Genomic DNA, 54,910 nt, shown 5'->3' with positions numbered 1-54,910 from the left:
TGGTGGGCAGAGCCGACCACTGGGCTTGCAGTGCCAGCAGCGGGCGCACGGCGCGCATTTCCGGGCCGGTAAAACGTTCGTGGGCGGCAGCGTCGAGCTGTTCGACCAGCGCATCGGCCAGCTCGCTCGACAAGGGCATGCGCCCGCCGTTCCAGCGTGCTATTGCAGCCTTGCGCGCGGTGCTGCGGCGTACGTAGGCGGTCATGTTTTCCACCCGCACCAGTTCCAGTACCCGCCCGGCGAATACCAGCGTATCGCCGGGCCGCAGGCGGGCGATGAAGGCCTCTTCGACACTGCCCAGCGTCTTGCCGCCGCCGCCCTTGCTCCAGTACTTGAGCTGCAGGCTGGCGTCGCTGACGATGGTGCCGATGCCCATGCGATGGCGCCGCGCCAGGCGCTCGCTGGCCACTCGATAAATGCCGTCGGCATGGCGCTCGACCCGCTGATAGTCGGGGTAGGCCGTCAGTGAACTGCCGCCGTGGCAGACAAAGTCCAGGGCCCACTGCCACTGGCTGTCGCGCAAGCCGGCGAACGCCCAGGTGCTGCGCACTTCGGCCAGCAACTCGTCGGCGCGAAAGCCACTGCCCAGGGCCATGCTGACCAAGTGCTGCACCAGTACGTCCATGCACAGCCGGGGGGAGAAACGCGCCTCGATGTGCCCGGCTTCCAGTGCCTGGCGAGCCGCTGCTGCCTCGACCAGCTCCAAGCTGTGGGTGGGCACAAGGGTTATTCGTGAGCGCCGCCCGGGGGCATGGCCCGAGCGGCCGGCCCTTTGCATCAGGCGTGCGATGCCCTTGGCCGAGCCGATTTGCAGCACCCGCTCCACGGGCAGAAAGTCTACCCCCAGGTCCAGGCTGGAGGTGCAGATCACCGCTTTCAGGCTACCCTGCTTGAGGCTGCGTTCGACCCAGTCGCGGGTTTCCCGGGCCAGCGAGGCATGGTGCAAGGCGATAAGGCCGGCCCAGTCGGGGCGGCTTTCAAGCAGGGCCTGGTACCAGAGCTCGGCCTGGGCCCGGGTATTGGTGAATACCAGGCAGCTGGCGCTGGCGTCGACCTCGCGGCTGACCTGGTCGAGCATTTTCAGGCCCATGTGCCCGGCCCAGGGAAACCGTTCAATGGCCCCGGGCAGCAGGGTATCGACCTGCAGTGCTTTGTCTTGCCGGCCTTGCACCAACAGGCCGCCCTCGGGCAGCAGCACATCCCGTGCATGTTGCAGGTTGCCCAAGGTGGCAGACAAACCCCAGGTCGGCAGGCCTGAGTGCCAGCGGCGCAGGCGCGCCAAGGCCAGCTGCAGCTGTACGCCGCGTTTGTTACCCAGCAACTCGTGCCATTCGTCGACCACGATCAAGCGCAGCGTGGCGAAATCGGCTTCGGCCTGGGCACGCGTCAGTAACAGGGTCAGGCTTTCCGGGGTGGTGACCAGCACGCTGGGCAGGCGCCGCGCCTGCCGGGCGCGCTCGGCACTGCTGGTGTCGCCGCTGCGTACGCCGACACTCCACGGCAAACCCAGCTCATCGAGGGGCGCTTGCAGGGCGCGCGCAGTGTCGGCGGCCAGGGCACGCATGGGCGTGATCCATATCACCTGCAGGGGGGCTGCCTGGCGCCCCTGTGCCTGGGCCTTGAATGCGCGCAGTGCCGCCAGCCACACCGCGTAGGTTTTGCCGGCACCGGTGCTGGCGTGCAGCAGGCCAGACTCGCCGCGCTCTACCGCCGCCCAGACCCGGCGCTGGAACGCGAACGGTTTCCAGCCACGTTTGCTGAACCAGGCGTTGGCGAGGTCGGTGGTCGGCATGGGGCGTAGGGTCCTTCGAAGGTTGTCTTGCTACAGACCACCCGCCGTCGGCAATGGTTTTACCGGATCAATTGCCCAGCAGGTAACCGCTTCGGCACACCTGCTCGCCGGCCACATGGGCGATGACCATGCCCGCGGTGGCCATGCGCCGTACGCTGCGGGCGTACAACAGGCCGGCCTGGCTATTGCGCACGGCAGTGACCCGGTCGCTGAGGGGGTCGATGACTTCGGCGATCAGTTGGCCTGCCGCCAGTTGTTGGCCTGGTTTGGCGTGGTACACCAGCAACCCGCCAAGGGGTGTCGCCACGGGTTCTACAGCGGCCAGCGGTGTGGCCGGGCGCGGCAGGGCGGGGAGTGCCGGCTTGGCACCCTCGATAATGCCGGCGTGGGTGAGGAAGTCCAGAATCGCCCCGCAATCCTTGCTGGCCAGTGCGTGACTGACGTCGGCCTGGCCGCGCAACTCGACCGTGACCGAGCAGCAGCCCAGCGGGATAGGGAAGCGTTTGCCGAAGCGCTGCTGCAACTGCCACCAGACCAGGCTGAAGCACTCGTCGAACGACTGCCCGCCCGAATCGGTGGCCAGCAGGCTGGCCTGTGCACCCAGGTAGCGGGCCAGCGGTTCGATCTGCGGCCAGGCGTCAGGTGTGGTGTACAGGTGCTCCACCGCTTCGAAATCGCAGTGCAGGTCCAGTATCAGGTCGGCATCGCAGGCCAGACGTTGCAGGATCAGGCGCTGGGCCTGCAGCGGCGTGCGCGCCGGGTGCGCATCCAGCCCACGGCGCAGGTACTCGCGGATCAGCGCAACGTTATTGGCAGGGTCCTGGCTCAGGTGCTCTTCGATCTGGTCGCCGATGGTGTCCGACAGGTCGACGAAGTTACGGTTGAAATTCTCGCCACTCTGTAGCTCGTAGCGCCCCAGTGGCGCGTCCAGCAGCACCTGCTCCAGGCCAACCGGGTTGGCCACCGGCACCAGGATGATTTCGCGCTGCAGGCGGCCTTGTTGTTCCAGTTCTGCCAGGCGCCGCTTGAGGTGCCAGGCGACCAGCATGCCGGGTAGCTCGTCGGCGTGCAGCGATGCCTGGATATAGACTTTGCCACCACCGCGGGGGCCGAAGTGGAAGCTGTGCAGTTGGCGGGTGATGCCCGGAACGGGTGAGAGCAAGTCGTGTGTTGAATGGTGCATGGTGGTCCTGGCTGCGTGGCGAAAACGGTCTGCGACACGGGTCGGCACACAGATAGAAGCACAGTTTTCGGCGTTGTGCCTGCACTGGGTTTGTCGAAACCCGGTGAGGGTGGCTGCGTGGGTTAACCCGCCCACACCGGGCCACCCAGCCAGCAACCTAGGCCAGCAAGGCCTGCAGCGTCGCCAGGTCGTCGGCCTCTTCCACCGGTTTGTCCAAGCGCCAGCGCAGCATGCGCGGGAAGCGCACGGCGATACCGCTCTTGTGCCGGCGGGACAGCGCGATGCCCTCGAAGCCTAGCTCGAACACCAGCGTGGGGGTCACGCTGCGCACCGGGCCGAAGGTTTCCACGGTGGTTTTGCGGATGATGCTGTCGACCTTGCGCATTTCCGCATCGCTGAGCCCTGAGTACGCCTTGGCAAACGGCACCAGTGCTCGCCCAGGCGTGCCGGCTGGCGCGTCCCACACGGCGAAGGTGTAGTCGCTGTACAGGCTGGCCCGGCGGCCGTGGCCCCGTTGGGCGTAAATGAGCACGGCGTCGACGCTGAAGGGGTCGATCTTCCACTTCCACCAGGTGCCCATGTCCTTGGTACGGCCCACGCCGTACAAGGCCTCACGCTGCTTGAGCATCAGGCCCTCGACGCCAAGGCTGCGGGATTGCTCACGCTGGCGGGCAAGGTCGGCCCAGTCCGGGCCTTCGAGCAGCGGCGACAGCAGTACCGGGGCAAGCGGGTGTTCTTCCACCAGGCGTTGCAACTGGGTGCGGCGTTCATGCTGCGGTCGGCTGCGCCAATCTTCGCCTTGCCACTCCAGCAAGTCGTAGGCTTGCAGCACGACAGGCGCGTCGGCCAGCAGCTTCTTGCCCAAGGTTTTGCGGCCAAGGCGCTGCTGCAGCAGCGCGAATGGCTGCACGGCCAGTTCCGTCGGTGACTCGCCCGGCTTCCAGACCAGGATCTCGCCATCCAGCACCACCCCATCAGGCAGTGTTTGCGCCAGGCCATGCAGCTCGGGAAAGCGCTCGGTGACCAGCTCTTCGCCCCGCGACCACACCCAAAGCTGGCCCTCGCGCTTGACCACCTGGGCACGGATGCCGTCCCACTTCCATTCGATCTGCCAGTCACTCGGCGGGCCGAGCAAGGCATCGAACTGCTCGCTGGGTTCCTGCAGTGGGTGGGCCAGGAAGAAGGGGTAGGGCTGGCCGCCGCGCTGACTGTGTTCATCGGCGGACTCCTCGGCGATCAGCTTGTGGTAGCTGGCGGCGCTGGGGCGGTGACTGATATCGGTATACCCAACCAGCCGCTGGGCTACGCGTTTGGCGTCCAGCCCGGCCAGTTGCGCCAGCGCACGGGTGACCAGCAGCTTGGACACACCCACGCGGAAGCTGCCGGTGATCAGCTTCAGGCATAGCATCAGGCTGGGGCGTTCCAGTTGCGCCCACAGCGCTGGCAGGCGTTCGCGGACCTGCTCCGGCGGCAGGCCCCGCAAAGGCAGCAGATGATTTTCAACCCAGGCTGCCAAGCCTTCATCGTTGCCTTCTGCATGCTGCGGCAGCAGCAATGAAATGGTTTCGGCCAGGTCACCGACTGCCTGGTAGCTTTCTTCGAATAGCCAGTCCGGCAGGCCGGCCATGGCCGTTGCCAGTTCGCGCAGCAGGCGCGTCGGCACCAACTGCCGAGGGCGCCCACCGGCCAGGAAATACACCGCCCAGGCAGCGTCTTCGGCGGGCGCGGTGGCGAAGTAATCACGCAGCGCTTCGAGCTTGGCATTGCTGGAAGTGGTCGCGTCCAGGCGCAGGTACAACGCAGCGAACGCTTTCATGGCGCAGGCTCGGGCGTGGCTGCATCGTCTTCGTCGCCATACTCGGTCACGAAGGCACGGGCATCCAGGCCTCGTTCGTTGAGGTAGCGCACCAACACATTGACCGAACCGTGGGTCACCATCACCCGTTCGGCGCCGGTCTGGCTGATGGCCCAGAGCAGGCCTGGCCAGTCGGCATGGTCGGAAAGCACAAAGCCCCGGTCCACACCGCGGCGCCTGCGTGTGCCGCGCAGCAGCATCCAGCCGCTGGCGAACGCGTCGCTGTAGTCACCGAAGCGGCGCATCCAGCTGCTGCCGCCGGCTGACGGCGGTGCCAGAACCAACGCCCGCCGCAGCATGGGGTCGTTGCGCGCGATGTCGCCGGCATAGCGGGTCTCGGGCAGATGCACACCGGCTTCACGGTACACCCGGTTGAGCGGTTCGACGGCGCCATGCACCAGGATCGGGCCGATGCTCGCGTCCAGGCCGTGCAGAATCCGCTGGGCCTTGCCGAAGGCGTAGCAGAACAGCACGCTGGCTTTGCCCAGCTCGCAATTGGCCCGCCACCAGGCGTTGATGCCGGCGAAGATCTCGCTTTGGCTTGGCCAGCGATAGATCGGCAAGCCGAAGGTCGACTCGGTGATGAAGGTGTGGCAGGGCACCGGCTCGAAAGGGGTACAGGTGCCATCAGGCTCGACCTTGTAGTCGCCGGAGGCTACCCAGACCTCGCCCTGGTACTCCAGGCGCACCTGCGCCGAACCCAGCACATGCCCGGCCGGGTGCAGGCTCAGGGTCACGCCGTGGTGCTGCAGGCGCTCACCGTAGGGCAGGGTCTGCAAATCGATGTGCTGGCCCAGGCGGCTGCGCAGGATGCCGGCGCCCGGGCTGGCGGTCAGGTAGTGGCCGTTACCGGTGCGGGCGTGGTCGCCGTGGCCATGGGTGATCACGGCGCGGTCCACGGGCCGCCACGGGTCGATGTAGAAATCACCGGGTGGGCAGTACAGGCCTTCGGGGCGGGCGATGACGAGGTCCATGGCGTAGGCGCTGGTTACCGAGAGTACTTGTTAGGAGCTCGGAACCAGCTTGGGAGTTCGAACCATTTCTTCGAGGGAAAGGGTCACAGGCTTCCATGCCCGAGTACGCTACTTGCCCGGCACCAGCGTCAAGCGCTGGTTGCCATACGCTCGCGCGAAGTTCTGCTGCTGCAGCGGCAAGCTCATGAAGCGCCCTTTGAACCAGGCATCCAGCCCATCGCTGTAATGGGCGCTGGCCGGGTTGCCGGACTGGCCACTGCTGGTCAGTACCTGCAGCGGTTCGGCCTGGCCGAAGTCGACGATCATGCGCGCGGAGGCGGGCAGGTGGGTGGTGAAGTCACTGCCCCAGGCGTACGGGGTGAGCGCGAGGGTAGTGAAGTCGCCACCTGCGGCTTGCGGCGCACGGCTGAGCGCATCGCCCAAGCCATGGTAGGCCGGCGCCGGCCACTGATACTGGTGCAGCTTGCCCCATTGCCAGGTGCGGCGGTCGGCGCCCAGCTGCGCAGTGCCGGCATCTACGGCTGCCGCCAGGCTGCGGGCCAGAATGGCCGGCTTGTCTTCTTTCTGCGGGGTGTTGCGGTCGTCCCAGAACGGGCTGTCGTCGCGCCCCAGCAGGTGATCGGCCTGTGCCGAGAACGACAACCGCGCGTTGCTTACGAAGGCCTGCCAGGCAGGGCTGGACGCAGGGCCGAGGTCATCGAGGAAGGTCTGCCTGGCGACTTCCTGCAGGAACAGTTCATACAGCGCGGCGTCTGCCGATACCGGGCTCAGGCGACCGTCGAATGCCTTGAGCCGCGCCAATGCCTCGCGGGCCTTGTCGCGTTGTGCGCCTGGCAGGGCGTCGATTGCCTGCTTCAGCGGCTGGGCCATGCCGGGGGCGTCGAACATCTGCTTGAGCTGATTGGCCAGTAGTGTGACCTGGTCGTTCTGCAGGGCCATCAGGCTGCGGCTGTCATGGCGGCCATTGCCAGCCAGCTGGGCCAGGCGCTCGGCACGCTCAGGGTAGTACCAGGTGCTGGACAGCTGCATGCCATAGCCGCGTGGCTGGCTGCGCTGGTTGGCATGGCCGATCCAGCCAGCAGTGGGGTCCTGGTCGTACGGGTGCAGCATCGGGTCGGCGTAGCCGTCCCAGTCATAGCGCCCGTCCCAACCAGGGGAGGGCAGCAGGCCCTGGCCTTCGCGGCGGTTGGGGTAGCGCCCGCTGACCTGCCAACCGATGTGCTCGGGCTCGGCGAACACGAAGTTGAGGGCGGCCGCAGTGACCTCGCGGGTGCTGTCGAAGGCGCGCTCGAGGTTGCCGGCGCGGGTCAGGTCGAAGAGCGCATCCAGGCTCCGGTCGCCCTTGAACTGCGGCAGGTTCAGGGCCAGGCCCAGGCTGGCGTTGTCGGGCTGGACCAGCAGGGTGCCGTGGCGGGTGTCATACATCACTTCGCGCTGTGGCCGCTGGCCGCGCACGAAGAAGGTTTCGCTGCGCGCGCGGGCCGGCACCCACTTGCCATCTGCCAGGTAGCTCAGCTGGCTGCCCTGGCGGCGCAGTTGTTCGAGGAACAGGTCCTGGTTGTCGGCCATGACTGCGCTGCTGCTCCAGGCCAGTTTGCCGTTGTAGCCGGCCAGCACGATCGGCAGGCCCGGCAGCGACAGGCCGGCAACCTGGTATTTGCTGGTGTGGATCTGCACCGGGCTGAGGGCCCATGCAGCGCGGCTGTCACTGGCCAGCAGGCTTTTGCCGCTGCGGCTGCGTTGCGGGCCCAGGGCCAGGTTGGCCGAGCCTGGGCTACCGAGCAGATCGAGGTCGGCCAGCTTCTGGCTGGCGGCCGCCAGCGCCGGCAGCCCTGGCAACTGGCTGGCCAGGTTGAGGCCCTTGAGCTTGTCGACTTCGCTTGTGGCCAAGGGCTCGTCCGGTGCACCGGGCAGCAGCCAGGCCAGTTTGTCGCTGCCGACTTTTTGCGCCAGGGTCAGGGCGCTGAGTTCCTCCTGCAGGTTCACCGACTGGCTGAACGCATACAGGCAGAAAAGCAGCGCCGAATCTTCAGGCTTCCAGTATTCGGGGCGATAGCCACTGTTGGCCAAATCCGCTGGCAGCTTGTCGCGGTAGCGGAACAGGTAGGCGTTGACCCCGCGTGCGTACACCTCGAAGAAGCGCTTGAGCCGTGGTGATGCGTCGGCGTATTGCTGGGCGGCGCTTTGCTTGAGGTTGGCGGCGCGCATCAGGCGGTCGATGTCGAGCGCTTCGCTGCCCGCCAGTTCCGCCAGGCGGCCTTGGGCCAGCAGGCGCATGGCTACCATTTGTTCGATGCGGTCGCCGGCATGCACATAGCCCAGGCTGAAAAGGGCGTCATGGAAATTGCTGCTTTCGATCAGCGGTGCGCCCACGGCGTTGCGCCGCACTGAAACGTTCTGCGCCAGGCCCTTGAGCGGCTGCACGCCGCTGGCGGGCGGCACGCTGCCCTGGTAGCCGCCTGTCTGGCAGCCGGCCAGCCCAAGCATGCCGAGCAGCGTGGCAGCGGTGGTGAACCGCGGGCGGAAATGAGGAAAGGCGGCGGCGGCCATGGCAAGGGCTCCTGCAGGGCGAGGCGAGTTCGCAAAGGCGCTAAGGTAGTGAGCGCGCAGGCGCCATGCAAGGTCCCAGGTCGGTTTATTTGCCGGTGGTGGGTCAAACTTCGAAGTGCCCCGCCAGGGCGTCGGAAAAATGCGTGCAATTGATGCGGGCGTAACGCCGGTAATCACGGCTGACAGCGAACGCCGAGCCGGGCATCAGCAGGATCTTGTGTTGCTCCAGCTTGCGCATCAACGGCTGCAGGTCAGGCAGTTGCGGGTGGTAGACCCAGAGGAACATGCCGCCCTGCGGCGCGATCTCGAATTGCCAGCCGCGCTCGAGCAGCAAGCGCTGCGTCTGTACTTGCTGGCGGATCAGCCGCTGCTGCACATCTTTCATGTGCCGGGCGTAGGTGCCGTCCGACAGGATGGTGTTGACGAAGCGCTCGCAAAACGCCGGCACGGCCACGCAGGTCAGCAGTTTCAGGCGGGTCAGCGGCTCGATCAGGTCCTGCGAGCAGGCGATGAAACCTACCCGTAACGACGCCGACAGGCATTTGGAAAAGCTGCCGACGTAGATGACCCGGTCCAGGTTGTCCAGTTCGGCAAACGTCTGGCGCACGGCCGGGCTGAAGTCGCCATATACGTCATCCTCGACCACGTAGAACTCGTGCTCCACGGCCAGGCGCAGCACGCTGAAGGCGTTGTGCGGGCTGATGTTGCTGCCAGTGGGGTTGTGGAACGTGCTGTTGCAGAAAAACGCCCTGACCTTGTGCCTGGCCAGGTAGCTGCGCATTTCTTCTACGTCTGGCCCGTCCTGGGTTCGGCGGATGCCGACCACCTGGCCGCCGGCCAGTTGGATCAGCTTGATCAGGTTGCCGTTGCCCGGCTCGTCGACGAACACATGGTCACCCGGCTTGATCAGCAACCGGGCGACCAGGTCCAGGCCCTGGGTGGCGCCAAGCGTGGTCAGCAACTGGTTGGGGCGCACTTCAACCCGGGTCAAGCGTTTCATGTGCACGCACAGCTGTTTGCGCATGGGCAGGTAGCCCTGAATATCGCCGTACTCGGCCAGCGAACTTTGCTCCAGCCGCGCCGTGCGCCGGATCGCCTTGGCCAGCAGCTCGGTGTCGCGCCACGCCGGGGGCAGCCAGCCGCTGCCGAGTTTGGTGTAGTGCTGACCGCCCTGCAGCAGCCGGAACAGCGGGTCGCCGGCCATGCACTCGGGTTCGTGGATCACGCTCGCCTGCCGGCTGCGGTTGGCGACAAAGTAGCCGCGCCCGGGCGAGGCGGTCAGCACCCCTTCGCTGACCAGCTGGGCATAGGTCGAGACCACGTCGTGGTAACTGAAGTCGACCGCCGCCGTGAGCTTGCGAATGGAGGGCATGCGCTGCCCAGGCAACCATTCCCCTGCATCCAGGCGTTGCTTGAGCAATTGATGAAGGCTGCAGGTGCTCATGGCAGGTTCCCAACCGTTAGAAAAAAAAGCCTAACAGTTAACGGAAATGCTTGTCGACTGTTCGTTTGCACGTGGCCATTACCTGCCACTATTCCCTCGTCGGAACTTTCGGCTGCCAGCCCTGGCAGCCCGTTTAACGTCTGTAAAGACCAGACAACTGGATATAGAGCCGTGCACCCTATGGACATGCAATCAGCCGTCATTGCCAGGCTTCCTGTGCCTGAAGAACTGGAGTCATTCAACGTTGTAAAAAACCTTGTGACCTCGGCGTTACTGGAGTGCTGTTCAATTGAAGAATTTGAAACGCTGAAACAAACCGATGTTATTGAACGGGTGGCGGAACAGGCCCATGACGACTTGTTGGCATTCGCCAGTAAAGACCCTGCCGCCGGCCGCGACCTGGTATTCATTGCCAGAACCTATACGTCCTACTCGGCGGTTTTGCATTATCGGCTTGCACACTGGGTGTACCGCCATGGCGCTTCGGTATATGGCGCCGGCGGGCAGTGCCTGGCCGCCATGATCTCGCGCCGCGGCAAGATGCTGTCGGGTGCAGAGATCCACTTCCGCAGCCGTATTGGCGCGCGCTTCATCATCGACCACGGCATGGGCACCGTCATTGGTGAAACCGCGACCATCGGTGACGACTGCTACGTGCTCGGCGGCGTCACCCTAGGGGCCCGCGGCATCAGCGGCAACCCTTCCAGCCCCCGCCACCCGACACTGGGCGACCGGGTACAGATCGGCGCGTTTGCCAGTGTGCTGGGGGCTATCCACATCGGTGACGGGGCCTTCATCGGGCCGGGCTGCATCGTTACCAAAGACGTACCTGCCGCTGCCCGGGTGCAGGTCAAAACATCATTGCAGGTGGTACTCGAGTCATGAATGCTCTGAATTACGAAGTTCTGCGCAATACCGAAAAACTGTATTACAAGGATCAATATCTGTCCGCTGCAAGTACGCAAGTAACGCGCGTGCACAGCGACGGTATCGAGTTGCAAAGTACCGTGGCTTATCCGGAAGGCGGTGGCCAGGAAGCTGATCATGGAATCATTGAACTTCCGATCGGTAAGGTGCGCTTTGTCTGGGTCAAGAAACTCTATGGCAGCCCTATTCGCCTGGAAGGTTTCAAAGGCGGGAAACTGGGCGGCATCATTATTCACACCGTGCACCCGGACGACTTGCACTTGCTCGATGAAGTGACTGTCGATATGCCTGCCCGTGTGAGCATCGATATTCAACGGCGCGAGCGGCTAACACTCTCTCACAGTGCCAGCCACTTCCTGTATGCCGCTGCCATCGGCCTGCGTGAGGAACTGAAACAGTGGACCATCGGCTGCCACATCAAGGAGGACACGGCTCGGTTCGACTTTCTGGTCGAGGACGCCTTCACCGCTGAGGAGGTGATCGAGATAGAACGGCGCGCCAACGCACTGATCGGTCGCGACGCGCCCATCGAGCATTACGCCGTCCAGGGGCTGGAAGACGCTCGCTTGTGGACCTATAACGGCATCGAGATTCCGTGTGGTGGCACCCACCTCGATTCGCCAAGGCGCATAGGGCGCCTGAGCGTGAAGCGCAAACGGCTGGGCAAAGGCAAGGAGCGCCTGATCTGCGTATTCCCGGATGCCGAAATCGACCTTGGCGCCTACCACGAGCATGCCTTATGAACACTACCTTGCCGCGGCGCACCTACCTGTATTTCACCGCCCAGTCGATCAACCTGACCACCGCCGTGATGTCGGTGACCATGGCGGCCATCGTTGGCGCCGCACTGGCCCCTGACGCCGCATGGTCGACGGTACCGTATGGATTCCAGTTCCTGTGCCTGATGCTGGCAACCTACCCGGTTTCCAGGTTGATGAGCCGTATCGGCCGCAAGAAGGCCTTCATGCTGGGGGCCATTCCGCTGGTGGTGTCTGGGGTCAGCGGCTTTCTGGCGGTGGAGCACCAGCATTTTGCCACGCTGGTACTCAGCCACTCGGCGTTGGGTGTTTACATCGCCTTCGCCAACTTCAACCGCTTTGCCGCCACCGACAACCTTTCCCAGGCTCTCAAGCCAAAAGCCCTGTCGCTGGTCGTAGCGGGGGGCGTGATTGCCGCCGTGGTGGGCCCGACGCTCACCGAGTGGCTGCGCGACGTGGGTGGCTACCCACTGTTCTCGCTGTGTTATGCCGCGTTCATCGGCCTGGCGCTGTGGTCGTTGCTGATTGCAGTGTGCCTGCCCAACGACACCGCCCAGGCCGGTGCAACCGGCAGCGCTGCCACGTCGGCCAGCAGCCGCAGCGAGCCTTTGAGCCCCAGCGTGTTGGTGGCAATGGCAGTCGCGGCGCTGGGCTACGGCATCATGAACCTGCTGATGATCCAGGCCTCGATGCACATGAAGCATATGCACGAAGACTTTACCGACGTGCGCCTGGCCATCCAGTGGCACGTGATCGCCATGTTCGCCCCATCATTCTTCACCGGGGCGATCATCCAGCGCCTGGGCATCCGCACTACCATCTGCGCGGGCCTGGCCCTGTTGATCGGCTGCTCGGCGCTGAATATCTGGTCGCACAGCTACAGCATGATGACCGTGGCGCTGATCGCCTTGGGGCTGGGTTGGAACTTGACCTACGTCGGCGGCGGAGCCTTGTTGGCGCAGTCGCTGCAAAACAGCCCGGCAGCGATGCAGATGCAGGGCAAGAACGATCTGGGCATCGCCATCTGCGCCACCATCGGTGCGTTCAGCCCCGCGCTGCTGTTGAGCACCGTGGGCTGGGACGGCACCAACGCCATCTGCATGGCCCTGTGCATCGGCTTGCTGATCGCCACCGTTAGCCTGTTGCAGAACAAGGCTTGCCTGCAGACTTCCATGGAAGGCAGCCGAAAATGAGCGAACTCATCAACGTCAGCGAGCGCATCTACACCAAGCTGGAAATGAACAACCCCGGTGGCAGCCACAAGTACCGCGCCGCCCGGCGCATCGTTGAGCATGCCGTGCGCAATGGCGACATCATCCCCGGGGAGACCACGGTGATCGAAAAAACCGGCGGCAGTTTTGGCTTCGGCTTGCTGGCGGCATGCCACGCGTACCAAGTGGCCGTCGAGCTGGCGGTTGGGCTGAGTTTCAGCCAGACCAAGCGGGACTTGTTGGAATGCTTCGGCGCCCGGCTGATTGGCAAGGAAATGCTGATGGCCGGTGCCACGCCCAAGGACGTGGTGATGCACCACTTGGAAAACCAGGCCGCGCTGGGCAAGTCATACTTCTATACCGACCAGTTCAACAACCCGGTGGGTATCGAAGCGCACCGCTATCAGACAGCCAGTGAGCTGGCGCTGCAACTGAATAACGCGGGCGCCGGCAAGGACATCCTGTTCGTTGGCTGCGCAGGCACGGGCGCCAGTTTCACGGGCATTACCCTGGGGCTGAAGGATCACGGCTTCGAGGTGTCGACAGTGCTGGTCGACCCCAACGGCTGTGACTCCAAAGCCGGCGTATTCACCGAGCACCGCTTCGAAGGCATGGCGGTAGGCGTCAGCCCGCCATTTCTGGACTGGTCGCTGGTGGACGAACGGGCGCAGGTGCAGCATGCCGAAATGTTGGCAGCGCAACGTTGGTTCTACATGCAAAGCGGGGTCTTCGTCGGTAACACCGCCGCCGCCTGCCTGGCGGTTGCGCAGCGCATGGCCCAGCAGCCGCGCTATGCGGGGACCACCTTGGTGACCATCGCCTATGACGCCGGCCTGTGGTACCAGGACTTGCTGGGGGCGAACCGGCGCAAGGCCGCATAGCGCCAGGCACTGCGCGCAGGACTGGACCGGTTGCCAGGGGGGTATGGTGCGCGAAGCAGACGAGGTGGGCCATACCCCCACAGACGCGCTAGATCAGGCGCCGTGGCACTTCTTGAATTTTTTATCGCTGCCGCACGGGCATGGGTCGTTACGGCCAACGTCCTTCAGGGCGTTGCGTACCGGCTCCTGATGGCTGTGGTTGCAGTGTGGGCCGTGGACATGGCCGTGGTCGTGGTGATGGTCATGGTCGTGGTTGCAGTCAGGGCCATGAACGTGGGGTTGTTGGGACATTGCAGGGTTACTCCGGGATGTGATCGCCTGGGATTATCTCACCACTGCGCGATAAGTGCAGGTCCCGGTGAATCAGCAGGCCAGTGGCCAGGTCGCCCTGCAGGATGTAATGCAGCGGCTGCCCACTTTTCAGCAGCTTGGCCAATGGCTTGAGTTGCCGCCAGAGGTTGGTGCGGGCGGTGATCTTGAAGGTCCGCCGGTCGTGGCCACTTACGCTGCGCCAAAGGCTGGTTTCATCCTGCACCAGCAGCAGGTCATTGAGCCGCACGGCATAGGCCAGGCTGCGGATGAACAGACGGCTGTCGTTGGGGTTGATGACCTCCAGGTGCAACACGAACTCCTGCTGCAGCAACCTGGCCTTGACCGTTTCTACCTCGACCAGGTGCACTTCAGGCGGGCGCCAGTCGTCTGAGCTCCAGCTGGCGCAGCCCGTCAGCAATGCCAGCAGCGAACCGAGCAGCAGCAGACGGGCGCGTTCGATCATGCACAGTTCCCCATGTAACTGGCGCAGCATTTCTTGAACTTCTGCCCGCTGGCGCATGGGCAGGGGTCGTTGCGCCCGGCCTTCAACGCGACCGTAGGGTCTATGAAGTACCAGCGCCCGGCGTGCTGGACGAACGCCGAGCGCTCGCGGTGCTGGTGGTCGCCATCCGGGTCGTGCCAGCGCGCGGTGAACGTGACAAAGGCATGCTCGGGCTGGCCGCCCAGCACCTGCGCGCTTTCCACTTCCAGCCCCAGCCAGGTGCTCTGGGCGCTCCAGGCGGCCATGCCGGCGCGGTCCAGCTGGGCCTGTTGAGCCGGCAGGGTGGTAGCGACCAGGTAGTCGAGCAGGCCCAGCAAGTAGGCACTGTAGCGTGAGCGCATCAGCGTCTGGGCATCGGGTGCGGGGGTACCGGCATGGTAATGCCCACAGCAGGCATCGAGCAGGTTGCCACTGCCACAAGGGCAGACCGAGACACTCATCATCACCACCAGTACTTGCCAAAGTTTTCCGGGTTGGCCCAGAACCTGGCGTTGAGCCAGTCCGGGACCTGCTTGTAATCATGCAGATCATAGGTGAACAGGCTCAACACCTGCTCATCGCGGCAGAATTTCTCGCTGGCCGACAATGCCAGGGCGAAAAAATCGGTGTCCTGCCAGCTGCACGCCGCCAGGTCGGCCAGCACGGCAACCCGGCTGGCATTGAGGTTGCGAATGCCGCCCAGCAACTCCAGGCCGGTTCGCTTGGGCAGGTGTTCCAGGCAGTCCACCAGCAACGCCAGGTCGAAACGCTGGGCTGCCAGTTCGGCAGGCAGTGGCCCTGGCGCAGCGGTAGCGATGGTCACCTGCGGGTGCGCTTGGGCAAAGGCGTCCAGCGCCGGGAAGCGGGTGCCCACCAACAGCAGGCGTTGCGGGGTGAAGCGTTCGAGCAGGGCCGCCAGGGCCTGCTGCGGGGTACGTTGGGAAAAACCTGCGGTCATTGCCAATCCTCGTTCAAGTCGTCCAAGACTAGCCGGCTGCAGCGTGCGGGCATAGAGGCATGTGACCGCGCCGTGGCTAATTGCTGGCAGCATTGGAATGCGCGGTCTTTACTCCCAGAGATCGGCCTTATGCCGATTCCCCCTAGGAGAAGCAAAGAAATGAGCATAGTACGCACAGCGTTACCCCTGGTACTGCTCACCAGTGTGTTGACTGGTTGTGCAGGTTTGCAAAAAACCGACTGGCCTAAATGTGCCGCCGTCGGGGGTGTCGGTGGCGCCGCGCTGGGCGCTATCGAAAGTTCCAGCTGGGCTGGCTGGGGCGCGTTGCTGGGCGGCGGCCTGGCGGCGGGTTATTGCTGGGCTCATGGCGATGGCGACGAAGATGGCGATGGCGTGCCGGACAGCCGCGACAAGTGCCCGGGCACCCCACGGGGTGTGCAGGTCGATGCCAACGGTTGCCCGCCGGCTGCGCCGGCGGTGGTCGAGGAAGTGGTGGTGGTGGAGAAGGAAGAAGTCATCGTCATTCGTGATGTGCACTTCGAATTCGACTCTGCACGCCTGACTGCCACTGACAAGGAGCGCCTCAACACGATTGCCACGCGGCTGAAACAGGAAGCGCCCTCTGCCCGCCTGAGTGTCAGCGGCCATACCGACAGCGTTGGCTCCGACAGCTACAACCAGAAACTGTCCGAGCGCCGTGCCCACTCGGTGACCGATTACCTGGTCCAGAGCGGTGTACCGCGCAGCAGCTTCGTTTCGGTGGTGGGTGCCGGTGAAACCCAGCCGGTGGCCGACAATGCCACGGCCGAAGGGCGTGCCATGAACCGCCGTACCGAGATCAAGATCCAGCGCTAGCACGGCGTGCGCCCGTGCCTTGAGCAGTGGCACGGGCGCTTTCTCAGCGCCCCCGACCATGAAACCGAGGACAGGCGCGCGCAACCGACGGGTGGAACTGCACCTCGGCTGACGGGTGCTGGCGCCTGCCTTGGCATTGCAGTTAATGTGGAGCGCACGGCCGGCGCGAACGGGCCGGCACGCCATAACAACAATCAATGGGGGCGGGGTATGAAGTTCATCCTGGGCCTGGGCAAGGTCCTGACAGTCGCATTCTGGGGCGTGGTGTTGTTCAACCAGTTGCTGCCCCAGCCGTTGCCTTTCAACTTGCTGATCAATGCCGTCGGCATCGTTCTGCTCAGCCTGCATCTGCTGGAAGTTCTTTTTTTCAACGGCAGCTTGCGCGGGCGCAGCCACCGTTGGTTCGATCGCCTGCAAATTCTGTTGACGGGAATCTTCCACGTCATGTCCATTCCCCGTGCGCAGGAGGCGCTGCGAAATGCGTAATCTGATACTGCTTGCCCTGGTGGCTGCCCCCTTTGCCCATGCCGAAAGCCTGGACGTTGCCGCCAATTCCATGCTGCGCCTGCCGAGCAAGTCGGCCAGCGTACACCTTGAGCATGTGCGTGTTGCCGATGCCGCCACCCTGATGCTGCCCGAGTCGCTGGCGCAATTGAAGGTCGACCGGTTGGAGCTGGGGCGTGATGCGCGGATTGTCGTGACCCCTGGCGAGCAGCCGTTGCTGATCGACGTGCGTAGCGCGCGCCTGGGTGAGGGCAGCGAGTTCAGTGCCACCGGTGCTGCGGGCAGCTACCAGCGGGCAGCCCGCCCCGGCCGTAGCCTGAACCTGGTACTGGCGCAGGTGGAGGCCCAGCAGCTGGTCATCGACGCCCGGGGCGGCGCCGGTGCACCGGGATACGCTGGGCTCGATGGCGGCAATGGCCAGGCCGGCGGCTGCACCTGGGGCCAGGCCAGCCGCGGGGCCAATGGCGATGACGGCGGCAACGGCCAGGATGGTGCAGCAGGTGGGCGCATACGCCTGAGCTTGCCGCAAGGCTTTGCCCAGGAGCACATCGCCGTGCGCCTCGATGGAGGGGCGCCGGGCAAGCCCGGTGCGCCTGGCAAGGCCGGTAAAGGCGGGGCGAGCAAGGGCTGCCTGGTGTACCGCACCGATGCCGGGGCCAATGGCCGACCGGGGCAGCCGGGCCAGCCCGGCTTGGCGGGGGCGGCGGGCGAGCTGATCCTGCAGCGCCTCTGAACCGTGTGCAGAGGCCTGGGTGCGGCGTTGTCGCAATGGGCCCCACCCACCGGCAGCGCAGGCAGCCCGCCAGGCGAAGGGCTGCCTGCGATCAGATCACCAGCCGCGAACTGGCCACCGCGACCACGGCCAGCCCCAGCAAAAGGTTGATGCCCACCATTCGCCGAATGCGGGCCAGCACCGCCGCACCCGTGGGCCAGTCCTGCGCCTGTACCGCCGCTTTCAACTCTGGCAGCAGCAACGCCTGGATGCGCATGAACAAGGCGAACATGGCGATCCCGCCGCCGATCATCACGTGAATGTACTTCGGCGCAGTCTCGAACCCGCTGAAGCGCAGGTGCAACATGCCGATACCACTTATCGCCAAGATCGCCACCGCCAGCCAGACCCAGACGAAGAAGCGTCGGAAAACTTCCACCCACAAGCGCAGGCGGGCTGGCCCCTCAAGGGCTTTAACCGTGGCGGGGCGCAGCACCAGCCAGGCGAAGAACATGCCGCCAACCCATACCAGGGCGGCCAGAACATGCAGTGTGTAGGGCAGGGTAAAGGCGAGCATCCGGATCTCCATGCGGCACAATAGGCAATAGCGGGGTATGATAGCCGCCCCATGCGAAACACTGAAAATATATCCAGCCCTACGGGCGCCTGCAGACCATGATCAGCAACGAACTCAAAGCCACCATCCAGGGCGCCTATACGCGTTTTCTCGAAGCCAAGAGCCTCAAGCCGCGCTATGGCCAGCGCCTGATGATCGCCGAAGTGGCCAAGGTGCTTGGCGACATTCCCTGCGACGATGAAGGCCGCCGTGCCGGCGAGCCTGCCGTGGTGGCGGTGGAGGCGGGCACCGGTACGGGTAAAACGGTCGCCTACGCGTTGGCGGCGATTCCGGCCGCCAAGGCCGCCGGGAAACGCCTGGTGATCGCCACCGCGACCGTGGCCCTGCAGGAGCAGATCGTCATCAAGGACCTGCCCGACCTGATGCGCAGCAGCGGGCTCAACTTCAGCTTCGCCCTGGCCAAGGGCCGTGGCCGCTATCTGTGCCTGTCGAAACTCGACATCCTGCTGCAGGAAGGCCATGCCCAGTCGGCCACTGCCCAGCTGTTCGAAGAAGAAGGCTTCCGCATCGAAGTCGATGAAAGCAGCCAGAAGCTGTTCAACAGTATGATTGAAAAGCTCGCCGGCAACCGCTGGGACGGTGACCGTGACAGCTGGCCCGAGGCCCTTGAGGACCAGGACTGGGCCCGGCTGACCACCGACCACAGCCAGTGCACCGGTCGCCACTGCCCGAACTTCCAGCAGTGCGTGTTCTACAAAGCCCGTGAGGGGATGGGCAAGGTCGATGTGATCGTCACCAACCACGACATGGTGCTGGCCGACCTGGCCCTGGGGGGCGGCGCAGTATTGCCCGATCCGCGCGATACCTTGTATGTGTTCGACGAAGGCCACCACCTGCCAGACAAGGCCATCGGCCATTTCGCCCATTACTCGCGGCTTCGCTCCACCGCCGACTGGCTGGAGCAGACCGCCAAGAACCTGACCAAACTGCTGGCCCAGCACCCGCTGCCTGGCGACCTGGGCAAATACATCGAGCAGGTGCCGGAGCTGGCGCGGGAAGTCCGCACCCAACAGCAGTTCATGTTCACCCTGTGCGAACAGGTAGCCGACTTCCGCCCGAGCGAGGACACCGAAGGCCGAGAACGGCCGCGTTACCGCTTCGAGGGTGGCGTGGTACCGGAGCAGATCCGCGAGGTCGGCATCGAACTGAAAAAGGGCTTTGCCCGGCTAAACGATCTTTTCACGCGGCTGGCCGACCTGCTCAAGGAGGGCATGGACGGCGAGGTCAGCATCGGTATCGCCAGCCACCAGGCCGAAGAGTGGTACCCGCTGTTCGGCAGCCTCGTCACCCGTGCCCAGGGCAACTGGGAGCTTTGGGCGGCCTTTACCGCCGAAGACCCGGAAGACAGCCCGCCGATGGCGCGCTGGCTCACCCTGGCTGAAAGCGGGGCCTTGTTCGACATCGAAGTCAACGCCAGCCCCATCCTCGCTGCCGAAATGTTGCGCCGCAGCCTGTGGAGCGTGGCCCATGGCGCGCTGGTGACCTCGGCCACACTGACCGCGCTGGGCAAGTTCGACCGCTTCCGCATGCGCTCGGGCTTACCACGCGATGCCGTCACCTGCGTGGTGCCCAGCCCGTTCGTGCATGGCGATGCCGGCCTGCTGCGGGTGCCCGACCTGCAAGCCGACCCGCGCGACGCCACCGCGCATACGGCGGCGATCATCCGTGAGCTGCCGGGTATCGTCGAAGGGGCCCGGGGTGCGCTGGTGCTGTTCTCGTCACGCAAGCAAATGCAGGATGTGTTCGACGGCCTGGACCGGGACTGGCGCAAACTGGTGCTGATCCAGGGCAACCTGTCCAAGCAGGAAACCCTCAACAAGCACAAGGCCCGGGTCGATGATGGCCAGCACAGCGTGCTGTTCGGCCTGGCCAGCTTTGCCGAAGGTGTCGACCTGCCGGGGGCCTATTGCGAGCACGTGGTCATCGCCAAGATTCCGTTCTCGGTGCCCGACGACCCGGTCGAAGCTGCCCTGGCCGAATGGATCGAGGCCCGCGGCGGCAACCCGTTCATGGAAATCGCGGTGCCCGACGCCTCGCTCAAGCTGATCCAGGCCTGCGGTCGGTTGCTGCGTACCGAACAGGACCGCGGCATCATCACCTTGCTTGACCGGCGCCTGGTCACCCAGCGCTATGGCAAGGCTATTCTCAATGCGCTGCCGCCGTTCCGGCGGGAGATTTCCTGATCGCCGGAGCACTTGCTTCGGCGCGCTGTCCATTACTCAGTCCTGGGCCATGACGGCCCTGAAGGAGAGCCCCAGCCTTATGGTCCGCCGTACCCTGCCCGCTGTTTTCGCCCTGTTGTTCAGCTCGTCCGTATGGGCCGGGCAGCAGACGCTGTTTAGCTTCGTGCGCCCGGCCTCGGTGGTCAACGTGGCGACCGAGGATGCCGGTATGCCGCAGTACAACGCAGAGCAGACGGCCGAAGGCGAGGTGCTGCGGCGTGTGGTGTTCAACCCGGCGCAGCGGCCGACCTTGCGCTTGAGCCCGCAAAGTGGTGTGTGGGACTGGTCCAGCGGCAAGTTTCTTACCTTGCGCCTGCAAAGTGCCATGGACTGGGCGCTGACCGTGGATGTCACGGTGCAAGGCAGTGATGGGCGCACCCTGACCAGCCGTATCGACTTGCCGGCCGGCCCGGCGCAAACCGTGATGGTGCCGCTGACTGCCAGCTCGCCGTTGAGCCAGGGCATGCGCGCAGGCCCCCCCATGCCCTGGCTGCACGGCGGCCAGCGGCTGCTGCTGACCAGCAGCGCTGGCGCTGTAGACCTCAAGCAGGTGGCCTCGGTCAGCTTGAGCATTCCCGGCCCCAAGGTCGCCCAGAACCTGTTGATCGAACGGGTGGGCATCCAGGATGACGACCAGGCCTACCAGGCGGCGTACCGTGAGCTGATCGATGCCTATGGGCAGTCCACGCGTGGCAGCTGGCCGGAAAAGGTGGCCAACGACGAACAGCTCAAGGTGGCCGCCAACCGTGAACAGCAGCAACTCAAGGCTTGGCTGGCCGAGCGCGGCAAACAGCAGCTGGATGCCTATGGCGGCCTGCTGGCGGGGCCGGCCTTTGCTGCCGAGGGTTTTTTCCGTACCGAAAAGCGTGATGGCCGCTGGTACCTGGTTACCCCTGATGGCCACCCGTTCTATTCGCTGGGTGTCAATGCCGTGGCAGCCGACGGCGGGCGTACGTACACCGCCGGGCGCGAGGCCATGTTCAAGGCACTGCCGGGAGAGGGTGATGCCCTGGCAGCGTTCTACGGTGAAGGCAACAACGACGACGGCAATGCGTCCTCGCAGGGGCGCAATTTCAAGAAAGGGCGCTGGTTCGACTTCTATGCAGCCAACCTGCAGCGGGCCTATGGCAAGCCCTGCCCGCCGGCGGCAACAGCGCAGCCGGCCGCTTGCCCACCGCTGGTAGTGGACACAGGCCGTTGGCAGGCGCATGCGCTCGACCGTTTGCAGGCTTGGGGTTTCAACACGCTGGGCAACTGGAGCGAGCCTGCCCTCGGCCAGGCCAGGCGCATGCCCTACACCCTGCCGCTGTCGATCGTTGGCGATTACGCCAGCATCAGCACCGGCATGGACTGGTGGGGCCGCATGCCCGACCCGTTCGACCCGCGCTTTGCCATGGCCACCGAACGCGCCGTGGCCATTGCTGCCCGCGATCACCGTGACGATCCCTGGCTGATCGGCTACTTTGCCGATAACGAGCTGGCCTGGGCCGCACCGGGTAGCGAGCCCAAGGCCCGTTATGGCCTGGCCTACGGCACATTGCGCCTGACCACCGACGTGCCTGCCAAGCGCGCCTTCCTCAAGCAGTTGCGTGACAAGTACCGTAACCAGGCGGGGTTGTCCAAGGCTTGGGGTATCGAGCTGAGTGCCTGGGAACTGATGGAAGACCCAGGCTTCGAGGCACCGCTGCCCAGCCCGGAGCACCCGGAAATCGAACGGGACTACCAGCACTTCCAGCAGGTGTTCGCCGAAACCTACTTCAAGACCATTTCCGATGCCTTGAAATGGCATGCACCCAACCACCTGTTGCTGGGGGGCCGTTATGCCGTGAGTACACCAGAGGCGGTCAACGCCTGCGCCGAGTTCTGCGATGTACTCAGTTTCAACTTTTATACGCTCAAGCCGCAGGACGGCTACGATTTCGCCCGCCTGGCCGAGCTGGACAAGCCGGTGCTGGTGTCTGAATTCCAGTTCGGTTCGCGTGATCGCGGCCCATTCTGGCCGGGGCCACTGGAGCTGGCGCGTGAGGAAGACCGCGGTCCGGCCTATGCCAATTTCCTCACTGCCGCCCTGCAACAACCAATGATCGTGGGCGCGCACTGGTTCCAGTACCTCGACCAGCCGGCCAGCGGTCGCCTGCTCGATGGCGAGAACGGCCACTTGGGGCTGGTGGCGATCACTGATGTGCCGTACCCCGGTTTTGTCGATGCCGTGCGCAAGGCCAACGCGCAGGTCATGGGGCAGCTGCGCACTGGCCTGGAGAAGAACCGGGCACCCTGATTACAGGCGGGGGCGGTGCGCTCGGCATCGCGACCGCCGGGCTCAAGCCAGTTTGCAAAACGCCCAACTACTGAAACAATGCAGACCTTTTTGACTATCGTCATACGGAGAGCAGCGGGTGCAGATCCAGGGTCACTATGAGCTGAAGTTCGAAGCCGTGCGCGAGGCCTTTGCCGCGCTGTTCGATGATCCCCAGGAGCGTGGCGCAGCGCTGTGCATCCAGGTGGGGGGCGAAACCGTGGTCGACCTGTGGGCCGGCAGTGCAGACAAGGACGGCCAGCAGGCGTGGCACAGCGACACCATCGCCAACCTGTTTTCCTGCACCAAGACCTTCACCGCGGTGACCGCACTGCAGCTGGTCGGGGAGGGCAAGCTGGCACTCGATGCGCCGGTGGCCCACTACTGGCCCGAGTTTGCCCAAGCCGGTAAGCAAGCGATCACCCTGCGCCAGCTGCTCAGCCACCGCGCGGGTTTGCCTGCCATACGCGAGCTGCTGCCGGCCGAAGCTTTGTACGACTGGCAGGTCATGGTCGATGCCTTGGCGGCCGAAACGCCGTGGTGGGCCCCTGGCACGGAGCACGGGTATGCCGCCATCACCTACGGCTGGCTGATCGGCGAACTGATTCGCCGGGCCGACGGCCGGGCCCCGGGTGACTCGATCGTGGCGCGTACCGCCCGCCCGCTAGGGCTGGACTTTCATGTTGGCTTGGCCGACGAAGCGTTTCCCCGTGTGGCGCATATTGCCCGCGGCAAGGGCAACCCCGGCGATGCCGCGGCGCAGCGCTTGCTGCAGGTGACCCTGCGCGAGCCCGAGGCCTTGTCCACCCGTGCCTTTACCAACCCCCCGGCGATCCTGACCAGCACCAACAAGCCGCAATGGCGGCGCATGCAGCAGCCGGCGGCCAACGGCCACGGCAACGCACGCAGCCTGGCAGGGTTCTATGCCGGTTTGCTGGACGGCAGCCTGCTCAAGTCCGAATTGCTCGACGAACTGACCCGCGAACACAGCCTTGGCCAGGACCGCACCTTGCTCACCCAGACCCGCTTCGGTCTGGGCTGCATGCTTGATCAGCCGGAGGTGGCCAACGCCACCTTCGGCCTGGGGCGCCGCGCCTTTGGCCACCCTGGGGCCGGCGGTTCTGTGGGGTTCGCCGACCCTGAACATGATGTCGCGTTCGGTTTCGTGGTCAATACCCTCGGGCCTTATGTGCTCATGGACCCGCGGGCGCAAAAACTGGTCCGTGTGCTTGCCGGTTGCCTTTGATCGGGTAATGCGGGTATTGCTTCGGCCCTTTGACTATCCTCAATGCCAACGCCTGAAGTGCCTAGGCAAAATATCTTTCTATTTCATGGTGTATCGCTGATGTCTTCACATAAAACCTTAGCACTCGCCCTGTGTCTGACCGCCGTTACCGGTTGCGCCAGCCACTCCCCGGAGGGCTCCAAGGAAGGTGGTTCCAGCTGGTGGCCTTTCGGTTCGGACAAGGTCGCCGAGCAGGAAGTGAAGGCAGCCGTCACAGACAATGTGGCCAAGGCCGATGCCAAGTCGGAAAGCACCAGCCGCTGGTGGTGGCCGTTCGGCGGTGACGACCAGCAAGCCAAGGGCCCTGTGGTGCCTAAAATCGACCAGCAGGCGACCCAGGCCTGGCTGGACGAGTATGAGCCAAAGCTGCGCGAAGCCATCAAGGACAGCAAGCTGGAACTGGAGCGCCGCGACAACGTGTTGGCCGTGACCCTGCCGGTGGACAGCTCGTACAACCCAGACCGCCCGAACATGCTGCTGCCCATGTCGCTTGGCCCGATCACCCGGGTTGCCAAAACGGTTGAAGGCGACCCTAAGACCGCCGTACTGGTATTAGGCCATGCCGACACCAGCGGTGCCGCTGCTGCCAACCAGAAGCTCAGCCTGGAACGCGCCGCGTCGGTTTCGGCTATTTTCCGCCTCAGCGGCCTGCAGCGTGACCGCCTGACCCTCAAGGGTATGGGTTCGGTAATGCCGCGTGCTGCCAATGACAGCCCCGAGGGCCGTGCCCTCAACCGCCGCGTGGAAATGCTGCTGACCCCGCAAAACACCATGGTCGCGTTGCTGGCCAAGTACCAACAGGCTGCTCCGGCACCGGCGCCGGCCGCAATGGTGGCAGTGCAGGATGCCAAGGCGCCTGCCGCCAGGCCGGCCACCAGCAAGCCGGCTGCCAAGCCCGCAGCGAAAAAGCCCGTGGCCAAGGCCAAGGCGCCTGCGAAAACCACTGCCAAGAAAAAAGCCGCGCCAGCCAAGCCTGTCGCCAAGAAAGCTACCACCGACAAGAAAGTAGCTGCCAATAGCCCTGCGAAAACCAACTGATCGTCAAGGAACGCAGCAATGACCCAATCCCTGGCCGATATGCGCCGCGACTACACCCGTGATGGCCTGGCAGAAGCCCAGGCTCCGGGCGAGCCGTTCGCCCTGTTTCACCAGTGGTTCGCCGATGCGGTCAAAACCGAGCAGGCACCGGTGGAAGCCAACGCCATGACCTTGGCCACGGTGGACGGCGAGGGCCGTCCGCATTGCCGGGTATTGTTGCTAAAAGGGCTCGATGAGCAGGGTTTCACCTTTTTCACCAATTACGACAGCGCCAAAGGCCAGCACCTGCAAGCCAACCCGTTTGCAGCCATGACCTTTTTCTGGCCGGCGCTGGAGCGCCAGGTGCGGATCGAGGGGCGGGTGGTGAAGGTGTCGGCCAAAGAGTCGGACGACTATTACCAGGTACGCCCACTGGGCAGCCGCCTAGGCGCCTGGGCATCACCGCAGAGCCGGGTGATTGCCGGGCGTGAAGAGCTGGAAGGGCTGGTGAAGGCCACCGAAGCGCGGTTTTCCGACACCCAGCCACACTGCCCGGAACATTGGGGTGGCTATCGCTTGCTGCCTGAGCGGGTCGAGTTCTGGCAGGGGCGGGCGAGCCGTTTGCATGACCGCCTCAACTACCGGCGGGTCGATGGGCAGTGGCTGCGGGAGCGGTTGGCGCCCTGAGATTTTCCAGAGCTTGCCATGCCCTTTCGCGACACCGCGACAGGGCATGGCCTTGCGGCCCATCGCTGGCAAGCCGGGCTCCCACAGGTGAGATCAAGGCATGGTCGGTCTTTCAACGTGACCTTGAATACTCCACCGCCTCCCGTTGCAGCCAGCCTGCCAGTTCCCTGCGCTTCACCTTCGCCAGCCGCGCCTGCTCCAGCCTCTGCAGCATGAACGCGCGTTTGTGCGGATCAGCCCCTGCCAGCGACAACGCCAGGTCGCGGTCCATCCAGCGGCGCATGCGCATGTACAGCCACCCGTGGAAATAAAGCCCCGCAACGGTGGCCACCACGACGATGAAGTAATCCATGGCTATCCTTGGTCTCAATTGAAGCGCCATGGCACAGCCGCGCTGGCTGTACCCCGGCTGAATGAAAACAACTTTATTGCGTTTGTACCGTGACAGCCGTCAATGTGCAGCGTCTAATGAGCACCTGACTTATGGAGATTTTACCCATGCGTAAATCCGCTTTGCTGGTGGCAACCTTTACCACCATGTCGCTGCTGCTAGGGGGCTGTGCCTCGAGCCTGACCGGCGATAGCTACTCCCGTGATGAGGCCCGCCGCGTGCAAACCGTACGGATGGGCACTATCGAATCCCTGCGCCCGGTCAAGATCGAGGGTACCAAGACCCCGATCGGTGGTGGTGCGGGCGCCATTGTCGGTGGTGTGGCGGGCAGCGCCGTCGGCGGTGGCCGTGGCAGCATCGTTGCCGCAGTCATCGGTGCCGTTGCCGGCGGCCTGGCGGGTTCCGCTGCCGAAGAAGGCCTGACCCGTACCCAGGGTGTCGAGATCACTGTGCGTGAAGACGACGGCAGCATGCGTGCCTATGTCCAGGCCGTGCAGGAAAACGAAATCTTCCGTGTGGGCGACCGTGTGCGCATCATGACTGTTGACGGCACCAGCCGCGTTTCGCACTGAGCGTAGCGCAGTCAAAAAAACCCCGACTGGCGACTGCCAGTCGGGGTTTTTTTTATGCTTCAGGCTGGTGGCAGAGCCGGGGTACGCGAACCACGGCTCGGCTGACCCTCGTCAAAGGCCCAGCATGTCCCGCGCTACCGCTTCGGCAATGCGAATGCCGTCGACCCCTGCCGATAGGATGCCGCCGGCATAACCTGCGCCTTCGCCGGCCGGGAACAGCCCTTTGAGGTTCAGGCTCTGATAGTCCTCGCCGCGGGTGATGCGCAGCGGCGAGGAGGTCCGTGTTTCGATCCCGGTCAACACCGCATCAGGCAGGTTATAACCCTTGATCTGCCGGTCGAATGCCGGCAGTGCCTCGCGGATCGCCTCAATGGCGAACGCCGGTAGGCTTGGTGCCAGATCGCCCAGGGTCACGCCCGGCTTGTAGGATGGCTCGACACTGCCCAGCGCGGTCGACGGCCGCCCCGCAACGAAGTCACCCACCAGCTGTGCCGGCGCCTGGTAATTGCTGCCCCCCATCACGTAGGCATGGGCCTCCAGGCGCTCCTGCAGTTCGATACCGGCCAGCGGGCTGCCGGGGTAGTCGCGTTCGGGGTCGATACCGACGACGATGCCGGAGTTGGCGTTGCGTTCGTTACGCGAGTACTGGCTCATGCCGTTGGTGACTACCCGGCCCGGTTCGCTGGTTGCGGCGACCACGGTGCCGCCTGGGCACATGCAGAAGCTGTATACCGAACGGCCGTTACTGGCGTGGTACACCAGCTTGTAGTCGGCAGCCCCCAGTTTCGGGTGACCGGCGTATTTGCCCAGGCGCGCCTTGTCGATGAGCGTTTGCGGGTGCTCGATGCGAAAGCCCACCGAGAATGGCTTGGCTTCCATGTACACGCCTTTGGCATGCAGCATACGGAAGGTGTCGCGGGCACTGTGGCCCAAGGCCAGAACCACATGGCGCGAGTGCAGTTGCTCGCCGCTTTCCAGCACCACGCCGGTCAACTGGCCATCTTCGATCAGCAGGTCGGTGACCTTTTCCTGGAAGCGCACTTCGGCACCGAGGGCGATCATGTCCTGACGCATCTGCTCGACCATGCCGGTCAGGCGGAAGGTACCGATGTGCGGCTTGTTGATATACAGGATCTCGTCGGGTGCGCCGGCCTTGACGAACTCTTCCAGCACTTTGCGGCCGTGGTGCTGCGGGTCCTTGATCTGGCTGTACAGTTTGCCGTCCGAGAAGGTGCCGGCGCCGCCTTCGCCGAACTGCACATTGGACTCGGGGTTGAGCACGCTCTTGCGCCACAGGCCCCAAGTGTCCTTGGTGCGCTGGCGCACTTCCTTGCCGCGTTCGAGGATGATCGGCTTGAAGCCCATCTGCGCCAGCAGCAGGCCGGCAAAAATGCCACATGGGCCAAAGCCGACCACGATCGGGCGTTCCTGCAGGCCGGCCGGGGCCTGGCCAACGAACTTGTAGGTCACGTCCGGGGCTGGGCCGATGTTGCGATCATCGGCGAACTTGGCAAGCAGCTCGGCTTCGTTGCTGGCTTGCAGGTCGATGGTGTAGATGAACAGCAGTTCGCTGTTCTTCTTGCGCGCATCGTAGCTGCGCTTGAACAGGTTGAAGCTGAGCAGTTGCTCGTCGCGGATGCCCAGGCGCTGGACGATGGCGTCACGCAGCGCTTCGTCGGGGTGGTCCAGGGGCAGCTTCAGTTCGGTGATTCGTAGCATGGCAGGGTCCAGTATCCCGGCCATGGGCGGCCGGCGGCTTTACACAAACCGCCAAGTATAAGCTGTTAGCCGCCTCGACTGGCAGGATAAAAGCGCCCGGTGATCAGTTGTCGCGTGCGCCGCCGTAGTAGCCGCAGCCTTGTAAGGTCTTGCCGTCGATGCGCAATTCGGCACGCAGGTGGTCAACGGCCCCAGTGGCGCTGTCTACGCAGCGCTGTGGTGCGACCCACAGTTCCACATGCTGACCGTTGGCTTCGCTGGTCAGGGTCAGGCCGCCACCGGGGACTTCTTCTTCAAGGAAAGGCAGGGGCAGGGGCGCTTGCCCCACGCGGTTGAGCACCATGCCCTTGCCACTGGCCTTGACGTCCCAGCCCGGCTCGTGGCCGCTGGCGCGCAGGGTCAGTTGCCTGAAATTGGGGTCTTCGCAGGCGCGGGTGGACGGTTCCAGCCGGTACAGGCGACGCACTTCCAGCTGGCCGTCGCTGTTGGCCTGCTTGCTGCCGGTGAGGCGGCCGCGCACATCGGCGAACAGCTTGTCATTGGCACCCTTAGCCAGGTTGGCGGCTTCTTGCAGGATGCCGGTGGCGCCAGCGTCATTGATCACGAAGGTACGGTTTTCGCTGCAAGGCTTGAACAGCAGCTGGCCACCGGCAGCGCGCAGTTCGCCCTGCATGCGCGTGGTGCCGATGTTCGGGTCGCTGGGGGCGTCAGCCATCAGTTGGCAGCCGGCGAACAGGGGCAGGGCGGTGAGCAGCAGGGTGGGGGTGAGGCGCATGGGGCGGGCTCCGGGATCTTTGCCGTGAAAGCTGGCCACGTTACGCAGGCTGGCGGTGGATCTCAAGTTAATGGTTGCTCGCACAAGTCCCCACTGCTCTGAGGATTGCGGGGGGCATTTGTAGGCACTGGCTTGCCGGCGATAGGGCCAGTGCAGACGACACGTTCCTTGCAGACAGAAAAAAGGGCCTGTGAAGGCCCTTTCCCCAATCAGCCACCCAGATACGCGTCGCGCACCTTCGGGTCGGTCAACAAGGCTTCCCCTGTACCTTGCATCACCACCCGGCCGTTTTCCAGCACATATGCCCGGTCAGCAATCTTCAGCGCCTGGTTGGCGTTCTGTTCCACCAGGAACACCGTTACGCCGTCGCGGCGCAACTGTTCGATGATGTCGAAGATCTGCTGGATGATGATTGGCGCCAGACCCAACGAGGGTTCGTCGAGCAGCAGGAGCTTGGGCTTGCTCATCAGCGCACGGCCAATGGCGAGCATCTGCTGCTCGCCACCCGACATGGTGCCGCCACGCTGTGAGTAGCGCTCCTTGAGGCGCGGGAACAACTGCAGGACTTTGTCCAGCTGCGCCTGATAGTCGCCTTTGTCGGTGAAGAAACCACCCATCGCCAGGTTCTCCTCGACAGTCAGGCGGGCGAACACGCGGCGGCCTTCCGGTACCACCGCGATGCTCTTGCGCATGATGTGCGAGGACGGCTGGCCGACCAGTTCTTCACCCAGGTACTTGATGCTGCCGCTGTGCGCCTGGGGTGAGCCGCACAGGGTCATCAGCAGGGTCGACTTGCCGGCCCCGTTGGCACCGATCAGGGTGACGATCTCGCCCTGGTTGATCTCCACGTTGACGCTGTGCAGTGCCTGGATCTTGCCGTAAAAGGTGGAAACGTTCTCGAACTTCAGCATTTACGCTTCCCCCAGGTAGGCTTTGATCACATCAGGGTTGTCGCGGATTTCCTCCGGCGTGCCGTGGGCCAGGGGGGTGCCCTGGTTGATGACCACAATATGGTCGGAAATGCTCATCACCAGCTTCATGTCGTGCTCGATCAGCAGCACGGTAACGTTGTGCGACTCACGCAGGTAGGCGATCAGGGCCTTGAGGTCTTCGGTTTCCTTGGGGTTCAGGCCAGCTGCCGGCTCGTCGAGCATGATGATGCGCGGCTGGGTCATCATGCAGCGGGCGATTTCCAGGCGGCGCTGCTGGCCGTAGGCCAGGGTGCCGGCGGTACGGTTGGCGAACTCGGTCAGGTTGACCTTTTCCAGCCAGTACTGCGCGCGCTCCATGGCCTCCTTTTCGCTGCGGCGGAAGCTCGGGGTCTTGAACAGGCCGGCGAAGAAGTTGGTGTTGAGGTGACGGTGCTGGGCGATCAGCAGGTTTTCCAGCGCGGTCATTTCCTTGAACAGGCGCACGTTCTGGAAGGTGCGCACCACGCCTTTGCGGGCGATCTGGTGCCCGGCCAGGCCCTGGATGGGTTGGCCATCGAGCAGGATGGTGCCGCCGCTGGGCTTGTAGAAGCCGGTCAGGCAGTTGAACACCGTGGTCTTGCCGGCGCCGTTCGGCCCGATCAGTGCCACCACCTGTTTTTCCTTGACGGTCAGGCCCACGCCGTTGACCGCCAACAAGCCGCCGAAGCGCATGCTCAGGCCGCTGACTTGCAGAATTTCGCGGCTCATCGACGCAGCTCCATGTGTGGACGTTGCATAGGCAGCAGGCCTTGCGGACGCCAGATCATCATCAACACCATCAGCGCACCGAACATCAGCATCCGGTATTCGCTGAACTCTCGCATCAGCTCTGGCAGCAGGATCATCACGATGGCCGCGAGGATCACGCCCAGCTGTGAGCCCATACCGCCGAGCACGACGATGGCGAGGATGATCGCCGACTCGATGAAGGTGAACGACTCCGGCGTCACCAGGCCTTGGCGCGCAGCGAAGAAGCTGCCAGCGAAACCGGCGAAGCAGGCACCCAGGGTGAACGCCGAAAGCTTGATCACCGTCGGGTTGAGGCCCAGTGCACGGCAGGCGATCTCGTCTTCGCGCAGGGCTTCCCAGGCGCGGCCGATCGGCATGCGCAGCAGGCGGTTGATGACGAACAGTGCGAGCAGGGCCAGCAGCAGGGCCACCAGGTAGAGGAAGATGACCTTGTTGATCGAGTTGTACGGCAGGCCGAAGAACTCATGGAAGGTCTGCATGCCCTCGGCGGCACGGCGTTCGAAGGTCAGGCCGAAGAACTCCGGCTTGGGGATGTTGCTGATGCCGTTGGGGCCGCCGGTCCAGTCGGTGAGGTTACGCAGGAACAGGCGGATGATCTCGCCGAAGCCGAGCGTCACGATCGCCAGGTAGTCGCCGCGCAGGCGCAGCACCGGGAAGCCGAGCAGGAAGCCGAAGGTGGCGGCCATCAGGCCGGCGATCGGCAGGCATACCCAGAAGCTCCACCCCAGGTAATGCGACAGCATGGCGTAGCTGTAGGCGCCGACGGCGTAGAAACCCACGTAACCCAGGTCGAGCAGGCCCGCCAGGCCAACCACGATGTTCAGGCCCAGGCCCAGCAGCACGTAGATCAGGATCAGCGTGGCAATGTCGACCGCGCCGCGTGAACCAAAGAACGGCCACACCAATGCGGCGACGATCAGGCCCATGATCACGTAGCGCTGGGTTTTCGGCAGGGTCAGGTAGTTGCTGACCGCCGGTGGGATCAGTTTGCGGTCCGAACGGCGGCCCATCACCGCACTCCACTGCCGGTCGAACAGTACCCGCAGGAACATCAGTAGCGAACACACGGCAATGATGCTGATGGTGAACGTGCCTTGGCTGTGCACGACCAGGCTGATGCCGTCGATGCTCAGTTTCAGGCCCAGCACCGGGAAGGCCACGGCCCAGACCAGCAAGGCGCTGAAGAACGCCTGTTTGAGATTTCTGTTCATACTTTTTCAACCTCCGGGCGGCCCAGGATGCCGGTCGGCCGGAATAGCAGGACAAGAACCAACAAGCCGAATGCCACGACGTCCTTGTACTGGTCACCGAAGATATCGGCGCCGAACGCTTCGGCCACGCCCAGCACCAGCCCGCCGAGCATGGCGCCCGGGATGCTGCCGATGCCACCCAGTACCGCCGCCGTGAAGGCCTTCAGGCCCACCAGGAAGCCGGCGTTGGGGTTGATCACCCCGTACTGCATGCTCAGCAGTACGGCCGCCACGGCTGCCAGGGCGGCACCGATGACGAAGGTGAGGGCGATGATGTTGTTGGTGTTGATGCCCAGCAGGTTGGCCATCTTGATGTCCTCGGCGCAGGCGCGGCAGGCGCGACCCAGGCGGGAACGGGAGATGAACAGTGTGAGCAGGGTCATGGCCACCAGGGTGACCACGAACACCAGGATCTGCATGTAGCTGATCAGTACCTCCTCCGCGCCACCTGGCCCGAACGAGAAGCTGCCGGGGATCAGGTTGGGGATGGACTTGTCCTTGGAGTCTTGCGACAGCAAGACCGTGTTCTGCAGGAAGATCGACATACCAATCGCGGAAATCAGCGGGATCAGGCGGTTGCTGTTGCGCAGGGGGCGGTAGGCAACCCGTTCGATGCTGTAACCGTAGGCACTGGTGACGAAGATCGTCGCGACGAAGGCAACGGTCATCAGGATGGGCAGCGAGTGGATGCCCATCATGGCCAGGCCCGCCAGGGCGATGAAGGCCACATACGAACCGATCATGTACACCTCGCCGTGGGCGAAGTTGATCATGCCGATGATGCCGTACACCATCGTGTAACCGATGGCGATCAAGGCATAGGTGCTGCCGATGGTCAATCCATTAACCAGTTGTTGGAAGAAATGGTAGATCTCAGGCATTACAGCGCTCCTAAAAACCTGATTTGCATTTCGCTGGCGAGGGTAAGGCCAGGAAACCGCGGGTGACGGTTTTAAGATTTTCAGGTGAGCTCGCCCCCGGATCGCGGGGGCCAGGCCCATGAACCTCGTAAAACAAAGCCCACTGCTCGCACAGTGGGCTCCTAGGTCAGCTATTAGTCACGCAGTTACTGAGGGGAGACTTCGGTCTTCGGCTTGCCGAAGTGCCATTCGTAGACCACGAACTTGAAGTCTTTCAGGTCGCCTTTGGCGTCGTAGGACAGCTCGCCGGTCGGGGTTTTGAAGGTGCCGGCGTGGATGGCCTCGGCCACCTTGTCGGTGTCTTCGGACTTGGCGGCCTTGATGCCTTGGGCGATCAGTTCCACAGCCGAGTAGGCAGGGAATACGAACGGGCCGCTTGGGTCCTTGCCGTCAGCCTTGATGGCGTCGACGATCTTCTTGTTCGCAGGGTCGGCGTCGAACGACTTCGGCAGGGTGACCAGCAGGCCTTCGGAGGCGTTCTGGGCGATCTGCGAGATGGAGTCGTTGCCCACGCCTTCCGGGCCCATGAATTTGGCTTTCAGGCCTTTTTCCTGAGCCTGGCGCAGGATCAGGCCCAGCTCTGGGTGGTAGCCACCGTAGTAGACGAAGTCGACGTTGTTCTGCTTGAGCTTCTGGATGATCGAGGAGAAGTCCTTGTCACCGGCGTTCAGGCCCTCGAACACGGCGACCTTGGCGCCTTTTTTCTCCAGGGTCTGCTTGACCGCGGTGGCAATGCCTTCACCGTACTGCTGCTTGTCGTGCAGTACCGCTACCACTTTCGGTTTGACGAAATCGGCGATGTAGTTGCCGGCCGCCGGGCCTTGGGCGCTGTCCAGGCCGATGGTGCGGAAGATCAGCTTGTAACCACGGTCAGTGATTTCCGGCGAAGTGGCGGCCGGGGTGATCATGATCACGCCTTCGTCTTCGTAGATGTCCGATGCCGGCTGGGTGGAGCTGGAGCACAGGTGGCCGATGACGAACTTGACGCCGTCGTTGACCACCTTGTTGGCGACTGCCACGGCCTGTTTGGGGTCGCAAGCGTCGTCGTATTCCTTGGCCTCAAGCATTTTGCCATCGACGCCGCCAGCGGCGTTGATATCCTTGATGGCTTGCTTGGCGCCGATGAACTGCATGTCGCCGTACTGGGTCACAGGGCCGGTTTTGGGGCCGGCGATGCCGATCTTGATGGTATCGGCGGCAAACGAATGGCTGGCTACCCCGGCCAGTACCATCGCGGCGAACAGCTTGGAAATCTTGATCATAGTGCTCCACTCATTCTGTTGTAATTCTTATAGTCCTGGCGGCCAGGGCTACAGACCGGGCGGGATTTGCGGCGTGGCCATGCCAACGCGCAAGCCCACCTTTCCCCCGGAACATGTCCCGGAACTGTACCGGTACAGTGTAGAGCGCTGTCGGATCGCTTGAAAAGCGGTCAAAAAGTGCCTGCTTCCTGGGTTGTCGCTTGATCGAAAGAAAGATACAGAAAGGCGCCATCAAACTGCCTGCATCTGCGCTTTCAGCCCACAAATTCGGGGCCAATCGACCAAATTACATATTTGAAACCGGGTTTTTCTGCAAAAATGCCGACCTTTTTTTATTGGCGATTTTTGCGGATACCACCCATGACCGATCAAACAAGCACCCTCTATGCCAAATTGCTTGGCGAGACTGCAATCATCGAGTGGAAAGCGCTGGAGCGTTTCTGGGCAAAGGGTGACCTGATTTGGGTCGACCCCAGCCTGGATCTGATCGCTGTGGCTGAGGCAATGGCCGAGAACCGCAGTGAAATCTTCGCCAAATGGCGTAGTGATGGCACGGTGGGGCCCGTCTCGGCAGAGCAGGCCCTGGACCTGCAAAGCCGCGATCCAGAGATATGGGCAGTGGTGGTGTCGCCGTTCATCGTGATCCAGGCGAAGCGTGCTGACCAGGCGTGATCTTTTTTGGTGCGTAAAAATGCGCACTTGTCTCGTTTTGGTGCTCGCTGCTGCTCAAGGCGGGTGGAGGTAAGTAACAATTCGGCGTGGCGGTAACAGTTTACGGGATGCGTAATGAGGTTGCCCCGCAACCCAGCTCGATATCGAATCTGACGGGAGTCATTGATGAACACTGCACTACCTTCACTTGGTTTTGCCGGCATTGGCCTGATGGGCTTGCCCATGTGCCGCCGGTTGCTGGCTGCGGGCTATCCGCTGACGATCTGGAACCGCAGCCCGGACAAGTGTGCCGCGCTGGTCGACGCCGGTGCTCGCCTGGCTCGCAGCCCGGCCGAACTGTGCCGTGACAGCGACATGGTGTTGTTGTGCCTGGCCGACACGGCTGTGGTGCGTGAGGTGGTGTTTGGCGAGCAAGGCGTTGCCGAGGGTGGCCGCGGTGGCCAGTTGCTGATCGACTGCTCGAGCCTGGAGCCCACTGCCACCCGCGAAATGGCGGCCGAGCTGGCAGCACTGTGCGGCATGGCCTGGCTCGATGCGCCAGTGTCAGGCGGCACCGCCGGTGCCGAAGCTGGCACACTGGCGATCATGGTCGGTGGCGAAGCGGCGGACCTGCAGCGCGCTCAGCCGGTACTGGAGGTGCTGGGCCAGCGTGTCACGCACATGGGGGCGGTGGGCGCGGGCCAGGTGACCAAGGCGTGCAACCAGATGATCGTCGCCTGCAATGCGCTGGTGATTGCCGAAGTGGTGGCCTTGGCCGAGCAGGCCGGGGTGGACGCCACGCTGCTGGCCGAGGCGTTGGCCGGTGGTTTTGCCGATTCCAGACCGTTGCAGATCCTGGCACCGCAAATGGCCGAGAGCCGCTTCGAGCCGGTCAAATGGCACGTGCGCACTTTGCTCAAGGACTTGGACGGCGCGGTCAAGTTCTCGCGTGAGCAGGGTTCGGCCACACCGCTCAGTGGCCTCGCCGCGCAACTGATGCGCCTGCACGGTAGCCAGGGTTACCTGCATAAAGATCCGGCGACCCTGGTAACGCTGTATCGCAGCAAGGGGTAAGCACCACGCGGGTGCGCTGCAGCCGGTCCAGCATGGGTTGCAGCTCGGCCCAGGGCATTGGCCGCCCGAGCAGAAAGCCTTGCAGGTAATCGCAGGCGTGCTCTGCCAGAAACGCCTGCTGCTCCTCGGTTTCCACGCCTTCGCTGACCACTTGCAAGTGCAGGGTATGCGCCATCACGATGATAGCCTGGACAATTTCACGGTCCTTCTGGCTGGCCGGCACGCCTTGCAGGAAGGTGCGGTCGATCTTCAGCACGTCCAGAGGCAGGTGCTTGAGGTAGGCCAGGGACGAGTAGCCGGTGCCGAAGTCGTCGATCGACAGGGCGACGCCCAGGGCACGGACCCGTTTGAGCAGGTTGACCGTGCGCTGGATATCGCCCATCAAGGCGTTTTCGGTGACTTCCAGCTCCAGCTGGTGCGCTGAAACACCGGCGTGGAACAAGGCTGTTTCCACCTCGTTGGGCAGTTCGTCATGGCTGAGGGTCACCGCCGAGCAGTTGACCGTGACCTTGAGTTCGCCGTAACCGCCGTGCTGCAGCTGGGCCAGGTCGGAGCAGGCGTGCCGTAACACCCACAAGTCCAGGTCGACGATCAGACCGTTGGCTTCGGCTATGCCGATGAACCGGTCGGGCCCAAGCAGACCATGCTGGGGGTGCTGCCAGCGTACCAGGGCTTCCAGCTTGGCCACCCGCCCAGTGCGCTGGTCGAAGATCGGCTGGTAATGCACGCACAGGCCGCGCTCCTCCAGCAACGCCAGTCGCAACTCCTCTTCCAGTTGCAGGGCAATCGAGGCGCGTGCTTTGAGGCTGTCATTGAAAAAGTTCAGGCTGTTGCGGCCGTTGTCCTTGGACTGGTACAGGGCCAGGTCCGCATGCTTGAGCAGCTCTTCGGCATTGCTGCCATCATCCGGAAAGATACTGACCCCGATACTGGTGGTCATCACCATGCGTCTGCCGCAAAGCTCGATGGGGTCCTTCATGCGTTGCATGATGCGCTGGGCCAGGTGGCGGGCTTCGTCGCGGCTGTTGAGGCTGGTGACCACGCAGAACTCGTCGCCGCCAAAGCGTGCCACCAGGTCCTGGCTGCGGGTCGCGGCCTTGATATGGTTGGCGATGACCTTGAGCAGTTCATCGCCGGCGTGGTGGCCAAGGCTGTCATTGATGCGTTTGAAATGGTCGATATCCAGGAACATCACCGCCAGGCGGCTTTCGCTGGCCAGGTGCTCGGCCAGGCGTTCGGCGAACAGTTGGTTGAAACCACGGCGGTTGACCAGGTTGGTCAGTGCATCGTAGTGCGCTGCCTGCTGCAGCGAGGCGCGGGCCTGGTCCAGTTCGCTGAGCAGTACGCTGACCCGGCGCAGGTCATGCTCCTTGCTTTGCAACTTCTTGTCAGCCAGGGCCGCACTGATGCTGGCACCGCTGATCAGCAAGGTGATGAAACCGATGCCCAGCGCCAGTTGCAGGCTGTTTTCGCCAGACGGCAAGCGCAGTGCCGTATCGCTGGGGATGACCAGGGTCATCCCCGACATCGCCATGAAATGGGTAGCCACCATGCCAGCGGCGATCAGCAGGCTGGCGCCGTACTTCGCGGCCTGGTACAGCGTGCCGCTGCCATTGCGAAAATAGCGCGCCAGGTACAATGCCATCAGGCTGGTCAGCGGGGCGATGATGGCAGCGCCCAGCAGCGGGCCGGTCTGGTAGTACTGCCGGGCGCCGGTTTGCATCGCGGCCATGCCGACAAAGTGCATGAGGACGATGCCCATGCCGATCAGTCCCGCGCTTTGCACGATGTGTGGCGTGCGCATGTCCTTGCGATCGAGGCTGCGCATGGCCAGCCAGGCAACCGCCAGGGCAATGAACAGGGAAAGGATGGTCAGCGCCAGGTCGTAGTGCACTTCGACAGACGCCTGGAAGGCCAGCATGCTGATGAAATGCATGGCCCAGATGCCGCCGGCCAGGCAGCAGGCGCCCAGTACGTTCCATTGCCGGTGGGCGTTAGGGTCTTCGCTGTGGGACTGGCGTTCGGCCATGTCGAGGGTGGCGAAGCAGCCTGCGCAGGCTACTAGGTAGGCGAGCAGCACCAACAGCGGCTCATGTCGACAATCGAGCAGGATACGTCCGGTTGCCGGCAGGTCGGCGAACAGTTGCAGCCCCAGCCACTCCATGGAATGCCTCTCGATCGAGTTTTCACTCGTCTGCGCTACAACCCTGTGCAGACTGCCCAGAGGCAGTATAGGAACAAGTGTTTAACCCTTCCTGGATAATGGCACATTGATCTCTACGATTTGGTTATCAACCTAATCGCTGTCGGAAATATGGCAACTACTCAAGGGCAGCATGCCCGCGACGTGCCTGGCACGTTGCCAGGCACCGGATACGCCGGTTTTCGCGGGCACACGCGCTGCCCATGGGTAGCGGTGCTGGTTCGGCGTCAGCCGGCGACTAGTACACGAATGGCTTCCAGGCGCAGCGCAGCTTTTTCCAGCATTGCCAGGCCCTCTTCGCGCTGCTTGCGCAGGGCGTCGATTTCGCTGTCACGCACGCTTGGGTTTACCGCTTGCAAAGCGAGCAGGCGCGCCAGTTCTTCGTCGGCCTCCGCAGCCAGGCGGCGCTGGGCTTCGGCCACACGCTCGATGTGGGTCGGCAGGATCTTCTCTTCGCCACCGCTGATGCGCTTGGTCAACACGTCGCGCTGCGCCTGGACAAACTTGTTGGCGCTGGCCCGTGGCACGCTTTCAAGCTGGTCGTTGAGCGTTTCGAACGCTACGCGTGAGGCCAGGTCGTTGCCGTTGGCATCGAGCAGGCAGCGCAGCGCCGCTGGGGGCAGGTAACGGCCCAGTTGCAGGCTTCGCGGTGCCACCACCTCACTGACGAACAGCAGTTCGAGCAGCACGGTACCGGGCTTGAGCGCCTTGTTCTTGATCAGGGCGACGGCAGTATTGCCCATGGAGCCGGACAGCACCAGGTCCATGCCGCCTTGCACCATCGGGTGTTCCCAGGTCAGGAACTGCATGTCTTCGCGCGACAGCGCCTGGGCGCGGTCGTAGGTAATGGTCACACCTTCGTCGTCGCCCAGCGGGAAGCTGGCGTCGAGCATTTTTTCGCTCGGCTTGAGGATGAGGGCGTTTTCGGAGTGGTCTTCGCTGTCGATGCCAAAGGCGTCGAACAGCGTTTCCATGTAGATCGGCAGGGCGAACTGATCGTCCTGCTCGAGGATGGCTTCGACCAGCGCCTCGCCCTCACCCGCGCCGCCCGAGTTCAGCTCCAGCAAGCGATCGCGGCCGGTGTGCAGTTCGGCTTCCAGGCGTTCGCGTTCGTGACGGGCGTCGGCCACCAGGCTGTCCCAGGCCTTGCTGTCGCCGCCTTCGAGCAGCGGCACCAGGCGTGGGCCGAACTGGTGTTGCAGGGCGTTGCCGGTCGGGCAGGTGTTGAGGAACGCGTTGAGCGCTTCGTGGTACCACTGGAACAGGCGTTCCTGCGGGCTGCCCTGCAGGTAGGGCACATGCAACTGGATGGTGTGCTTCTGGCCGATACGGTCCAGACGACCGATACGTTGTTCCAGCAGGTCCGGGTGGGCCGGCAGGTCGAACATCACCAGGTGGTGCGAAAACTGGAAGTTGCGGCCTTCGCTGCCGATCTCGGAGCAGATCAGCACCTGGGCGCCGAACTCTTCATCGGCAAAGTAGGCGGCTGCCCGGTCGCGCTCCAGAATGCTCATGCCCTCGTGGAACACCGAGGCCGGAATGCCGGAGCGCACGCGCAGGGCGTCTTCCAGGTCCATGGCGGTTTCGGCGTGGGCACAGATGACCAGCACCTTGGTGCGCTTGAGCATTTTCAGGGTGTCGATCAACCAGTCGACCCTTGGGTCGAAACGCCACCAGCGCGCGTCGTCGGTGCTGTCACCCTGTGCCTGGAAGGCGACCTCCGGGTACAGCTCGGCTTTCTCGCCTGGCGGCAGCTCGCGGTATTGCTCGGGCATGGCCACCGGGTAAGGGTGCAGTTGGCGCTCCGGGAAGCCCTGGACCGCCGCGCGGGTGTTACGGAACAGCACCCGGCCAGTGCCGTGGCGGTCGAGCAGCTCACGGATCAGCCGCGCGCTGGCCTGGGTATCGCCATCGCTGACCGCGGCCAGCAGCGCTTCGCCCTCAGCCCCCAGGAAGCCCTGGATGGTGGCGTGTGCCTTCGGCGACAGGCGGCCTTCGTCGAGCAGCTCTTGCACGGCTTCGGCGACCGGGCGGTAGTGATCGCTTTCGGCGCGGAAGGCGGCCAGGTCATGGAAACGGTTGGGGTCGAGCAGGCGCAGGCGAGCGAAGTGGCTGTCCTGGCCAAGCTGCTCAGGGGTAGCGGTAAGCAGCAGTACGCCAGGAATCACCTGGGCCAGTTGCTCGACCAGGGCGTATTCGGCGCTGACCTGGTCCTCGTGCCAGACCAGGTGATGAGCCTCATCGACAACCATCAGGTCCCAGCCGGCAGCAAACAGCGCATCCTGGGCCTTCTCGTCCTCTACCAACCACTCCAGGGCCACCAGTGCCAACTGGGCGTCATCGAACGGGTTGCTGGCGTCGCTTTCGATGAAGCGTTCGGCGTCGAACAGCGCCACCTGCAAGTTGAAGCGCCGGCGCATTTCTACCAGCCACTGGTGCTGAAGGTTCTCCGGCACCAGGATCAGTACTCGGCTGGCACGGCCCGTCAGCAACTGGCGGTGAATGACCAGGCCAGCCTCGATGGTCTTGCCCAGGCCCACTTCGTCGGCCAGCAGTACCCGCGGCGCGCTGCGGTCGGCGACTTCGCGGGCAATGTGCAACTGGTGAGCGATTGGCTGAGCGCGGCAACCACCCAGCCCCCACAGCGCCGACTGCATCTGCTTGCTGGTGTGCTGCAGTGTGTTGTAGCGCAGGCTGAACCACGACAAAGGGTCGATCTGCCCGGCGAACAGGCGGTCGCTGGCCAGGCGGAACTGAATGAAATTCGAGAGCTGGGTTTCCGGCAAGGTGCGCGGCTGGTTCTGCCCGTCGAGGCCGTGGTAGACCATCAGCCCGTCGATGTCCTCGACCTCGCGTACGGTCAGCTTCCAGCCTTCGAAGTGGGTGATCTGGTCACCTGGCGCGAAGCGTACGCGAGTCAGCGGCGCATTGCGCAGGGAATACTGGCGCGTGTCGCCAGTGGCCGGGTAGAGCACGGTCAACAGGCGGCCATCCTGCGCCAGGATGGTACCCAGGCCGAGCTCTGCTTCGCTGTCGCTGATCCAGCGTTGCCCCGGTTGATACTGCTGCGCCATACTGCCTGAACTCCCGCGATGAAAAAGCCGATTATGTTAACGGATCGGCCGGTGAGACCAAAGTGCCGAGCGCACCTAATGGTGCCGAAAGCCATCAGTCTAGCCGTTTCACCGCTCTGTACCGCACCGCCGACGAGGGCCACGCACCAACATGTCTGCCAAGCACAGCTGGATCAGCGCTTCCATGGCCGTGGGCAGCCTGTTGCTGCTCAGTGCCTGCGAGCAGAAAACCTTCGAGCCTTTGGCCCCTATACCAACCGATCAGCTTGAGGTGCTGGGCGTGCAGGCGCCGATCAAGAGCGTGCATTTTCGCGACCGCGATGGCGAAGGGCTGCTGGTATTGAGCCGCAGCGATGGCCAGGCCAGCGACCCGGAAAGCGAGCAGGAGGTCGACAAGGTGGTGCTCAAGGCCACCTTGTACGGGCGCACGGCGCAAAGCGATGCGTTCAAGGCCCGCTGGCAGATCGAGCAGGAAACCACGTGCCCCGGCCTGGACCTGGATGTCGACTTCTATACCGATGTCAGTGACGTCAGCGACCTGAACAAAGATGGCGTGGCCGAAGTGACAGTTGCCAGTCACGCCTTTTGCGGCGGGGGTATCGACCCCCACGACATCGCCATCGAAATGCGTGAAGGGCAGGCCAGCTACACCATTACCGGGCAGTCGCTGATCAGCCCCGCAGGCGAGGACCCGGTGGGGGGCGAGCGCACCGACAGCGCTTCGCTCAAGCACGCCCCGCAGGTGTTGCGTGACCACATGGATGCGGTCTGGCAGCAGGTCTACAAGCGCCCCTGGAGCGAAGCCAGCCCGCCCAGTGACGACGAGCCTGACGATGATGTGGAGTAAAGGCTGGGCCTGAAATCAAGGTAATGCCGCGCCTGCCGATACAGCGGGCATAGGAGAACGCCCATGCTGCCGCCGATCATACCGCTCAGTGCCGCCCCGGTGACCTCGCAACAGGACCCGGTCAAACCTACCCCTGACATCAAGCCAGTGGTACCGGCGCAGCCTGCGTCCGGCGAAACCGCCATCGACCTCAAGCAGCAACGCGATCCTCAAGAGCAGGCACTGCTGTTGCGTGATGAGCAGCGCCGCCAGCAGCAACGGCGCCAGCAGCGTGGGGCAGGGCGCTATAACCCCGAGCCTGGCGACGAGGTCAACGCCGACAATACCGTCCCGGTCGTGCCATTGATGGACGAGCCCAACCGCCAAGGGCTGCTGGTGGACATCGAAGTCTGACACGGGGCTGGTCAGCGCCGGCGTCGGGCTTCATCATGCAAGTCTCCGTTGATCGTCGAGCCCACCCATGAGCCAAGACAACCTTATCGATTTCGATGCTGAACGCGCCAAGCGCGTGCATGACCTCAAGGAAAAGCGCCTGAACGAAATGCGCAATGCATTCGAGCAGGCCCTGCCGTTGAACACCGGCAAGAAAAAGAAGCCCAAGGGCAAGCCGAAGAAGCGCTGAAACTTGACGCAGGTCAACCCTGCACCTGCCTCGTGTGCCCGGGTCCGGGCACCATTGACCCTGATCAATTTTCCCTCGCCCGACATTGGTTAACGTTCTCCCATCGGACAGCGGCAAGCGAATGGGGAGGCCAGCATGTTCTTCGACAATGTGGTTATCGCCGGTGTGGTAACGGTCGGGCTGATGGTTGCTTTCTTTGCCGGTCTGGGCATTTTCATCTGGAAGGACTCGAACAAGCGCAAGCCGCGCTGACCTTCCGGGTACACGAGCACGCAAGGCATTTAGGGCGACTTCGGTCGCCCATTTTTTTTGCCTGGCATTTACGTGTGGCCTGCGGGGCAGCAGGGCTCATGCCAGCGGTTGCGCAGCGTGGCGCGCGCTGGTGCAGCGGCTGGATTTCGATGAAGATGAGTAGCTAGCTAATTATTCATTTTCACCTTATTCTCTGCGCCATTGTCTATCTTTTCATTACTACCATCCCCGCAAGGTTCGCCCAGTGCCCATCACGCTTCAGGCCCTGTTCGCCCCCTCCCCCCTCGCCATCAAGTTCGCCATCAAAACCCTGCTCGGTGGTGGCCTGGCGTTGTGGCTGGCAATGCGTTGGGGCCTGGAGCAGCCGTCCTGGGCACTGATGACGGCGTTTATCGTTGCCCAGCCGCTGTCTGGCATGGTGGTGCAGAAAGGCCTGGCGCGGTTGGCCGGGACCCTGGTCGGCACGGTCATGGCGGTGGTGCTGCTGGGCCTGTTCGCCCAGACCCCGGGGCTGTTTCTGATTGCCCTGGCCTTGTGGCTGGCCTTGTGTACCGCTGCCTCTACCCAGTTGCGCAGTGCCTGGGCCTATGCATTCGTGCTGGCCGGCTACACCGCAGCGATCATCACCTTGCCGGCCATCGACCACCCGCTGCAGGTGTTCGACCAGGCGGTGGCCCGCTGCACCGAGATCAGCCTGGGTATTTTCTGCGCCACGGCCAGCAGTGCCTTGCTCTGGCCCATGCGGGTCGAGCAGCAACTTGGCGGCCAGGCGCGCCAGGCCTGGCAGAACGGCCTGCAGGCCGCCAGTGCGATGCTCGGTGGCGAGGACGATGCACGCAGGGGCTTGCTAGAGAGCCTGGGGCGCATCGTTGCCATCGACAGCCAGCGCGAGCATGCCTGGTTCGAAGGCAACCGCGGGCGTCAGCGTGCCCGTGCCATTCGGGGGCTAAGCCAGAAGCTGATGGTGCTGTTGCGTATTTCCCGGTCGGTGCGCCGGCAGTGGCGGCAACTGGATCAGCAGCAGGCGGAACACCTGGCCCCCTGGTTGTCTGAAGTTCGGGCGCTGCTGGACAAGCCCGACCAGCCCAGCCTGTTGTTGCTGCGCCAGCGCGTCTGGGATGCCGCCCACGATGAGCATATAAGTTCGGTTGAGCACTACTGCCTGGCGCGCATGGCCCTGCTGCTGGATTACGCAATGGCCGCCGGCCAGGCGCTGGACGCTGTGGAGACGGGCACGGCGCCGAAGGATGTCGCCCAAGGCCTGGCCGTGCACCGCGATTGGTCGCTGGCCTTGCTGTTCGGTTCGCGTAGCGCACTGGCGTTTCTGGTGATGAGCGCTTTCTGGCTGGCCACCGCCTGGCCTTCGGCGCCGGGCGGCCTGGTGCTGACCTGTGTGGTCTGCAGCCTGTTCGCCAGCCGCGAGAATGGCGCGCAGATTGGCTTGAGTTTCCTGCGCGGGATCTGCCTGGCCATACCGGTAGCGTTCCTGGTCGGGCAGATTCTGCTGCCGCAATGGAGCAGCTTCGCGCTGCTTTGCCTGGGTATGGGGGTGCCGCTGTTGTTCGGCGCGCTGGGTATGGCCCACCCGCGTACTGGCGCCACTGCCACCTCTTATTGCCTGCACTTCATCGTACTGGTGTCGCCGGTGAATGCCATGCAGTTCAGCGTGGCGACCATGCTCAACAGTGCCTTGGCCATGCTGGTAGGGGTGTCGGCAGCGGTCATGGCGTTTCGCTTGTTGGTGTTTCGTCACCCGGCCTGGCTTGGGCGGCGTCTGCGTGCTGCAACCCAGAGTGACCTGGTACGCCTGACCCGGCGTGACCTGCGCGGGGCCGATACCTGGTTCGGCGGGCGCATGGCCGACCGCCTGATGCAGTTGGCGCGGCATGCCAGCGAGTTGCCCGAGGCTGAGCGCAAGCGCTGGGACGATGGCCTGCACGGGCTGGATATCGGTGATGAACTGGTGCACCTGCGCATGTGCCTGGCGGTCGCACAGGCGCCGCTGGGCGGCGCCGAGCGGGAGTACTTGCAGCAGGTGGAGGCGGTACTGGCCAAAGGGCCTGCCGCTGGGCGTGGGCAACAGCTGGACAGTGCCAGCGAACGGTTCATTGCTGCGTTGCACCGCCAGCCTGCGAGCGACCCGCTGCGGTTGGCCGAGGGCGCGGTATTGCAGTTGCAGAAAAGCTGGGGCAAGTGGTGCCGCTGGCAGGAGGAAGCCCATGGGATTGCGTGAATGGGAAGTGGGCGGCGTGCTGCTCAGCCCGTTTCTGCTTTATGTGTTGCTGGCGCTGGCGCTTACCGGCCTGCTGCGCTTGCTGGTGCAGGCCACGCCGTTGGCGCGCTGGATCTGGCATGAAGCGCTGTTCGATGCGGCGGTTTTCGTTTGTGTGCTGTTCCTGGTGGTACGCCTGCTGGGAGCTTTATAAAGGAGTGTTTCGATGCGTGCGGCCGTACGTACTCTTGTAACCCTGTGCGTGGTGGCCCTGGCCGTGCTGGCCGGCTACCAACTGTGGCAGTACTACATGCTTACCCCCTGGACACGGGATGCCCGTGTGCGCGCCGATGTGGTGGTGATTGCACCTGACGTTTCCGGCTGGGTGCGCCAGCTCAAGGTGCATGACAACCAGCAGGTCAAGGCGGGGGAGCTTCTGATGAGCATCGACCGCGAGCGCTTCCAGGCCGCGTTCGACCAGGCCAGTGCGGTGACGCAAACCCGCGCTCAGCAGCTGCGCCTGCGCGAGAGTGAAGCAGCCCGGCGTACCGCCCTGGGGCCCGAGGCGATCAGTGCCGAACTGCGGGAGAACGCGCAGATCAATGCTGCCATCGCCCGGGGCGAGTTGCACGAAGCCCAGGCGCAGTTGCAGGTGGCGAAGATCAACCTGGCGCGCAGTGAAGTGCGTGCGCCGCGCAGCGGGCATATCACCAACCTGCGCCTGGCCGAAGGCAACTATGTGAACACCGGCCAGTCGGTGATGGCCTTGGTGGACGATTCGACGTTCTATATCCAGGCCTACTTCGAGGAAACCAAGCTGCCGCGCATTCGCGTGGGTGACCCGGTGAAGGTCTGGCTGATGGGCGCAGGCGAACCCATGCAGGGGCATGTCGAAAGCATCAGCCGCGGCATCACAGACAGCAACAGCAACCCGGACAGCCAGCTGCTGCCAGAGGTGGAACCGACCTTCAACTGGGTGCGCCTGGCCCAGCGGATACCGGTGAGAATCCGCCTGGACCAGGTGCCCGACGGCGTGACCCTGAGTGCGGGGATGACTGCCAGTGTGCAGGTGCATGAGCTTTGAGCCGTGGCTCAGGCACCCGGCACTACAGGAACATACCGCCCGAAACCTCCAGGCGCTGCCCGGTGATCCAGCCATTACCGTCTTCCAGCAACAAGGCGATCGCCGCGCCGATGTCATCCGGCATACCCACCCGTCCCAGCGCGGTGTTGCCAGCAATGTAGTCATTCACCTGCGGGTTGTCCCGCACTACGCCACCGCCAAAATCGGTCTCGATGGCCCCCGGCGCCAGGATGTTCACGCGAATGCCCCGGGCGCCCAGTTCCTTGGCCTGGTAGCGGGTCAGCACTTCCATCGCGCCTTTCATGGCGGCATAGGCGGCGTACCCTGGGAGGGCAAACCGCGCCAGCCCGGTCGAAATGTTGATGATCCGGCCGTTATCGACCAGCAGTGGCAACAGGCGCTGGGTGAGGAAGAACGGGCCTTTGAGCTGAATGTTCAGCAGTTGGTCGAACTGCGCCTCGCTGGTATCGGCGTACGGCACGTTCAACCCGATGCCGGCATTGTTCACCAAAAAGTCGAAACGTTGCCGACCGTAGTGCTGCTGCAAGGCAGCCGCCAGCCGCTCGGCAAAGCCGGCAAAGCTGCTGGCGTCACCGACATCCAGTTGCAACATGGTCGCCTTCACCCCTGCCTGCTCCAGGGCGGCCGCCACGGCCTGTGCTTCTTGTGCCTTGCTATGGTAGGTACCGATGATATCGATGCCTCGGGCGGCCAGATGCTCGGCGGTATTGCGGCCAAGGCCGCGGCTTGCGCCGGTGATCAGGGCAATCTTGCGGGTCATGGTAAGAACCTCGTGATGGGTGGGTGCGCACAGGTTATTGGTCGGCTCGCGGCTGTTAAATCCTGCAAAAATGGAAATACTGTTCGCCTAAACCGGATGATCGAGGGCGGGCGTGAACAAGTTGGAATTGTTGCGGACCTTTGTGCGGGTCAGTGAAGTGAACAGCTTTACCCTGGCCGCCGAGAGCTTGGGCTTGCCGCGTTCGACGGTGTCGGAACAGGTCAGGGCGCTGGAGCGTCTGCTGGGTACGCAACTGTTCAATCGCACCACCCGCCGGGTGCAGGCCACGCAGGATGGTGCCTTGCTGTACGCACGCAGCAAGGACCTGCTGTCAGGTATGGACGAGATCGAGAGCCTGTTCAGCGCCGATGATGCCGAACTGGCCGGGCGCCTGCGTGTCGACCTGCCGACGATGATGGCGCGGCGGGTCATCATTCCCGCGTTACCCCAGTTCCTGCGGCGTTTTCCGCGTTTGCAGGTGGAGCTCAGTTCCACCGATCGGCAGGTCGATTTGCTGCGTGAGGGCTTCGACTGCGTGATGCGCATCGGCGCCTTGCATGACCTGGATGTCGTGGCCAGGCCGGTCGGGCAATTGAGCATGCGCAACTGTGCCAGCCCGGCTTATCTGGCGCGCTATGGGGTGCCCCGTACCCTGCAGGACCTGGCAGGGCATCAATTGGTGCACTACGTGCGCAACCTGGGGGGGCGCTGCGCCGGCTTCGAATACGTGCAAGGTGGGCAGGTGCAGTACCAGCCCATGGCTGGGGCGGTAACGGTCAATAATGCCGAAGCCTATTCGGCAGCTTGCCTGGCCGGGCTGGGGCTGATACAGGTACCGGCCGTGGGGGTGGCCGAACACCTGCAGCGCGGCGAACTGGTCGCGCTGCTGCCGGCCTGGCAGGCGCCGGCAATGCCCGTGTCGTTGCTGTATGCGCGGCAACGGCATGTACCCCGCCGGGTGCAGGCGTTCATGCAGTGGCTGGCAGAGGTGCTTAGCAGCGAGGTCGATGCTACGGCGTGAAGTTGAGCCGGGTCATGGCGCACGCACGGCCGCTTGTATTAGGCTTGGACTGGCGAGGCGCCCGGCAGAGGCGACCCTGTGCTGCCCAGCGTGCGTATCTTCCGATTTCATCACGAGGTTACGCCATGGCCATTACTTCCCAGGACATCTGCAACGCAGCTGAGCAGCTCAAAGGCTTCGTCGGCTTTCATCATAAGCGCGGCGTTCATATCGTGCGTTTTTCCGAAGACGCGTTCGGTATGGATGTCGCTGACGCCAGCATCACCCCCTGCAGCGAGTTTGTCTGGCGCCCCGAGCAGGGGCAGCGCATGGCCCTGTGCCGGGAGCGCCTGGCACTGTTGCTGGAGCAGCACGTGGACGACCGCTTGAATATCGCTGAGCCGCTGCGCATCTACCTGCGCCGCGGCGACTTGCCGGAAATCATCGCCGAGCGACGTGTGCAGCCGTCTTGCTGAAGTTCGCTGTTGGTCAAAGCGCTACCGCGCAACCGTGTAGGGGCGGCCCGACCCGTGCCTACCGGGGGCGCTGCAACAACGCCCGCATGCCCGCGGTATCCAGTGGTCGGCTCAGGTAATAGCCCTGTACTTCATGGCAGCTGTCCTTTTGCAGCATGGCAAGTTGCTGTTCGGTTTCCACGCCCTCGGCCGTCACGGTCAGCCCCATTGCCTTGCCCAGGTTGATGATGGCCTGGACCACCGCACGGTCGCTGCCGCCGTTGGTGCTCAAGCTACTGATGAAGCGCTTGTCGATCTTGAGGCTGTCGAAAGGATACGTACGCAGGTAACCCAGCGATGAATAGCCGGTACCGAAGTCGTCCATGTTCAGGCGCACGCCCAGCTCTTTGAGCGAAAGCATGGTCCCCAGCGCGCCTTCGATGTCGTTGAGCATCACATTCTCGGTGATTTCCAGTTCCAGGCGTTGTGCCGGGAATGCCGTGCCCAGCAGGATTTCCCGCACGTCTTGCACCACATCGCTGCGCAGGAACTGTGCCGGTGACAGGTTGACCGACACCAGAATGTCGGCAGGCCAGTCAAGGGCGGTGCGGCAGGCCTCGTGCAGCACCCAGCGGCCCAGCGCGACAATGATATCGCTCTGTTCGGCCAGCGGGATGAAGGTATCCGGCCCCAGCAGCCCTTCCTGGGGGTGCTGCCAGCGTATCAGCGCCTCGACCGCGACCACGCGCAGGTCGCTGAGGCGGTAGCGCGGCTGGTAGTGCAACTCGAACTCCTGGTTGCGCAGGGCGCGGCGCAGATCGTTCTCCAGTTGCCGCCGGTACTGGATCTGCTGGTTCATTTCGCTGGCGAAGTAGCGCCATGTGTTCTTGCCGTCTGCCTTGGCCTGGTACAGGGCGATGTCGGCACAGCGAATCAGCTCGCCGGCGTCGAAGCCCTGGGTGCGGGTCTGGGCGATGCCGATGCTGGCGCCAATGTGCAGGGTTTGGCTGTCGAACATGACCGGTTGTTGCAGCAAGCCGATCAGGCGCGCGCAGAAGCGGTCGATCTCCTGGCGGTTGTCCATGCCGCCAAGTACCACGATGAACTCGTCGCCGCCCAGCCGCGCCACCAGGTCACCGTCGCGGGTGGTGTCGCGCAGGCGGGCTGCCACTTCCTGCAGTACCGCATCGCCAGCCGCATAGCCGAGTGAGTCGTTGATCGGCTTGAAGTTGTCCAGGTCAAGCAGCAACAGGGTCAACGGCGGTGAGTCAGTGCCGCGCAGCAGGGCCTGTTCCAGGTGCCGGGCCAGCTTGTTGCGGTTGGCCAGCCCGGTCAGTGGGTCGTGCAAGGACAGGTGCTGGATACGCGCATGGGCCTCGACTTCGTCGGTGATATCGCTGGCAGTGCCGCGCAATCCCACGGCCGTGTCCTGGTGCCAGATGGCGCGCGCGGAGATCCGGCAATAGCGGTTCTGGCCATTCTGGTCGCGGTAGGTGCAGCGCAGGTTGGCCAGCTGCTGTGGGTCGGCGGTGGCCAGGGCATCCAGCCAGGGCGACAAGGGTGTGGTGTCGCAGGCCAGTAGCTGGTTGAGCGGTTGGCCGAGCCAGTCTTCGACCGGGTAGCCCGTCACCCTGGCAAAGCGTTGCGACAAGTAGGTCAGACGCTGATGCCGATCGGTCTCCCAGATCCAGTCCGAGGCCGACTCGGCCACCGCGCGAAAACGTTGCTCGCTGGCCTCCAGCGCCAGGTTGCTCTGCTGCAGGTGAGCTAGCGTCAAGCCGATGGCCCGGGAGCTGCGCCACGCATGGCGGCACAGGTAGAGCAAGACCAGCCCAAGGATCAGCAGGGCGCTCAGCAGGGCAGGCAATACCGCCCGCAGCAGCTGGCGCCCAGGCAACGCACTGTTCCAGGACAGGTGGTACCCGGTGTCGCCCAGGTTGATGCGCAGGTGGTGGTGGGCTTTTGCGTCTTCTTTCTCAACGCGCATGCCGGCCAGGCCTGCACGTTCACCCAATTGCGCCAGTTTGACCTCGGTCAGTTGGTCGACGAACAGCAAGACCGGCGCCTGGCTCACTTCGCTCTCAGTGACATCCCGGTCTGGCCGTATGGCCGCCGCAGTGAGCACGGCCGGCCAGCCATTGAACAGCACGAAGCGGGCAATCTGCTCGCGGGTAATTGCCGCCGCCCGGGCCTGGTCGATGATCGGCTGTAAAGGAGCATCTATGTACGTGCCTATGCCTGCAGGGCTGGGCTGGCCTTTGAACAGGGCATAGGTAGTGTGGCCGTTTTCCACGACGAACACGCCTTCATACCCGCTGGCGCTGTACAGCGATTCACCTATGTTCTTTTCATCATAGGCCCAGTGCCAGTCGGCCCCGCCCGACAAGTGCTGCAGGGCGTCTTCCCATACGGCATAACTGGACAGGAATTGGCGTGACGCCAGTAACCGTTGCTCCAGCGCCTGATTGGCATGGAAGGCGCTGCGGTCGCGCTCTTGCTGGTCGAGGGTTGCGGCGATGTTGAACAGCGCGCCGAGAATGACCAGGCAAGCCAGACCGTAAACGGTGCTGAAGCCGGCGATCAGGTTACGCACTTGCAAGCGTGGGGTAGGGCTGGCGGGTGGGAGGTTGGCAGTCCTGGCCATGCACGAGCGGCTCCTTCAGGAAACCTACCGCCAGGCATTCAGGCAGCAGGTTCAATCAGGATAGGCCAGCTTCAGTGCCGTAGCTGCGCCAGCGGCAAAATTCACCCGGTCGCGGCCAGCGTGCTTGGCAGTGTATAGCGCCCTGTCTGCCTGTTGCAGCCAGTGTTCCGGTGATTCCAGGCTGGCATCGTAGGGGGACAGGCCAATACTCAGGCTGATGCGCAGGTGAGGGAGCTGCGCGTTGCGATAGCCGGAAACCTGCTCACGCAGGCGCTCCATGATCTGGCAGGCCTGGGCTTCGCTGGTGTCTGGCAGGATCACGCAGAATTCGTCGCCACCGTAGCGCCCCGCCTGGTCGCACTCGCGCAGGTTGCGGCGCAGCTCGGCACTGAGCTGGCGCAGTACGCAGTCGCCGACCACGTGGCCAAAGGTGTCGTTGATGGTCTTGAAATGATCGATGTCGATCAGGGCAATCACCGCGTGTGCCTTTTGCTGTTTGCATTTTTGGTATTTGAGGAGCAACAGGTCTTTCCAGGCGCCGTGGTTGAGCAACCCGGTGAGGCTGTCCGTGAGGCTGAGGGCGCTGAGCCGGCGTTTATGGTCGCCCAGTTGGATTGCCAGGCGGTAGCACACCCAGCCCAGGGCCAGGGGGTACAGCGTCAGCATGGGCAGGCAGGCGTATATCTGCAGTGCAGTGGCATTCAATTGCAGGCCGGGGGCGAGCAGCAGGGTGCCGACCAGAATCCCGGCCAGTTGCGCAACAGCCCCTTTTAGCACCAATTGCCGGCCCCCCGCGGCCACGTTGTTCATGGTCATCATCGACAGCACGGTCACGGTCGGCAGCGGGTTGAAGTGCATGGCGGCGGCCCAGAACCCGCCCAGCAGCGAGTCCAGCAACAGGTTGCGGTGTTCGGCCCGGTACGGGGTTGCCGACCGGCTCGCCCACAGGTAGGCGACGTGGGGCCACAACAGGCCATTGAACAGCATTAGCCCCCACACCCAGGTGGGCGGCGACTGCGGGGCTACGCCGGCCATGACGCTGAACAGGCCGATCCCCATGCCCACCACACGTGGCGGGTAGATGCGCTTGACGAACGAAAGGCCTTTGCCGCTGCGGTTGTGCATCATGGTCATGTTCTTCTGCCGGGGTACCGTTTATCGCATAAATCGCATGAATATTGTCGAACAGTGCTTGTCCACCGAAAAATGACCTTACAAGCCAATTCACGGTTGATGCGATCACTGTGGGGTAATATGCGGGCTTTCCTGTTGCTTGGAGTGTTGCTGATGGTTCCTCTGGCCAATGCTGTCGGTGAGCCTGCGCCCCAGTGTGATGGGCGTTTTCACAATCAGGCGCAGCTACCGAAAGACGGCGTGCTGAAGAAGCTGCGCATCGGACTGAAATACCTGTTCCTGCGCAAGCCGCCGAATACCCGGCCAACTACGCCAATCAGCCTGCAACCGATGACCCGCCAGCAGGTGCTCGATGCGCCGGACCACAGTTTGTGGCGGCTGGGCCATTCCACGGTATTGCTGAAGTTGCGGGGGCGCTTCTTCATTACCGACCCGGTATTCGCCGAGCGCGCCTCACCGGTGCAGTGGGCCGGCCCGCAGCGGTTCCATGCCCCGCCGCTGGGGCTGGACCAGCTGCCGCCACTGGCGGCGGTGGTGTTGTCGCACGACCACTTCGATCATCTTGACGAGCGGGCAATCCGCCAGCTGGCATCGCGAACCGGGGTTTTCCTGGCGCCGCTTGGCGTGGGTGAACTGCTGATCAGCTGGGGTGTAGCGCCAACGAAAGTGCGTCAGCTGGACTGGTGGCAGGAAAGCGAAGTCGAGGGTGTGCGTTTCATTGCTACCCCGGCCCAGCACTTTTCCGGGCGCGGCCTGTTGGATAGCAACCGTACCTTGTGGGCGTCGTGGGTGATCATCGACGAAGGCGTGCGCGTGTTCTTCAGTGGCGATACGGGCTACTTCAACGGGTTCAAGCTGATTGGCGAGCGCTTTGGGCCGTTTGACCTCACCCTGGTCGAGACCGGCGCCTACAATCTCGCCTGGCCTGATGTGCACATGCAGCCGGAGCAGAGCCTGCAGGCCCACCTGGATTTACGTGGGCGCTGGATGCTGCCTATTCACAATGGCACGTTCGACTTGTCCGTCCACGGCTGGCAGGAACCCTTCGAGCGTATCCTGGCCCTGGCGAACCAGGCCCAGGTACGGCTCAGTACGCCGCAGATGGGCGAGCGGGTGAGCCTCGACTCGCCGCATGCCGGGCAGAACTGGTGGCAGCCCCGCCCGGTGCGTCAGCGCAACCTCAAGAATGAGCGAAGCGTGGCAATGCGTTGAGTGTCACTTGATGTCGTCTTTGCCACGCTGGCGTTGCGCCCGCTCGTGCTCCAACAGCCGCGAGGGTGCCTTGCCGCTGTCGCTGCGCACCTGAGCGTGGCTGATGAGCGCGAAAATGAAGCTACCGCCGATGATGTTGCCGGCCAGTGTCGGCAAGGCAAACTCCAGCCAGAAGCTGCGCCAGGTTTCTTCGCCGGCCCACACCAGGTAGGACACCTCGACCGAGCCCACTACTATATGGGTGAAGTCGCCAATGGCCATCAGGTAGGTGATCATCAGGATGATCCAGATCTTGGCGTTCTCCATCGAGGGAATCATCCATACCATGGTGGCGATCATCCAGCCCGAGACGATGCCCTTGGCGAACATCTGGCTGATGTCGTTGCTCATGACCTTGCGGCCGATCTCCAGAAACGCCATGTCGGTCTTGCTGTCGAAGATCGGCAGCTCGAGCATCACCCAGGCCACCAGCAGCGTGCCCGCCAGGTTGCCCAGCAGCACCACAGCCCAGAGCCGCAGAAGGCGGCCGAAGTTGGCAAGGGTAGGGCTGGTCATGACCGGCAGCACCGCAGTCAGGGTGTTCTCGGTGAACAGTTGCTGGCGGGCCAGGATCACGGCAAGGAAGCCGGCGCTGTAACCGATGCTGGCGACTACCTGGGCACTTTCACCCTCTGGCAGGCGGGCATAGAACAGTCCCATGGCCATCAGGGACAAGCCCATGGACAACCCGGCGGCGACAGCCGACCACCACAAGGCGGCAACGGTCCGTTCCAGTTCCTGATCGCCCTGGTAGCGAATGGTCTCGTGCAGCACTGCCGCTCGGGGCGGCTGATTGTGGCTGACTTCCTGCTCTTCATCTGCCGAAAGCCCTGGGGTTTTCTCGCTTTGCTCGACACTCATGGCCGCTTCGCTCCGTGGTGGGGTTCTCTACAGATTCGTGGCGATTTCATTAGTTGCCAGGGGGCAGGCGAAACGGCTGAGAAAAGTTTTTGGAACAAGGTGTTGACTCTAAATTCAAAGCGCGTATTATTCGCCTCCTCGCAGCGATCAACGCTTCGAGGCAAGCGGTAAGTTATTGAAGTTTTTGGCTTTCGAAAGAAAGCAGCGGTAAAAAACTTCAAAATAAACGCTTGACAGCAAATGAGGAAAGCGTAGAATGCGCGCCTCGGTTGAGACGAAGCGATCTTAACCAACCGCTCTTTAACAAATCGAATCAAGCAATTCGTGTGGGTGCTTGTGAGTACGGACTGATAGTCAAAAAGATTATCAGCATCACAAGTGGCCATGCGAGAAATCACATAGTCATTTGAGATTGCTGAGCCAAGTTTAGGGTTTCTTAAAAACCCAAGCAGTATTGAACTGAAGAGTTTGATCATGGCTCAGATTGAACGCTGGCGGCAGGCCTAACACATGCAAGTCGAGCGGATGACGGGAGCTTGCTCCTTGATTCAGCGGCGGACGGGTGAGTAATGCCTAGGAATCTGCCTGGTAGTGGGGGACAACGTTTCGAAAGG

At 63.5% G+C, this 54,910-nt stretch carries 50 protein-coding genes and 1 rRNA gene (1 of these 51 cut by a window edge); 26 read left to right on the top strand and 25 right to left on the bottom strand.

Features of this window, described 5'->3' with window-relative positions:
- The 6 genes from ACF8SD_RS06985 to ACF8SD_RS06960 all read right to left on the bottom strand — a co-directional run.
- Positions 1 to 1,792: the 5' portion of a ligase-associated DNA damage response DEXH box helicase gene (locus ACF8SD_RS06985; RefSeq protein ID WP_392483873.1), read on the bottom strand. Its footprint begins 656 nt before the window's first position; 1,792 of the gene's 2,448 nt are visible here — the first part of the coding sequence; its start codon is at positions 1,790 to 1,792; its stop codon lies off the left edge, out of view.
- A 67-nt stretch (positions 1,793 to 1,859) separates the two neighbouring features.
- Positions 1,860 to 2,975, bottom strand: coding sequence for a succinylglutamate desuccinylase/aspartoacylase family protein (locus tag ACF8SD_RS06980; RefSeq protein ID WP_392483872.1), 1,116 nt, complete (start codon positions 2,973 to 2,975; stop codon positions 1,860 to 1,862).
- A 157-nt stretch (positions 2,976 to 3,132) separates the two neighbouring features.
- Positions 3,133 to 4,791 carry an ATP-dependent DNA ligase gene (locus tag ACF8SD_RS06975; RefSeq protein ID WP_173890838.1) on the bottom strand — a complete coding sequence of 553 codons (1,659 nt, stop codon included), beginning with the start codon at positions 4,789 to 4,791 and terminating at the stop codon, positions 3,133 to 3,135.
- Positions 4,788 to 5,804 carry a ligase-associated DNA damage response exonuclease gene (locus ACF8SD_RS06970; RefSeq protein ID WP_173890837.1) on the bottom strand — a complete coding sequence of 339 codons (1,017 nt, stop codon included), beginning with the start codon at positions 5,802 to 5,804 and terminating at the stop codon, positions 4,788 to 4,790. Before ACF8SD_RS06970 ends, ACF8SD_RS06975 begins: the two co-directional genes overlap by 4 nt.
- Before the next feature lie 108 nt (positions 5,805 to 5,912).
- The gene (locus ACF8SD_RS06965) at positions 5,913 to 8,354 is read right to left on the bottom strand and encodes a penicillin acylase family protein (RefSeq protein WP_392483871.1); all 2,442 of its coding nucleotides are present in this window, start codon (positions 8,352 to 8,354) and stop codon (positions 5,913 to 5,915) included.
- A gap of 103 nt (positions 8,355 to 8,457) precedes the next feature.
- Positions 8,458 to 9,798: a PLP-dependent aminotransferase family protein gene (locus ACF8SD_RS06960; RefSeq protein ID WP_392483870.1), complete on the bottom strand. Its 1,341-nt coding sequence runs from the start codon at positions 9,796 to 9,798 to the stop codon at positions 8,458 to 8,460.
- Positions 9,799 to 9,978: 180 nt separating this feature from the next.
- Between ACF8SD_RS06960 and ACF8SD_RS06955 the strand changes: the two genes are divergently transcribed.
- From ACF8SD_RS06955 to ACF8SD_RS06940, 4 genes are read left to right on the top strand one after another with little or no spacing between them, the layout of a single operon-like run.
- A complete protein-coding gene (locus ACF8SD_RS06955; protein WP_173890834.1) occupies positions 9,979 to 10,683 on the top strand; it encodes a serine O-acetyltransferase in 705 nt (234 codons plus the stop codon).
- Complete coding sequence (locus ACF8SD_RS06950) at positions 10,680 to 11,468, top strand: alanyl-tRNA editing protein (RefSeq protein WP_173890833.1); 789 nt, start codon at positions 10,680 to 10,682, stop codon at positions 11,466 to 11,468. The genes ACF8SD_RS06955 and ACF8SD_RS06950 overlap by 4 nt, the downstream gene beginning before the upstream one ends.
- Positions 11,465 to 12,676 (top strand): MFS transporter, encoded by a 1,212-nt coding sequence (locus tag ACF8SD_RS06945; RefSeq protein ID WP_392483869.1) that lies wholly within the window; start codon positions 11,465 to 11,467, stop codon positions 12,674 to 12,676. The genes ACF8SD_RS06950 and ACF8SD_RS06945 overlap by 4 nt, the downstream gene beginning before the upstream one ends.
- Positions 12,673 to 13,575, top strand: coding sequence for a pyridoxal-phosphate dependent enzyme (locus ACF8SD_RS06940; RefSeq protein ID WP_173890831.1), 903 nt, complete (start codon positions 12,673 to 12,675; stop codon positions 13,573 to 13,575). Before ACF8SD_RS06945 ends, ACF8SD_RS06940 begins: the two co-directional genes overlap by 4 nt.
- Before the next feature lie 93 nt (positions 13,576 to 13,668).
- On the opposite strand, the gene ACF8SD_RS06935 is transcribed toward ACF8SD_RS06940, so the two are convergent.
- From ACF8SD_RS06935 to ACF8SD_RS06920, 4 genes are read right to left on the bottom strand one after another with little or no spacing between them, the layout of a single operon-like run.
- Positions 13,669 to 13,866: an SEC-C metal-binding domain-containing protein gene (locus tag ACF8SD_RS06935; RefSeq protein ID WP_392483868.1), complete on the bottom strand. Its 198-nt coding sequence runs from the start codon at positions 13,864 to 13,866 to the stop codon at positions 13,669 to 13,671.
- Positions 13,867 to 13,873: 7 nt separating this feature from the next.
- A complete protein-coding gene (locus ACF8SD_RS06930) occupies positions 13,874 to 14,350 on the bottom strand; it encodes an LEA type 2 family protein (RefSeq protein WP_392483867.1) in 477 nt (158 codons plus the stop codon).
- Positions 14,347 to 14,829, bottom strand: coding sequence for a YchJ family protein (locus ACF8SD_RS06925; RefSeq protein WP_392483866.1), 483 nt, complete (start codon positions 14,827 to 14,829; stop codon positions 14,347 to 14,349). Before ACF8SD_RS06925 ends, ACF8SD_RS06930 begins: the two co-directional genes overlap by 4 nt.
- Before the next feature lie 2 nt (positions 14,830 to 14,831).
- A complete protein-coding gene (locus ACF8SD_RS06920; RefSeq protein ID WP_054912586.1) occupies positions 14,832 to 15,326 on the bottom strand; it encodes a DUF6231 family protein in 495 nt (164 codons plus the stop codon).
- A 159-nt stretch (positions 15,327 to 15,485) separates the two neighbouring features.
- Here ACF8SD_RS06920 and ACF8SD_RS06915 point away from each other — a divergent pair, with 159 nt between their 5' ends.
- The 3 genes from ACF8SD_RS06915 to ACF8SD_RS06905 all read left to right on the top strand — a co-directional run bounded on the left by ACF8SD_RS06915 (position 15,486) and on the right by ACF8SD_RS06905 (position 17,418).
- Entirely contained in the window at positions 15,486 to 16,181 is a 696-nt protein-coding gene (locus tag ACF8SD_RS06915) for an OmpA family protein (RefSeq protein WP_009684601.1), read from the top strand.
- Positions 16,182 to 16,391: 210 nt separating this feature from the next.
- A complete protein-coding gene (locus ACF8SD_RS06910) occupies positions 16,392 to 16,667 on the top strand; it encodes a DUF1145 domain-containing protein (RefSeq protein ID WP_392483879.1) in 276 nt (91 codons plus the stop codon).
- A complete protein-coding gene (locus ACF8SD_RS06905; RefSeq protein WP_392483865.1) occupies positions 16,660 to 17,418 on the top strand; it encodes a collagen-like protein in 759 nt (252 codons plus the stop codon). Before ACF8SD_RS06910 ends, ACF8SD_RS06905 begins: the two co-directional genes overlap by 8 nt.
- A 91-nt stretch (positions 17,419 to 17,509) precedes the next feature.
- Here the strand turns inward: ACF8SD_RS06905 and ACF8SD_RS06900 are convergent, their stop codons facing one another.
- Positions 17,510 to 17,974, bottom strand: coding sequence for a CopD family protein (locus ACF8SD_RS06900; protein WP_392483864.1), 465 nt, complete (start codon positions 17,972 to 17,974; stop codon positions 17,510 to 17,512).
- Positions 17,975 to 18,072: 98 nt separating this feature from the next.
- Here ACF8SD_RS06900 and dinG point away from each other — a divergent pair, with 98 nt between their 5' ends.
- The 5 genes from dinG to pdxH all read left to right on the top strand — a co-directional run bounded on the left by dinG (position 18,073) and on the right by pdxH (position 25,541).
- Positions 18,073 to 20,217 (top strand): ATP-dependent DNA helicase DinG, encoded by a 2,145-nt coding sequence (dinG, locus tag ACF8SD_RS06895; RefSeq protein WP_392483863.1) that lies wholly within the window; start codon positions 18,073 to 18,075, stop codon positions 20,215 to 20,217.
- Positions 20,218 to 20,296: 79 nt separating this feature from the next.
- A complete protein-coding gene (locus ACF8SD_RS06890) occupies positions 20,297 to 22,534 on the top strand; it encodes a beta-galactosidase (RefSeq protein ID WP_173890822.1) in 2,238 nt (745 codons plus the stop codon).
- A 118-nt stretch (positions 22,535 to 22,652) separates the two neighbouring features.
- A complete protein-coding gene (locus ACF8SD_RS06885; protein WP_392483862.1) occupies positions 22,653 to 23,798 on the top strand; it encodes a serine hydrolase domain-containing protein in 1,146 nt (381 codons plus the stop codon).
- Positions 23,799 to 23,897: 99 nt separating this feature from the next.
- A complete protein-coding gene (locus tag ACF8SD_RS06880; protein WP_392483861.1) occupies positions 23,898 to 24,875 on the top strand; it encodes an OmpA family protein in 978 nt (325 codons plus the stop codon).
- A gap of 18 nt (positions 24,876 to 24,893) precedes the next feature.
- Positions 24,894 to 25,541, top strand: coding sequence for a pyridoxamine 5'-phosphate oxidase (pdxH, locus tag ACF8SD_RS06875; protein ID WP_009684611.1), 648 nt, complete (start codon positions 24,894 to 24,896; stop codon positions 25,539 to 25,541).
- Positions 25,542 to 25,653: 112 nt separating this feature from the next.
- Here pdxH and ACF8SD_RS06870 read toward each other — a convergent pair whose 3' ends face one another.
- Positions 25,654 to 25,893 (bottom strand): hypothetical protein, encoded by a 240-nt coding sequence (locus tag ACF8SD_RS06870; RefSeq protein ID WP_173890820.1) that lies wholly within the window; start codon positions 25,891 to 25,893, stop codon positions 25,654 to 25,656.
- Positions 25,894 to 26,039: 146 nt separating this feature from the next.
- Between ACF8SD_RS06870 and ACF8SD_RS06865 the strand changes: the two genes are divergently transcribed.
- The gene (locus tag ACF8SD_RS06865) at positions 26,040 to 26,504 is read left to right on the top strand and encodes a glycine zipper 2TM domain-containing protein (protein WP_009684613.1); all 465 of its coding nucleotides are present in this window, start codon (positions 26,040 to 26,042) and stop codon (positions 26,502 to 26,504) included.
- 111 nt (positions 26,505 to 26,615) lie between these two features.
- Here ACF8SD_RS06865 and ACF8SD_RS06860 read toward each other — a convergent pair whose 3' ends face one another.
- The 7 genes from ACF8SD_RS06860 to ACF8SD_RS06830 all read right to left on the bottom strand — a co-directional run bounded on the left by ACF8SD_RS06860 (position 26,616) and on the right by ACF8SD_RS06830 (position 34,151).
- Complete coding sequence (locus tag ACF8SD_RS06860; protein ID WP_009684614.1) at positions 26,616 to 28,223, bottom strand: NAD(P)/FAD-dependent oxidoreductase; 1,608 nt, start codon at positions 28,221 to 28,223, stop codon at positions 26,616 to 26,618.
- 103 nt (positions 28,224 to 28,326) lie between these two features.
- Positions 28,327 to 28,998, bottom strand: a complete 672-nt coding sequence (locus ACF8SD_RS06855) for a COG3650 family protein (RefSeq protein WP_173890819.1) — start codon at positions 28,996 to 28,998, stop codon at positions 28,327 to 28,329.
- Positions 28,999 to 29,207: 209 nt separating this feature from the next.
- Positions 29,208 to 29,909 carry an ABC transporter ATP-binding protein gene (locus ACF8SD_RS06850; protein ID WP_009684616.1) on the bottom strand — a complete coding sequence of 234 codons (702 nt, stop codon included), beginning with the start codon at positions 29,907 to 29,909 and terminating at the stop codon, positions 29,208 to 29,210.
- Positions 29,910 to 30,677, bottom strand: a complete 768-nt coding sequence (gene livG, locus ACF8SD_RS06845; protein WP_013973920.1) for a high-affinity branched-chain amino acid ABC transporter ATP-binding protein LivG — start codon at positions 30,675 to 30,677, stop codon at positions 29,910 to 29,912.
- Entirely contained in the window at positions 30,674 to 31,930 is a 1,257-nt protein-coding gene (locus tag ACF8SD_RS06840; RefSeq protein ID WP_009684618.1) for a high-affinity branched-chain amino acid ABC transporter permease LivM, read from the bottom strand. Before ACF8SD_RS06840 ends, livG begins: the two co-directional genes overlap by 4 nt.
- Entirely contained in the window at positions 31,927 to 32,850 is a 924-nt protein-coding gene (gene livH / locus ACF8SD_RS06835; protein WP_008097482.1) for a high-affinity branched-chain amino acid ABC transporter permease LivH, read from the bottom strand. Before livH ends, ACF8SD_RS06840 begins: the two co-directional genes overlap by 4 nt.
- 185 nt (positions 32,851 to 33,035) lie before the next feature.
- On the bottom strand, positions 33,036 to 34,151 hold the full coding sequence (locus ACF8SD_RS06830; protein ID WP_392483860.1) for a branched-chain amino acid ABC transporter substrate-binding protein: 1,116 nt from the start codon (positions 34,149 to 34,151) through the stop codon (positions 33,036 to 33,038).
- A gap of 360 nt (positions 34,152 to 34,511) precedes the next feature.
- Here ACF8SD_RS06830 and ACF8SD_RS06825 point away from each other — a divergent pair, with 360 nt between their 5' ends.
- Positions 34,512 to 34,823: a DUF2288 domain-containing protein gene (locus ACF8SD_RS06825; RefSeq protein ID WP_161892842.1), complete on the top strand. Its 312-nt coding sequence runs from the start codon at positions 34,512 to 34,514 to the stop codon at positions 34,821 to 34,823.
- Positions 34,824 to 34,988: 165 nt separating this feature from the next.
- Positions 34,989 to 35,876: an NAD(P)-dependent oxidoreductase gene (locus ACF8SD_RS06820; protein ID WP_173890817.1), complete on the top strand. Its 888-nt coding sequence runs from the start codon at positions 34,989 to 34,991 to the stop codon at positions 35,874 to 35,876.
- On the opposite strand, the gene ACF8SD_RS06815 is transcribed toward ACF8SD_RS06820, so the two are convergent.
- Both ACF8SD_RS06815 and rapA read right to left on the bottom strand, forming a co-directional pair.
- Positions 35,776 to 38,040: a putative bifunctional diguanylate cyclase/phosphodiesterase gene (locus ACF8SD_RS06815; RefSeq protein WP_392483859.1), complete on the bottom strand. Its 2,265-nt coding sequence runs from the start codon at positions 38,038 to 38,040 to the stop codon at positions 35,776 to 35,778. The two genes, ACF8SD_RS06820 and ACF8SD_RS06815, sit on opposite strands and share 101 nt — an antisense overlap.
- 266 nt (positions 38,041 to 38,306) lie before the next feature.
- Positions 38,307 to 41,153 (bottom strand): RNA polymerase-associated protein RapA, encoded by a 2,847-nt coding sequence (rapA, locus tag ACF8SD_RS06810; RefSeq protein WP_392483858.1) that lies wholly within the window; start codon positions 41,151 to 41,153, stop codon positions 38,307 to 38,309.
- A 151-nt stretch (positions 41,154 to 41,304) separates the two neighbouring features.
- Between rapA and ACF8SD_RS06805 the strand changes: the two genes are divergently transcribed.
- From ACF8SD_RS06805 to ACF8SD_RS06775, 7 genes are all read left to right on the top strand, one after another.
- Positions 41,305 to 42,000, top strand: coding sequence for a M949_RS01915 family surface polysaccharide biosynthesis protein (locus ACF8SD_RS06805; protein ID WP_173890814.1), 696 nt, complete (start codon positions 41,305 to 41,307; stop codon positions 41,998 to 42,000).
- Between the two features lie 63 nt (positions 42,001 to 42,063).
- The gene (locus ACF8SD_RS06800; RefSeq protein WP_009684625.1) at positions 42,064 to 42,393 is read left to right on the top strand and encodes a hypothetical protein; all 330 of its coding nucleotides are present in this window, start codon (positions 42,064 to 42,066) and stop codon (positions 42,391 to 42,393) included.
- 67 nt (positions 42,394 to 42,460) lie between these two features.
- Complete coding sequence (locus ACF8SD_RS06795; protein WP_009684626.1) at positions 42,461 to 42,622, top strand: hypothetical protein; 162 nt, start codon at positions 42,461 to 42,463, stop codon at positions 42,620 to 42,622.
- 135 nt (positions 42,623 to 42,757) lie between these two features.
- Entirely contained in the window at positions 42,758 to 42,874 is a 117-nt protein-coding gene (ccoM, locus tag ACF8SD_RS06790) for a cytochrome c oxidase subunit CcoM (protein ID WP_003254862.1), read from the top strand.
- Between the two features lie 244 nt (positions 42,875 to 43,118).
- Complete coding sequence (locus ACF8SD_RS06785) at positions 43,119 to 45,107, top strand: FUSC family protein (protein WP_392483857.1); 1,989 nt, start codon at positions 43,119 to 43,121, stop codon at positions 45,105 to 45,107.
- Positions 45,094 to 45,300, top strand: coding sequence for a DUF1656 domain-containing protein (locus ACF8SD_RS06780; protein ID WP_173890813.1), 207 nt, complete (start codon positions 45,094 to 45,096; stop codon positions 45,298 to 45,300). Before ACF8SD_RS06785 ends, ACF8SD_RS06780 begins: the two co-directional genes overlap by 14 nt.
- Positions 45,301 to 45,312: 12 nt before the next feature.
- A complete protein-coding gene (locus tag ACF8SD_RS06775) occupies positions 45,313 to 46,170 on the top strand; it encodes an HlyD family secretion protein (RefSeq protein WP_173890812.1) in 858 nt (285 codons plus the stop codon).
- 22 nt (positions 46,171 to 46,192) lie between these two features.
- Here ACF8SD_RS06775 and ACF8SD_RS06770 read toward each other — a convergent pair whose 3' ends face one another.
- Entirely contained in the window at positions 46,193 to 46,951 is a 759-nt protein-coding gene (locus ACF8SD_RS06770) for an SDR family NAD(P)-dependent oxidoreductase (protein ID WP_173890811.1), read from the bottom strand.
- Positions 46,952 to 47,063: 112 nt separating this feature from the next.
- On the opposite strand from ACF8SD_RS06770, the gene ACF8SD_RS06765 reads away from it, so the two are divergent.
- Complete coding sequence (locus ACF8SD_RS06765) at positions 47,064 to 47,972, top strand: LysR family transcriptional regulator (protein ID WP_392483856.1); 909 nt, start codon at positions 47,064 to 47,066, stop codon at positions 47,970 to 47,972.
- 125 nt (positions 47,973 to 48,097) lie between these two features.
- On the top strand, positions 48,098 to 48,427 hold the full coding sequence (locus ACF8SD_RS06760) for a DUF2025 family protein (protein ID WP_173890809.1): 330 nt from the start codon (positions 48,098 to 48,100) through the stop codon (positions 48,425 to 48,427).
- A gap of 58 nt (positions 48,428 to 48,485) precedes the next feature.
- Here the strand turns inward: ACF8SD_RS06760 and ACF8SD_RS06755 are convergent, their stop codons facing one another.
- On the bottom strand, positions 48,486 to 51,050 hold the full coding sequence (locus ACF8SD_RS06755; RefSeq protein WP_392483855.1) for an EAL domain-containing protein: 2,565 nt from the start codon (positions 51,048 to 51,050) through the stop codon (positions 48,486 to 48,488).
- Between the two features lie 51 nt (positions 51,051 to 51,101).
- Positions 51,102 to 52,175, bottom strand: coding sequence for a diguanylate cyclase (locus ACF8SD_RS06750; protein ID WP_173891727.1), 1,074 nt, complete (start codon positions 52,173 to 52,175; stop codon positions 51,102 to 51,104).
- A 129-nt stretch (positions 52,176 to 52,304) separates the two neighbouring features.
- On the opposite strand from ACF8SD_RS06750, the gene ACF8SD_RS06745 reads away from it, so the two are divergent.
- Positions 52,305 to 53,396 (top strand): MBL fold metallo-hydrolase, encoded by a 1,092-nt coding sequence (locus tag ACF8SD_RS06745; RefSeq protein WP_173890807.1) that lies wholly within the window; start codon positions 52,305 to 52,307, stop codon positions 53,394 to 53,396.
- A 3-nt stretch (positions 53,397 to 53,399) separates the two neighbouring features.
- Here ACF8SD_RS06745 and ACF8SD_RS06740 read toward each other — a convergent pair whose 3' ends face one another.
- Positions 53,400 to 54,296 (bottom strand): formate/nitrite transporter family protein, encoded by an 897-nt coding sequence (locus ACF8SD_RS06740; RefSeq protein WP_392483854.1) that lies wholly within the window; start codon positions 54,294 to 54,296, stop codon positions 53,400 to 53,402.
- A gap of 456 nt (positions 54,297 to 54,752) precedes the next feature.
- Between ACF8SD_RS06740 and ACF8SD_RS06735 the strand changes: the two genes are divergently transcribed.
- Positions 54,753 to 54,910 (top strand): 16S ribosomal RNA (locus tag ACF8SD_RS06735); the annotation flags it as partial.

The organism is Pseudomonas sp. CJQ_9 (genome assembly GCF_043106615.1).
In the GTDB taxonomy this organism is placed as follows: domain Bacteria; phylum Pseudomonadota; class Gammaproteobacteria; order Pseudomonadales; family Pseudomonadaceae; genus Aquipseudomonas; species Aquipseudomonas juntendi.
The sequence above is the reverse complement of the archived record's forward strand: the minus strand, read 5'-3'. Positions and strand labels throughout refer to the sequence as shown.

What these genes read in the sequence shown, in the direction of transcription:
- ACF8SD_RS06980 (WP_392483872.1), bottom strand. Translation starts at nt 2,975, where the DNA reads ATGCACCATTCAACACACGACTTGCTCTCACCCGTTCCGGGCATCACC.
- ACF8SD_RS06975 (WP_173890838.1), bottom strand. Translation starts at nt 4,791, where the DNA reads ATGAAAGCGTTCGCTGCGTTGTACCTGCGCCTGGACGCGACCACTTCC.
- ACF8SD_RS06970 (WP_173890837.1), bottom strand. Translation starts at nt 5,804, where the DNA reads ATGGACCTCGTCATCGCCCGCCCCGAAGGCCTGTACTGCCCACCCGGT.
- ACF8SD_RS06965 (WP_392483871.1), bottom strand. Translation starts at nt 8,354, where the DNA reads ATGGCCGCCGCCGCCTTTCCTCATTTCCGCCCGCGGTTCACCACCGCT.
- ACF8SD_RS06960 (WP_392483870.1), bottom strand. Translation starts at nt 9,798, where the DNA reads ATGAGCACCTGCAGCCTTCATCAATTGCTCAAGCAACGCCTGGATGCA.
- ACF8SD_RS06955 (WP_173890834.1), top strand. Translation starts at nt 9,979, where the DNA reads ATGGACATGCAATCAGCCGTCATTGCCAGGCTTCCTGTGCCTGAAGAA.
- ACF8SD_RS06950 (WP_173890833.1), top strand. Translation starts at nt 10,680, where the DNA reads ATGAATGCTCTGAATTACGAAGTTCTGCGCAATACCGAAAAACTGTAT.
- ACF8SD_RS06945 (WP_392483869.1), top strand. Translation starts at nt 11,465, where the DNA reads ATGAACACTACCTTGCCGCGGCGCACCTACCTGTATTTCACCGCCCAG.
- ACF8SD_RS06940 (WP_173890831.1), top strand. Translation starts at nt 12,673, where the DNA reads ATGAGCGAACTCATCAACGTCAGCGAGCGCATCTACACCAAGCTGGAA.
- ACF8SD_RS06935 (WP_392483868.1), bottom strand. Translation starts at nt 13,866, where the DNA reads ATGTCCCAACAACCCCACGTTCATGGCCCTGACTGCAACCACGACCAT.
- ACF8SD_RS06930 (WP_392483867.1), bottom strand. Translation starts at nt 14,350, where the DNA reads ATGATCGAACGCGCCCGTCTGCTGCTGCTCGGTTCGCTGCTGGCATTG.
- ACF8SD_RS06925 (WP_392483866.1), bottom strand. Translation starts at nt 14,829, where the DNA reads ATGAGTGTCTCGGTCTGCCCTTGTGGCAGTGGCAACCTGCTCGATGCC.
- ACF8SD_RS06920 (WP_054912586.1), bottom strand. Translation starts at nt 15,326, where the DNA reads ATGACCGCAGGTTTTTCCCAACGTACCCCGCAGCAGGCCCTGGCGGCC.
- ACF8SD_RS06915 (WP_009684601.1), top strand. Translation starts at nt 15,486, where the DNA reads ATGAGCATAGTACGCACAGCGTTACCCCTGGTACTGCTCACCAGTGTG.
- ACF8SD_RS06910 (WP_392483879.1), top strand. Translation starts at nt 16,392, where the DNA reads ATGAAGTTCATCCTGGGCCTGGGCAAGGTCCTGACAGTCGCATTCTGG.
- ACF8SD_RS06905 (WP_392483865.1), top strand. Translation starts at nt 16,660, where the DNA reads ATGCGTAATCTGATACTGCTTGCCCTGGTGGCTGCCCCCTTTGCCCAT.
- ACF8SD_RS06900 (WP_392483864.1), bottom strand. Translation starts at nt 17,974, where the DNA reads ATGCTCGCCTTTACCCTGCCCTACACACTGCATGTTCTGGCCGCCCTG.
- dinG (WP_392483863.1), top strand. Translation starts at nt 18,073, where the DNA reads ATGATCAGCAACGAACTCAAAGCCACCATCCAGGGCGCCTATACGCGT.
- ACF8SD_RS06890 (WP_173890822.1), top strand. Translation starts at nt 20,297, where the DNA reads ATGGTCCGCCGTACCCTGCCCGCTGTTTTCGCCCTGTTGTTCAGCTCG.
- ACF8SD_RS06880 (WP_392483861.1), top strand. Translation starts at nt 23,898, where the DNA reads ATGTCTTCACATAAAACCTTAGCACTCGCCCTGTGTCTGACCGCCGTT.
- pdxH (WP_009684611.1), top strand. Translation starts at nt 24,894, where the DNA reads ATGACCCAATCCCTGGCCGATATGCGCCGCGACTACACCCGTGATGGC.
- ACF8SD_RS06870 (WP_173890820.1), bottom strand. Translation starts at nt 25,893, where the DNA reads ATGGATTACTTCATCGTCGTGGTGGCCACCGTTGCGGGGCTTTATTTC.
- ACF8SD_RS06865 (WP_009684613.1), top strand. Translation starts at nt 26,040, where the DNA reads ATGCGTAAATCCGCTTTGCTGGTGGCAACCTTTACCACCATGTCGCTG.
- ACF8SD_RS06860 (WP_009684614.1), bottom strand. Translation starts at nt 28,223, where the DNA reads ATGCTACGAATCACCGAACTGAAGCTGCCCCTGGACCACCCCGACGAA.
- ACF8SD_RS06855 (WP_173890819.1), bottom strand. Translation starts at nt 28,998, where the DNA reads ATGCGCCTCACCCCCACCCTGCTGCTCACCGCCCTGCCCCTGTTCGCC.
- ACF8SD_RS06850 (WP_009684616.1), bottom strand. Translation starts at nt 29,909, where the DNA reads ATGCTGAAGTTCGAGAACGTTTCCACCTTTTACGGCAAGATCCAGGCA.
- livG (WP_013973920.1), bottom strand. Translation starts at nt 30,677, where the DNA reads ATGAGCCGCGAAATTCTGCAAGTCAGCGGCCTGAGCATGCGCTTCGGC.
- ACF8SD_RS06840 (WP_009684618.1), bottom strand. Translation starts at nt 31,930, where the DNA reads ATGAACAGAAATCTCAAACAGGCGTTCTTCAGCGCCTTGCTGGTCTGG.
- livH (WP_008097482.1), bottom strand. Translation starts at nt 32,850, where the DNA reads ATGCCTGAGATCTACCATTTCTTCCAACAACTGGTTAATGGATTGACC.
- ACF8SD_RS06830 (WP_392483860.1), bottom strand. Translation starts at nt 34,151, where the DNA reads ATGATCAAGATTTCCAAGCTGTTCGCCGCGATGGTACTGGCCGGGGTA.
- ACF8SD_RS06825 (WP_161892842.1), top strand. Translation starts at nt 34,512, where the DNA reads ATGACCGATCAAACAAGCACCCTCTATGCCAAATTGCTTGGCGAGACT.
- ACF8SD_RS06820 (WP_173890817.1), top strand. Translation starts at nt 34,989, where the DNA reads ATGAACACTGCACTACCTTCACTTGGTTTTGCCGGCATTGGCCTGATG.
- ACF8SD_RS06815 (WP_392483859.1), bottom strand. Translation starts at nt 38,040, where the DNA reads ATGGAGTGGCTGGGGCTGCAACTGTTCGCCGACCTGCCGGCAACCGGA.
- rapA (WP_392483858.1), bottom strand. Translation starts at nt 41,153, where the DNA reads ATGGCGCAGCAGTATCAACCGGGGCAACGCTGGATCAGCGACAGCGAA.
- ACF8SD_RS06805 (WP_173890814.1), top strand. Translation starts at nt 41,305, where the DNA reads ATGTCTGCCAAGCACAGCTGGATCAGCGCTTCCATGGCCGTGGGCAGC.
- ACF8SD_RS06800 (WP_009684625.1), top strand. Translation starts at nt 42,064, where the DNA reads ATGCTGCCGCCGATCATACCGCTCAGTGCCGCCCCGGTGACCTCGCAA.
- ACF8SD_RS06795 (WP_009684626.1), top strand. Translation starts at nt 42,461, where the DNA reads ATGAGCCAAGACAACCTTATCGATTTCGATGCTGAACGCGCCAAGCGC.
- ccoM (WP_003254862.1), top strand. Translation starts at nt 42,758, where the DNA reads ATGTTCTTCGACAATGTGGTTATCGCCGGTGTGGTAACGGTCGGGCTG.
- ACF8SD_RS06780 (WP_173890813.1), top strand. Translation starts at nt 45,094, where the DNA reads ATGGGATTGCGTGAATGGGAAGTGGGCGGCGTGCTGCTCAGCCCGTTT.
- ACF8SD_RS06775 (WP_173890812.1), top strand. Translation starts at nt 45,313, where the DNA reads ATGCGTGCGGCCGTACGTACTCTTGTAACCCTGTGCGTGGTGGCCCTG.
- ACF8SD_RS06770 (WP_173890811.1), bottom strand. Translation starts at nt 46,951, where the DNA reads ATGACCCGCAAGATTGCCCTGATCACCGGCGCAAGCCGCGGCCTTGGC.
- ACF8SD_RS06760 (WP_173890809.1), top strand. Translation starts at nt 48,098, where the DNA reads ATGGCCATTACTTCCCAGGACATCTGCAACGCAGCTGAGCAGCTCAAA.
- ACF8SD_RS06755 (WP_392483855.1), bottom strand. Translation starts at nt 51,050, where the DNA reads ATGGCCAGGACTGCCAACCTCCCACCCGCCAGCCCTACCCCACGCTTG.
- ACF8SD_RS06750 (WP_173891727.1), bottom strand. Translation starts at nt 52,175, where the DNA reads ATGCACAACCGCAGCGGCAAAGGCCTTTCGTTCGTCAAGCGCATCTAC.
- ACF8SD_RS06745 (WP_173890807.1), top strand. Translation starts at nt 52,305, where the DNA reads ATGCGGGCTTTCCTGTTGCTTGGAGTGTTGCTGATGGTTCCTCTGGCC.
- ACF8SD_RS06740 (WP_392483854.1), bottom strand. Translation starts at nt 54,296, where the DNA reads ATGAGTGTCGAGCAAAGCGAGAAAACCCCAGGGCTTTCGGCAGATGAA.